We start from the raw sequence: 57671 nt of genomic DNA, 5'->3' as shown, positions 1-57671 counted from the left end.
GCTGACCAAGGATGCCAGAAAGCGGCTGGCAGCACTCATGGAACACCGGGATCTTGGATCCGGCTTTCAGATAGCCATGAAAGATCTTCAGATTCGCGGGGCAGGTACGGCCCTGGGCGCTTCCCAGTCCGGTCATATTGCAGCCGTGGGGTATGATATGTTTCTAAAACTTTTGGACCACGCAGTCAAAGATATGAAGGGCGAGCAGGTAACCGAGCCCCTGGAACCTGAAATCAATGCGTCCATGTCTTCGGGATTTCCTGAGGATTACATCGAATCCGTGGAGCAGCGCCTGACAATTTACCGGAGATTGTCAAGGCTGACCCGGGTATCAGACATATCAGACATGAAAAAAGAGCTGGAGGACCGGTATGGCAGGCTGCCAAAACCTGCTGAAAACATGCTGCTTAAAATTATGCTTAGAATTTTTGCCATCAAGGCCGGGGTCAAACGTCTGGACCTTACCCCGGATGTGCTGGTCCTGGAGTTTTCTCCCGACCATATGCCCCGCTCCCTGACTGACATTGAAACTGTGCTGAAAAAAACAGTGGACGCAAGGTTTGTTAAAAAAACATGTGTCCGGATCCAGCTTGGGAACAAACGCAGTCATATTTCAAGGGCGTTGCTTGAAACAAAGCAGATCCTTTCCTCTATTTCCGGTGCCCTTTCACCGGCGTGAACCTGATTCTTGGTTGCCTAACGTTTTTTATTTGCCCTGCTGATCTGCCATTGCTGCCATTAAGGCCCGGGTGCCGGGTCCGGGCATGCCGGTGCCGATAACATGGTCATCCACCTGGATTACAGGCACAATGCCTTTGTTGGTTCCGGTGATGAACAGTTCAGATGCAGACAGCAGGGTGTCCAGGGCAATATCCTGTTCAGATACGGGAAACAGCTTTTTGCCAAGGGCCAGAACGGTTTTGCGGGTAATGCCCTTGAGTACCCCTTTTTCCGGTGTGACCAGGGTGCCGTCAACCAGGGCAAACAGATTGCTGGTGGTGCCTTCGAGAACCATTTTGTCCCGGGTCATATACAGGGCCTCCGCAGCGCCCTGGGCCTTTGCCTTTTTCAAGGCCAGAACAGCAGGGATGTAATTGGTGGCCTTGGCATCCGGGAGCGACCGCTGCTGGACAAAGGTGATCACTTTTACGCCTTTTGTATACCAATGGGCGGGCAGGGCAGGAATATCAGTGACCAGAACAATCAGTCGCGGATGATCCGCCGGGCTGAAAAAATCAGGGCTGGATCCGCCCGTCACAAGGATGCGGATGTTGGCCTCATCCATGTGGGCATTTTTTTCAAGGACGTTAAAAACAATAGTCTTGATCTCTTCTTTGGTCCATGCCGGTGTAAGACCGATTGTTGTGACCGATGACAAAAGCCGGTTAACATGTTCATCAAGACAGTACGGACGACCACCAAAGGTTCTGATAATGTCGCAAACTGCATAGCCCCTGAGCACAGCCAGATCATCCACCGGAATCACCGCCTTGTCCCAGGGCAGAAATTTTCCATCCACATAAACTGTTTTCAACGCAATCACCTTTTGTAAAATTGAAAAATAGAGCCAGGTGTAGTAGAAACTGGTATTTAATATATACACACACCAACAGGTTTCAAGGAGAAGGATACATGGGATTGATTGCAGGCATTCAATACAATATCAAGGGCGTTGCCCTGGCGTTAAGCACACCATCACTTCTGATACTCGGCTTGATAAGATTTACAATAGTCTTGCTGTTGACCCTTGTGCTGTCCGGCATGGTACTTTACTGGCACAATGACATTTTTTCCATGATATGGCAGATGCCCGAGTCCCGGTGGCTGATCTGGTTGTGGCACATTGTTTCCTGGATTTTGACATTTATTCTGATGGCTTTTTCCATGCTGGCCTCCTATCTGATTTCCCAGATTTTTTTCTGTGTTTTTATCATGGATTATATGTCCCGGATCACAGAGCGCCTGGTGCTTGGACAGGAAGCCTCCGGCGCGCACACATCCATATTCGGACTGTTTTGGCATCTGATTCGCCAGGAAATACCCAGAGCTGTGGTGCCCGTACTGATATCGGTTGTCCTGATGATTATAGGATTGTTTACCCCTGTAAGTCTTGCCATTATAGCTATCTCGTCGGTGGTGGCAGGTATTTTTCTGGCCTGGGACAATACAGATCTTGTCCCTGCCAGGCGCATGGTGCCGTTTAAAGATCGGTTTAAGTTCTTAAGGGAAAATTTATTTTTCCACATCGGGTTCGGCCTGTTGTTTCTTGTGCCCTGGATCAACATCCTTTTCCTCTCATTTGCCCCGGTAGGTGCTACCTTATATTATATAGACAAAGACAAGATATAGACCCTGCAAAGCGGTTACAGCATTAATAAGTAATCATTTTACATGTGATTTATTATCTGCTATAGAATCTTTGGTTAAATAAAATATAGGTAGATAGCAGTTCCACCGTGCCTTGAGGGTACCTAATTTTGACTGCTCAATGCCAGATCGAGCAGCATTAAATAAGATAGGGATATTGGCTATGAGTTTTCGAAAAAAACTTGTTCTCAAGAATTTCGCTGTTCCGGTAAGTTTCCTGGAAGATAACAATAGTCCTTTTCTGATACCCGCAGCCGACAATTTTATGACCATTTCGCTGTACACCGTTGTTGTTACAGGTCACTGCTGCCTGCTACGCTGTACAGCAGGGTATAGGCACAATCCGTTGATGATCTAGGCAAGAAAGCATCCATTGCCTGTTTTGTGCCTGATACACGTTTACAGGAGATGGATACACATGGATATTAACTGATAACGTTAAGGTTACACATGCAAAAAATTAAACAAGACGAAAAACGCGTGCTCGTCATTGGCGGTGGCGTTGGCGGCATCAAGGCGGCCCTTGATCTTTCCGAGTCCCGGAAACAGGTCCTGCTCATTGATTCCGACTATGCCATTGGTGGATTAATGACCCAGCTGGACCGTACTTTTCCAACCAACAATTGCGATTTGTGTACAGTTTCTCCCCACCTGTCCGCAACAACAAGGGAAAAGTTTCTTCAGATCAGCCCAATGACAGAGTTAACCAGCCTGTCCGGAGAGGCCGGTAATTTTACGGCCACATTAAACACCGCTCCCCGGTTCATTGACATTGACAAATGTACCGCCTGCGGGGAATGTTTGAAAAAATTTCCAGAAGCCGTCCGGTTTACCCCGGGACTTGACCCAAGGGCGCCGACCTGTATGCGGTATCCCCAGGCCACACCCTATGCATATTCCATTGATATGGAAAAGATAGATGATGTGGAAGCGCTGAAGGCGGTCTGTAAGGCCGGGGCCATTGTGCCCGATGACAGTGAACAGCAAATCCAGGTCAATGTCGCATCCGTTGTCTTAAGTGTGGGCGCAGAGCTGTTTAATCCAGGTGTTCTGGATAATTTCGGCGGCGGTAAATTTGACAATGTGGTTCCCGGTCTTGAATATGAACGGATTATGTCCGCATCAGGGCCTTTCCAGGGTAATCTGGTTAGAAAATCAGACCAGCAGCGGCCCAAAAAAGTGGCCTGGATCCAGTGTGTGGGCTCCAGGGGCATCAACCGGCACGATGTTTCCTACTGCTCAAGTGTATGCTGCATGTATGCCCTCAAAGAGGCCATGGTGACCAAAGAGCGTTTTGGGAATGATATTGAAACCACCATCTTCTTTATGGACATGCGGACCTTTGGTAAGGATTACGAGCCGTACTACAACCGCGCCAAAGAAGATTTCGGCATCCGGTTAATCCGCTGCCGTCCCCATAGCATCATTGAACTGCCTGATAAATCGCTTGAGATCACCTATGCCAAAGAAGATCTGTCTCTCATGGAGAAAGAACAATTTGACATGGTTGTGCTCTCCACCGGTTTCAGACCCAGCCAGAAAACCATTGATCTGGCCGGAACACTTGGTATTGACTTAACCGAACATAATTTTGCCAAATCCGGCACCATGGATCCTGTGACAACCTCCAAGGACGGCGTGTATGTCTGCGGTGTTTTTGAAAGCCCCAAAGATATTCCCGAAACCCTGGTCCAGGCCTCTGCTGCCGCCTCCATGGCCGGTACGGCCGTGCCCAGTGGGGAATGGGTTGAAGACCTAAGCCTCTATCCGCCCCAAAGAGATGTTGAGGGCGAAGATACCAAAATCGGTGTCTTTGTTGTTGACTGTGACGGGGAGATCGGTCAGTCCCTGGATATTGATAAAATTTTGGAAAATGCCAAAACCAATCCTGACGTGGCCGTGGCAGAAGCGTTTAATCTCAGCTGTTCTTTTGAATCCATGGAAAAGATTGAAGGTTTGATCAAGGAACAAAAATTGAATCGAGTGGTCATTGGTTCCGGTTCTCCGAGGATTCAGGAGATCATGTTCCAGGATATGCTCAGACGCGCAGGGCTCAACCCTTATTTGCTTGAACTGGTTAATTTAAGAGACCAGAATGCCTGGGCACATAATGACGCCCCGGCCAAATCCCTTGAAAAGGCCTTTCAGTTGGTTCAGAGCGGTATATCCGGTGTCAGAAAAGCAAAACCCCTGGCTGAAAATATGCTTCCCACAAGCCAGAATGCCCTTGTTGTGGGCGGCGGTGTAACAGGTATGACATCTGCCCTTGAACTGGCTGACCAGGGCACGCTTACCTACCTGGTGGAAAAAGCGCCGGTGCTGGGCGGCCAGGCCTTGAACCTGTCCCAAACCATCGAAGGCGATGATGTGGCAGCTTTTGTCAAAGATCTTGTGAACAAGGTGTCTGCCCACGAAAACATCAAGGTGTTCATTGACGCTGTCATTGCAGAACACAAAGGCGTACCCGGAAAATTTACCACCGGCGTTAAAATAGGGGCCCGCACTGAACAGATCGACCATGGCGTCACCATCCTTGCCACAGGCGCAACGCCCAACCGTCCGGCCATGTATGGCCTGGGCGAACTTGACAAGGTCATGACCCAGCTTGATCTTGACGCCATCCTTGAGAATGATGAAAGCAAAATCAAGGCCATGGGACAGCTGGTTATGATCCAATGTGCCGGTTCCCGGGAGGCGGACAATCCCAACTGTTCACGGATCTGCTGCCAGGCAGCCGTTAAAAATGCTCTGCGCCTTTTGGACGTCAATCCTGACTTGGAAATTTTTGTTCTTTACAGGGATATCCGGACGTATGGATTCCAGGAAGATTATTACAAAACAGCCCGGGATAAAGGGGTGAAGTTCATTCGTTTTGATCTTGAACACCGCCCGGTTGTCCGGGAAGAAGCGGGCAAGACCATTGTCCGTGCCCATGATTTCATCCTGGGACAGGACATTGAAATTGAAGCAGACTGCGTGGCTTTAAGCACCGGTTTGGTTGCCAACACAGAGACCAACAAGGAACTGTGCGGCCTGTTCAATCTGCCCAAAACCGAAGACGGTTTCTTTCTGGAAGACCATGTGAAACTCAAACCCGTTGACATGGCGCTTCGCGGATTCTTTGTGGCCGGTACGGCCCACTCTCCCAAGGTGATCCGTGAAAGCATCACCCAGGCCCATGCCGTTGCAGGCAGAGCCAGAACCATGCTGGCCAATAAAGAGATTACCTTGGGGGCTGCCTTTGCCACGGTTGATCCGGTCAAGTGCGCGGTCTGCCTGATCTGTGTCAGAGCCTGTCCTTATGATGTTCCCTTTATCAATACTGAACGGCATTCAGAAATTGATCCGGCCAAGTGCCGCGGCTGCGGCATCTGTGTTGCCGAATGTCCGGCCAAGGCCATTCAGTTAAGGGCTTGGGAAGATGACCAGATACTGGCTAAACTTGATGGTTTATTTGAGAGGGTATAACTAATGAGCAATTTTGAACCTGAAATCGTTGCCTTTTGCTGTCATTATTGTGCATATACCGCAGCAGACATGGCTGGCACCAGACGGATTTCATATCCGTCCAATGTAAAAATCATACGGGTGCCCTGCACTGGCAAAGTGGACGCCATCCACTTGATGAAAGCCCTTGAAAAAGGAGCGGACGGTGTATATGTGGCGGGCTGTCTGGACGGGGACTGCCATTTCAAAAACGGCAATCTGCGCGCAACAGCCCATGTGGAAAAGATCAAAAAAGTCCTGGAAGATCTGGGCTGGGAGCCTGAACGTGTGGCCATGATGTACTTTTCCGCAGGCATGGGTGAACAATTTGCCCAGGGTGCCAAAGAATTTACAGAAAAGATTAAATCCCTGGGGCCAAGCCCGGCCAGTCAGACAGTAGGCAAGGCCGTTTAAAAAAAAAGCGGCCAATGCAATCTTAAAAATTTGTTGCATACGCTTGTCTTGTCTAATACATAAAAGAGATTTAACAGGTTATTTTTTATATAAAACTTTTGGAGATTAAAACATGATAACAGCAGAACAAAAACCCCTGCAGGAAATTTTCGGGTACATTGCGCCCTATGAAAAAATACTTGTGGTCGGCTGCAACGAATGTGTTACTGTTTGTGCAGCAGGCGGCAGAAAAGAGGTCGGGCTTCTGTCTTCCGCCCTTCGTCTGCACAGTGTCAAAGCGGGCAAAAAGCTTGAGGTTTTGGAACACACCCTGGAACGCCAGTGCGATCCGGAATATGTTGACCAGCTCAAAGAACTGGCAGGTCAGGTGGACGCCATCGTCTCCCTGGCCTGTGGCTGCGGAATTCAGACCGTTGCTGCACAATATGCGATTCCGGTTTTCCCCGGCGTGAACACCAAGTTCATGGGCGCGTCCGAAAGCCAGGGTATCTGGGCCGAGCGCTGTATGGGGTGTGGTGACTGCATGTTAGGCGTTACCGGCGGCATCTGTCCTGTTGCCCGTTGTTCAAAAAGCCTGATGAACGGTCCCTGCGGCGGAAATTCCAGCGGTAAATGTGAGATCAGCGAGGATGTGGATTGTGCATGGCAATTGATCTGGAACCGCCTGGTGGAACTGGGTATTCAGGATCGGTATGAAGAACTGGTTGCGGCAAAGGACTGGCGGCCTGCAGGCGGCGGTGGACCCAGAAAAATTATCAGGGAAGATTTGGCGGCGTCCAAAATTATCACGGAGGACATGGCATAATGAAAACTGAAAGCAGACTGGAAAAAGTACTGGCCTCGGGCCAGCTGGCAGTAACCTCTGAAGTAGGTCCTCCCAGGGGTTGCAATGTTGACATTGTCAAAGAAAAAGCCAACCTGATCAAGGATTATGTAGACGGCATCAACATCACGGACAACCAGACCGCCATGGTCAGGATGTCTTCCATTGCCGGCGGTACCATCATTAAACAGATGGGACTTGACCCCATTATCCAGATGGTATCCCGGGACAGAAACCGCCTTGCCATGCAGTCTGACATCCTTGGTGCGTATGCCCTTGGCATGAACACCATGCTTTGCCTGTCCGGGGACCATCCCCAGTTCGGGGACCATCCCATGGCAAAGCCCGTATATGACATTGACTCCATTAACATGATTAAAATGGTCAAGGATATGCGCGATGAAGGCAAGTTCCAGGGGGGAGCAGACATTACGGAACCGCCTAAAATGTTCATTGGTGCGGCAGCCAACCCCTTTGCCGATCCCTTTGAACTGCGTGTGATGCGTCTGGCCAAAAAAGTGGCTGCCGGCGTGGATTTCATCCAGACCCAGTGTATCTTTAACACGGATAAATTTGAAACGTGGATGAAGCAGGTGGTTGACCGCGGCCTGGATCAGAAAGTGGCTATTCTGGCCGGTATCACACCCATGAAATCCCTGGGTATGGCCAAATATATGAAGAGCAAGGTGCCTGGCATGGATATACCGGATGAGGTCATTGACCGCCTTGCCGGTGTTGCCAAAGAGAAACAAGCCGAAGAAGGCATCAAAATGGCCATTGAGCAGATGCAGCGCCTCAAGGAATGCAAAGGCGTGAAAGGTTTCCATATTATGGCCATTGAATGGGAACAAAAGGTTCCCGAACTGGTGAAAGGTGCAGGGCTTTATCCCAGACCCCAGGTTTAAACGTGACATACTGATGCAGCTGTTTTTTTGCGACATGAGACAGCTGCTTCATAAATGTATAAAATAGCAGCAGACCGGGCAGGATTTAATGTCCGGTCTGTTTTTTAATAGGTGCTGTTGCAGGAGTTTTATTATGATGGAAAGTCAAGACCAGGATTTTTGGAACGTTCACTCTCTTACACTAATTGAAATGGCCTACGAAGCAGGTTCCAGAGAGCGGCTTGAAAATCCGGATGGATACGGGACCCGGACCGGGGTGTGCGGAGACAGTGTGGAGTTTTTTATCATGGTTGACCACAATAATTGCCTTAGCAATATTTCCTTTGATTTCAACGGCTGCATCTATACGGCAGCATGCTGCAATACCGTGGTTTGTCTGGCACAGGGCCATTCCATCGATAATGTGTGGAACATCACTGCCGATATGGTTGCCGATTATCTTCAAACGTTGCCCGAAGACCATTATCATTGCGCAGAGCTTTGTGTTGGCGGTTTCTATCAGGCTCTGGTAGATTACCAGAGTAAAAAATCCATAAAAAAAGATTGAAATATTTTGTCGGCGGGCTGTCGAACCAAACATTGGAATGTAAACAAAAGACCATTTTGATTCCAGAACGCACCTGCATATGAAGCCAACTCAAACGAGTTTCAAAAGTTGCAACATTGCATCAGCGGTTAAATCATATATGGTTGTCACAGTTGTGCCACAAATTGCTCCTGCCAGTTCTTTTTTTTTCGACAAGGGGCATGAACATGCTTGCCGGCTCAGAAAAAGGGAATCTGTCCAGCATTAGGTATTTTTCTGCTAAATACTCTGTATAGTCTTTTTCGTCTACGCCTGCATCTTTAAGCGAGCCCTTTAAAAATTTTACCGTTGGGGTTAATTCGCTTGTTTCATTATTGCCTTGTTTTTCAAGAAGAATGTGGTTTATTTACTATAAGAACATCTTAATAGTGGATAAGTGCAAAGTTAATTATTATGCTTGTACCATAAAAAGAACAAGCGTGGCGTATATCTGGAAAAGGAGTGATGGGTGCAAAACTATCGTGAAGAAAATCTGGTGTGCCTGAGATCAGCCAATCAAAAGCTTTATAAACAGGTTGTTGACCATACGCCGGTGGAAATCGGAACCATTCTTCCTACGCAAACCGGGCCGACATTGAAATTTCATCAGCCCGGGGAAAAGTTCCAGTTCCTCTGCGATAGAAATGATGCAGTAGGGGCTGTCCGACAAAATTTTCCCATGCTGAAAAAAGAGGAAAATTTAAATACGACAGTGTGTATCTTTACGGGAATGGGGCTTGGGTACCGGCCCCTGGCCGCCCTGGAAATGCGTCAGGATATGTACCGGATGATGGTTGTTGAACCCTCGTTAGATATATTTTGTACCGCTTTAACCTATGTGGATTTGCGCCCTCTTTTCCTGTCTGAAAAAGTAACCTTTTTTGTCGGAGAGATCGACTGGCAGCAGTTTGACGAAACCTTAGTGGGATTCCCCATTTCCGTAAATATTTTCTTCAGCAATTATATGGTTCAATTTGATTGGAATAAAACGCTGTACACCGACGCTGTCAATAAAGCAAGGGCCTATGCAACTAAGGCCATTTCGGCCAAAGGCGTGTTTGATAAATGCGGTGAATTGCTTTTTAAAAACAGGATTCGGAACATGGCACTGTTCCGGGAAGCCCGGAATGTGGATGTCCTGAAAGGGGCGTTTCGCGGCAAACCTGCCATCCTGGTTTCCGCCGGCCCTTCTCTAAATCAAAGCATGGCAGATTTGAAAAAAGCTGTGGGGAAATGTGTCATTATTGCGGTGGATTCGGCTGCTGTTCCTCTCTTGAATAACGAAATTCGCCCTGATTTTGTCACGACCCTTGATTTTCGGGAACTTAATTCTGATAAATTGTCCCCGCATTTATTAAAAAAAGCGCCATTCTCCCTTGTGGCCGTTATTTCGACATCGGTTCCAACGGCCAGAAGACTGCCCTTAGACCACCTTTTTTTCTGTTTTCAGGACAATGATACCCAGGAGTGGATGATTGACGCCCTGAAAGTACAAGACTTGATGAAGCCTTCCGGCACGGTGGCGTCTCTTTCGCTCTCATTTGCCCAGATGATTGAAGCGGATCCAATTATCATGTTAGGGCATGATTTTGCATTGGTTTCCGAAGATGCCGATCATGTAAAGGGAACCGTATTCAACCATAACTGGCATCAAGGGAAAAATTTGATTCATGTTAAAGGTGTTGATGGAAAGATGGTTAAAACCCGGGATTTCCTGTTAGAGTTTAAACAGACTTTTGAAGAAATTATGCGGCAGTCTTCCCGTCGTTATATCAATGCAACAGCGGCTGGCGCTTATATTGAGGGTACGATAGTTCAAAATTTTGAGGATGTGCTTAAAAGTGATTTAATGCAGGAGATACATGTGAATACTATTGTCGCATCTGCATTGGAAAAACGGCCTTGTGTCTCCCTGTCTAAATTTCTTAAAGCAGCTAATTCTCAACTGCGTGAAGCAAAAGCACGGCTTAAACAAGTTAATTCCATTCTATCAAACAACGAAAAGATAGTTCGGTTTTTAGATAATCAAACCGCTCCGTCATCTATAAAGATAAATTCCTTTGCCAAGCTCCCCAAACAGATCCAGACTCATAAGCAAAATATTTTAAAGTCACGAAATAGGTTGAAACCCTTTTTGCCAATAGAGGAAGTGGCAGCTAAAATGATTAATGAGGCCAAGGTTGTCCAGGAAATTGAAAAAACTAATACCTATTTGGAGGCCATCGCAAAGGATTCAAAAATGATGGCCCTTGAAATGGGGGGACATCAAAAGGGCCTGATGGCTTTTAGTGAAGAGGTAGGAACGCTTGTTTCTTTCTTGGAACAAGAAGACAGGCTCATGTCAGATTTGAATTCCGATTCGCCTTTTTCGATCAAAAAGGCACTGGGGCTTACCGTACTTTACTTGAAAGAAATGTGCCCCATAAAAGCCATCAGTATTTTGGAGTTGATTTTTTCAAAGGGAAAAAATTTATCACCAGATGTGGATAGGGCCAAAATGCTCATGGGAATTGCAAAAGCACAACTGTTGGATTTTGAATCTGCTGAAAAATTGTGGGAGACAAATATTGCCGATGAAGATTCAGCGATACGGGACGAATTGGGGATACAACGGCGGGAATTGGGAGAATATTGGTTAAAAAGACTTATAGAGTCAAAGATTCCACGAAATTTGAAATGGGCGCTTCGTTCATGCCGGGAAAAAGAGTTTGTTTTGAAGGCAAAACAGGAAAATTGGGAAATGACCGTTCAATGGATTTCCCAATGGCTTGGGAAAGACAAGAATATAGACCTTGCAGAGGAATTTTTAGAATTGTGGGCACCCATTTGCGGGCAGACCCCGGAGTGGTATTATTGGCAGGCAAGATGTATGGCTGAAAGGGATGACAAGTTTGCGGCGTCAGTTTATCTGGAAAAGCATTTGCTAGGACCTGCTCATTCCCTTCATTCAAATGAATCTTCATATCCGGTATGGCTCGCATTTTCAGCCAGACTGCTGATGGAAACAGACCGGTTTGATCAGGGTATTCAAACACTCACACAAGCTGTGGCGCTGGACCCCAACCAGGCCGTACTATGGGAAGAACTTGGGGACACTTTTTTTGGGCATGAAGACTTTGCTTCGGCTGCTGTCGCCTACGAAAAATGTTTCATTGCTTTACCTGAAAAGATTCATGTCTTAAAAAAATTCGGTGATTGTTATTTAAAACAAGGGTTCATTGAAGCTGCAGAAACCGCCTACCAGGCAGTACTCCAAAAAGACCCGGGCAATGAGCCTGCGCGGTCTGCCCTGGAAAAACTCAAACAGAAACCATATTAACCATGACTTGACATTAAAAAGGTAAATATAAGCATGGGTCACATGTGCCCCGGTGCAATTATAGTTCAATCGAATAAGGGTTCAAAAACTGCCGTTTCCAAAGGAGCCTCTTATCGACTTCATTTAACTTGGCTTCGTTACAGACAGTTTCCCAATGTTGTTTGATTGTGGTGATCTGGTGATGAAATATATTACGAGCCTCTTCTTCAGTCAGAAGGAAATTATGCGCGGTCTTCAAGCATGACTTGAGTCTGCTCAGATTGTTCTCACCACATATGCGCATGGCCTGTGAAGCCTCATTGCCTGTGCGTCCTTGTGGACAAATATCATAAGCCGGTGTCAGTGTCAGCATAGAGCCACCCCAGAAGGCTGCATGGTTTCGTGCGTGATCGTCGGTGTTTCCGCATAAAATATTAAAGACAAGCCGGGAGAACATCTCTTTGAGTGTCGGCCTTGGATTGGTAAAACGGTGGCGGATAATTTCAGATAAGGTTTCATAGCTGGCGTAACGCGCCATCATGTCATCCAACGCAAACAGCGTCAGAGCCGAAACCATAGCCTTGCGAGTCCACTTGTCAGCTTTGGGTTCACGATCGAAGCGCTCAATCAGAAGAACATCTCTGTTCGCTGCTTTTTTCAATGCTACGGGTGCGACATCCAATCCTGACAATTCAGCTAACCGCATGGCAATGTACTCAGCCTTCACGACGCTGTACAGATCTGTGCTGGATGAAAACTTGGCCACGTATTTTTTTCCCCCTTCTTCAACCAGGGCTTTCGGACGAGCCCCACCTATGGAGCTTCCATGAAAAAGCGCCTGATCCAGCTCTGGAGTGAGGGGAATTCCTTGCTCGACTCTTTCTGAGGATGCAATCAGCTCTTCTATGCTGACATTATTAACATTACGTGGCACATACTCTGTCGGAGACCGTTGAAAATCCAGTGCTCCGATTCGATCTGATCCAGACTCCAGCAGGTACGTCAACTCATCTAAATCGGCCGTATCCATGCTGGCGCCTTTCAGTCCTAATTTTTTGTTGATGATTACACGTCTTCCCCAGGCATCAGGTGCTGCATCCCTGATACAACCGGGCATGGTTAAACCCTCGAGCAAAGGCAATAATCCAGGCATTAGCGGCAATTCGGGTTCGTAAATCGCTATTGCAGGCTTGGTGGAATTGACACGCTCCAAGTAGCTTTTACCATAGTTGAATATGATATTGCTGTTATCCGCTTCAAGACGTCCGGCCACAACCGGTTCGGTTTCTCCAGGGAGCCAAATCCAGACAAAGGCTTCTTTTTCTGTTTTAAAAGTCATCGTTCACCTTTTTTGACTTCCTGCGAACAGATTTTGGCATGAGCGCCAGCTTTTCCTTTGTGTGACGAAGCTGTTTGACCAGATCACTTCCATCAGCATCAAACAGCTTGATGCCGACAATAGTTGCGACTTCGAAAACAGCCCCAATTTCACATTTGAGGTTGCCTTTTTCAATACGTTGCAGCATCCCTCTGGAAATACCAGCGCGATCCGCCAATTCCTGAGCGGTAAGTTTGCGCTCATTACGTGCTTCCCGGATTAACGCACCGAGCAGGGCTGCTGCTTCTCGGCTATATTGTGAGTAGGTGCGTGCGATAGATTTCGGCATACCCACCTCTTGATTTATATATAGATCATAACGTAATTATATGGCCTTTTTATGGTTCATAAAATAGGTTGTTTAAATTGACTTGTCAAATGATATTTATGATCTATATGTAAACCTTGTGATCTTATTGTGGTCTATATATAAGGCATTTTTATCGTTATCAGTGCTTGGGAGAAATAATTTCTCCGGGTTTAACTTCTCCCAAATCAATCATTCATGAATAGTTAAAGACGCAAAAGCCTGCATTATAATCAGTGGCGTGATTCCAGTTTGGGATAAAATGTCTGGGAAAGTCCAAGTGTGTCCCCAAATGATTGGGTAAGTTCCAGCAGCGTGTATTACAGGAATATCCTGAATCCATCTGTTTTAAGGCCTGAATGCATATTCCATTCCCATTGCCGAAAGCAGGCGTGTCTTTGCTTAACGGGTATGAAAGGAAGATCCATTGTCTGGGAATTGATTTTGTTGTCATCATATCTGCATAAATCAAATAGCAAGAGTTGACAATATTAGCTTAGTTAGCTAAGCTACAAGCAGCATGCTTTGGAAAAGGAGACCACATGGAAATTATCAGCGTATTTGAAGCAAAAAATAAGCTTTCCAAATTGTTATCTAATATAGAAAAGAATGATACGTCTTACCTTATCTGCCGGAATGGCACACCGGTCGCCGAAATCATAGCCCATAAACCCAAAAATCGGTTACAGGGGACCCCGGAACTGCATGTGACAGTGAGCGGTCCTCTGTTTGATGATGACATGAGTGAGGACTTTGAATGTCTTCAATAATGCTCGACACTTGTGGATTGATTTGGCTGGTGAACGGAGGCGGGCGACTCTCAAAGGACACATTGGAGGCCATTCAACAAGCTGATTTAGTGTATGTCAGTGCCGCATCAGCCTTAGAGATTGGCTGTAAAGTTTCACTGAAGAAGCTTGCCTTGACTATGGAACCATGCTGCTGGTACGCTAAAGCCCTTGAAATTCATGATTTGGTTGAAATTCCAGTCACAGGGGAAATTGCGCTGCATTCTTCATCGCTGCCGCTTATTCATAAAGACCCGGCTGATCGAATCATAATAGCAACGGCTCAATTACGGCATCTTCCAATTGTGACCCATGACAGTCGATTTGAACACTATAAGGTGTTAACACTCAGATGAAAATTTTTGGAAGCTGAAAGTAGTATCCGCTTTCTTGGGCATTGAAGTTGCGAAAACAGCCCAGCAGGCAGTGAGTCAAAAAAACCGGACATGCGCCTGCACTATCTGTCCTGAAAAAACTAGGCAGAAACCATAAATTAAAGGAAGCTCAATGCCATACGAACAAGCCCATGCACCGATTTATGGATATATGAAAGGTTGGAAACACACTATCCCTCTACATTTAGTACATTATGCCCGTACTTTTTCCATTTTTAAGGTGCTGAATACACTTAAGCTGGGTAAAGTGCTAAACGTCGGGGGGGCTGATGGATATCATTCATACCTTTTGGAGAGACTCTTTAACGCTGATGTTACGACCCTTGATACCAATAACCATGCCTTGTCCGTAGCAAATAAGCGCTACGGACTGAAAATCAAGCATGGTTCTGCCTTGGATATTCCCTATCCAGATGATGAGTTTGACACCGTGCTTTGTATTGAAACCATTGAACATATAGAAGATTCTGAACGAGTTGTTTTTGAGCTTCTGCGGGTTGCCCGGAATCATCTGTTAATTTCTACGGAGAGTTTTTTTGACAGCGAAGAACAGAAACAAGCCTTTTTGTGTTATATCCGTGAGACTCACCCTCAGTTTTTCCGTAGCAACAATCCCATAAAATCTGGAGATGTCGCTTACTTCACTTTACGTGATTTTGACCGCCTGTTAGATGGGCGGCCTTTTAAAATCTTTGCACAGTTTTCCAATAAACACATGGAGGTGTTAGGAAATATTGCTGAAATTCGAAGGCATGTGCAAGCAATGACAAGCAATTTAACGCCTAGCAAAAAGACAAAAATTATTTTGCATTGTCCCTTGAGCAATTGTGAATCCAATCCATCACCCCTAACCGAGGAGGCATTGCTTGAAAGCATCGTGGCAGACTCCCCTTTTTTTCCTATCAAGATAGACGAAGAGATGCGCAGGGAGGATGAGGAAAACATCTCGCGAATAGAACATTGGCATTCTGAGAAGGCTTACGCAATAACTGTCCCCGCAGGTTCAACTCCCATACTTACTATTGATGAACATGGTGCTAGAGGGATGAGTCTCAGTTGGCTTACCACAGAAAATTTGGAACGTTCTCCGATGTTCTGTACCCGCCGTGTCACAATCGAACCCCAAGGCCACACACCAGAGCGAGCCACACCATGGGAGCATCAGTTGCATATTTTAACCGGTCAGGCATTATTAGTTGAACCAGGCAGAACAACAACGCTTTCACCTGGAGACACAATACATATTGAGCCAAATCATATATTTCAAATTCACAATGAGACTGAAAACCGGCTTATATACCTTGATATAATTCCCAGTATAAGTACCTTGTTTGGACGTTAGTGTTCAGTCTTTATAATACCGGTTAAAAATATGCCTTCCCCAATCCACAACTCGTGGTAGGCACGCCAGGAATCCTCTTCATCGGCACTAATGTGGTGGCGAAGACACACACTGAACGGTTTTGGAAATCGGCCGCGGGTTTCCCGGGCAAGTTCGTGCAGTCCGGCCTTATCCACATAACTTATATCAAGCGTAAAATCAAAGTGTACAGTCTGCCGGGGCAGACAGGGGTGGGAGCGGATAAAACGGTTGTTGTTCAGTTGTTCTGTTCGCATCACCTTAAAGTTGCATTGGTCGTGTATACGGTAATAGTAGAGCTTTTTCGGGACAAAACAAATTTTTTCCGCCCCTGCCAGTTCAGCCATGGGCAGGTAAAGGGAAAGATCGCCGGCAGCACGGAAGTAGCCACCAGCAGGATCACGGAAATCTTCATCTCCCATGAGATGGAACAGGTAAGCCTTGAAAGAACGAATGTGGGAAAAGCACCATAGCTGATCCCGTATCCCCACAGATCGAATGGGCGCACGGCCAATGGAATAAGAAAGTCCCTCCATCACTTCATCTGTGTACACCAAGTCATATCCGGCCACATGATGTTCCCACAGAGATTCCAGGGCCCCGTCCATAAGCATGTCATCTCCATCCAGAATGGCGATAACATCCGAAGGCTTTAAGTTAAGAGAACGCAACCCGGCCAAAGTATTGCCCATGAGCCAGGCTCGTTTTTCCCCTAGGCGCAGCTTGATGCGTTCGTCTTTTGCCATGAAAGCGCGGACCAATTCGGCAGTCTTATCCTCAGAACAGTCGTCTGCAACCAGAGCGGTCCAGCCTTGGAAGGTCTGCCGCTGAAGTGACTTGAGACATTCGTCAATGTATTTTTCACAATTGTAACACGGAATGATGATGTGAAAATGTTCAGGTGTCAGCAGACTGTTCATGTGGCTGTCCTTTTGTGCTTTGCCATCCACTGCCAGGCATGGCCAATGATATCGGTTATGTCCTGGTAACAGGGAGTCCAACCCAATTTTTGTTTGGCAAGAAAAGCATCTGCCACCAGCCTGGAAGGGTCTCCTGCCCGGCGGGGTCCGGTTTCCCAGTTGACTGGTCTGCCGGTTACTTTTTCAACAGTGTCAATGATTTTTTTCACGGAATGGCCATTACCGTTTCCCAAATTGAACGTACAGCATGGATGGGTATCCAAATAGTGAAGGGCCGCCAGATGGGCCTCGGCCAGGTCAACCACATGAATGTAGTCTCGAATGCAGGTGCCGTCAGGGGTATCCCAGTCCGTTCCAAATACGGTGAGCGGCATTGCCCCGGGCAGGCTTGCTTTCAGAGCCAGAGGAATCAGGTGGGTTTCCGGATCGTGGTCCTCTCCCAACTGGCCCTCCGGGTCTGCGCCTGCTGCATTAAAGTACCGGAGCGAGGCATGGCGCAAACCATATGCCTTGCCGTAATCAGCCATAATTTGTTCAATGAACCGCTTGCTGCGTCCGTATGGGTTGATGGGGCCGCAGGGATGGGATTCGGACAGGGGCAAGCACTCCGGCGTGCCGTACACCGCACAGGTGCTTGAAAATACAATTTTTTCACATGCGTGTCTTCGCATTGCATCTAAAAGATTCAGAGCGCAGATCACATTATTTGTATAATATTTTGACGGATCAATTACCGACTCACCGACATAAGCAAAGGCCGCAAGGTGTATAACGGCACTGGGATTATGAACCTTAAACACACGGTCCAGGACTTCCCGGCTGGACAGGTCTCCGACCACGAGGGGACCCCAGTTTACCGCCCATTCATGACCATGGACCAGGTTGTCGAGTACCACAGGTGTATAGCCATGCAACGCCAAAATCTTGCATGTGTGTGAACCAATATATCCTGCTCCCCCGGTGACGAGAATGCTAGTCAAAATGCGTCTTACTCAAAAAAGATAAATTCATAATCGCCTGTGTATCCAAATTGCTGGTACAACCACACCCATTCCCGCTCTGAAAAGAAAGACTCACAGGTCAGCGCCCAGCACTGGAGATTGAATAGCTCCTGCTCGTTACGGTAACTTTCCACGCAGACGTATTTTTGTTTGCCCACACGTTCAATCTCGGTAATGGCAGCCTTGAATTCCGGTAGTTCCAGATTGTGCAATGCGTTGAGGGATATGACCAGATCAAAATGATCATCGGCATGTGGATATGGTTCCTGGGCCTTTTGCCTGAACAGCCGGTCCCGGATCATTTCCGGGGCATTTGCCAGCCCATGTTGGGAAATATCAAACCCAATGAGATTTGCATTCGGCAGGAGCTGTCCCAGTTCGAAAAGCAAATGGGCTTTGCCACAGCCTACATCCAGGATACAGGCGTCATTTTTAAGGGAATAAACGTCAATCAGGGACTGGGCCACGGGTTTCCATCGTCCGTCATAGCGGTACCCGCCATAGCCGTACCGCCGGTCTCCATCCCAGTAATCGAATTCGTATTCCTTAGCCTTGCGCATGCAGGCCACTTTATCCTCTATCATGCGCGGTAAGTATTCGCGTTTGGTGGCTGTATGAAGCGGTGTGATGATGTGTATTTTTTGCATGAAGGGTCTCTTATCGGTTGGCCGCCAGTTGGCGGGAAAAGATATCAGCCCGTGAGTCCAGGGTGCTGAGAATGATACGGGCTTTGTCCAGTTGTCTGGTAAGTATCTGCTCGTACGCTTCATGGACGCCGTTTCCGGCAAAGCCGCGGCGGGCCAAATCATAAGGCATGAACTCGTTCAGGAGAATACAGCACCATTTAATGCCGAAGAGCGGGAACAGGGCGATAGCCCGTTGGCTGTCATATCCCTTGGTTGTGAGTGACGGCAGCATACCGGACAGGAACCGTTGCCTGAGGGTTTCATTTAAATTCATAGCAGGGTGAAGGCAGAAATCCGCCAGGATTTTTGCCGGATCATCCCAGCCAAAATATTCAAAGTCTAAAAAGGATAGGCGGCCGTCTTGACGTTTTAGGGTATTGTGCATGCCGAAATCCGATGGGCTGAGGATACGCCATGCATTGGGAATATATTCTTCCAGACCTATACCCTGACTTTGAAGTGATTCGCGGCAATGATCCGCAAATTTGGCTTGGGCCGGACGGAGTTGATGACACAGGAAATCAATTAATTCCCGGTAGAGCGGGCATTCCTCGGTCACCTGTTCCAGCCGGGCAAGGCGCATTTCGATGTTTTTCAATATGTCCATGACCGAGAAAAACGCTTCGGACGCCGGGGAAAACTCCTCTTTCAACGCTTCTTCTGTGGTGGAGAGGCGGATGAGGTCAGTTAGAAATTCAACGGCCAGATTTATGTCTCGGGTTGTGGGGTCGGTTACCTTTGTCCCTTCTATATATGAGAGTATAGAGACCTGACGATCCTTATCCAGCCTCAGCAGACGCGGCACAGATTCAATTCCGGCCTTCTCAAAGAAACGAAGCGCCATGGCCTCGTTTCCCTGGCGGTCTCGACCGTCAGCCGGATTTCTGAAATAGCGTTTGAGGATAAACGGCTCACTGCCCGGAGGTTGAACCAGAAAGACCTTACTGTTACGCCCGCCGCTAAGGGAGGTCATTCTGGTACCGGGCGGCAAGCCGGAAAATGTGGTGTTCATCTATGTTTTGTTTCTTTGTAATACTCATCAAGTTTTTAAGTTTTGACGCACCAATAAGAGCCTGACACCGTAGTCAGGTCCTGGGTGCAGTATTCCCTCCAATCCGGGGCAATATCATCGGGGAGCACCATGGATCGTTCTTCGTTCAGCACTGTGACCTCGAACCCGGCATTTTGGATGTCCGTGATGATTTCGCTGCGCCGCAGCAGGTTGAGAGTGCTGGTTTTGGCCAGCCATTGGGCCTTGGTGAATGAATAAAAAGGAAAACGGTTGTCTTTGCAGAAAATATGTCCACTGTAATCCACCACATGGTGCATGGCCGCCCCGGGCCGCATGATGCGCTGCAGTTCACGCATCAGGGCAGCCACGTTCTGTACATGTTCAAGCACGGTTACAGAGAAGCAGTAGTCGAAGAATTCCCGGGGAAAGGCGCATGTATCGAGGAACCCGGTCTCAAAGGTAACCGTGCAAGGGATGTCCCGGGGAAGATTGAATTCCGGCAGTAGGGCAGATAGCGTAGGCAGAAGCCGGGCGAACTGAGCTTTATTGGCTTTAAAGTTCGGATTCCCTGGAAGAGAGAAGGGCTCAATGGCTACCCCTTTTGCGAAATTAAGGGAATGCAGCATTGCCGAATATGGTGCATCGCCATATCCGATTTCCAGAAAACGCCCCTTATGCACGGATTCCAGCCTTTTTTGTCTATCAGTGAAGTATTCCTGAACAAGAGAGCAGGCCTTGAAAAGTTCCGCATGGTTCCAGCCATTTTCCTGGCCAGCCAGTTCAATTCCCTTTTCCCGAAAGACGCGTTGCACTGCCTTTGGCATGGAGAGATCCCGCCGCATTTTGGACTGGATTTCCCGGACAAGGGTTTGGTCGTTTGATTGCATGGCGTAGACCAGTATGAGCCACAGTAGACCGTCCAAGCCTATAAATTCCTTGCCAGGATCGTCTAAGAGGCCGATCTCGGACGCGGGCAGGGCGGTATGAAGCTTCAGGGGATTGACGTTGCTTTCGTATTTTTCGGCCAGCCGGCGGACCATGTCGAGGGTGATGACCGCCTGGTACCGGAACGGACTTCGCGTGTTGACGCAGGCTGCATGCCTTTTTCCGGAATGGACTAGTCGCTCCAGTTGAGACGTTTGTTCCGCATCTATGAGAAAGGAGTAGCCATTGAGTATGCAGGCTTGATTCAGGTTGAGGTCATTCATGACCTCAAGCAGACGTTTTTGGGGCGCAATATGCCTGGAGTAGTGTACCTCCAGCCCCAGGCCTTCAAGGGCTTGCTTGCAATTGCCCGGCAAAGCCTCGCTTGATGAGACCACAATTCTGCCAATGCTCCCATGTGCCATGAGGCCCTTGAGAGCAGCTGTGATGAGCGGCTTCTCACGCCCGGAAAAAATGATATCAGTGGTTTCACGGGGGTAGCAGCAGAGGATTGCTGTCAGAGGCATTGGCAGGTTCCTTAGTTTTTTACACAAGTATTTCTGCGGCCATGTACGATTGTCGTACAATGGGCGGGAAAAAGGTGATTGGCGATGCCTGGCCACGGAGCGGCTAAAATACAACCCTCTACCTGATCCGGGCTGTCCCGGTACAGGATACGTTCCACATAGGGGGAAAGATCCGGGTGGGTAAGTACCTCGGGCAGGTCATCCACAAACACATTGCAGCCTAACCGGTTGATGCGTGCAATTTTAGCCGCACGGGTCTTTTCAAAAAAGATTTCGCCGGGCGAGAAGCCAAAGCCTCCGGCGCAGACCGGCAAAAAAAAACCCTTGGCTTCCATCCAGCCCAGGGCAGCCTGGTGCAGGTTGACGCCGTCTGGGGCAATGGCCGCGAATTCGGTTTTGTGACTGATAATACACAGTTCAGCCCCCCGGTCTCGGCACATCAGCAAAAAATCTTCAGCGCCGTCCGTCAGCCGTCCCCGGTTGATATGAGGTCCGTAGACTTTTGCCTGGAGGCGCTGCCATGCCTCGTCGCTGTGATGTTCCCAGATCCAGGCGCGCACTGTTGATTTGTCCGGCGGGATGGATTTGGGCGCCAGTTCAAGTGCCACGGCCAAGTCACGGAAGGCATGGCCGTAAGCAACCAGGGTGTTGTCGAAATCCAGGCCGATTCGCATCTGATCACCCCATGTAGTCCGCGACCATCATGTCAATCCAGTGGTGAAGCACGGCAGCGTGTCCGGATTCGGCCAGGCCATAAGTCTTTCCAGGCAGGTAGAAATTGAGGCTTCCCAACTTACGGAGTCGATTGTCCGGTGCCATGGCGGTAAGGGTAATTACTTCTCCACCCAGCTCCCGGGCCTTGGTTGCCGCGTTGATCACGTTGGGCGAGTTGCCGGAGCTGGAGATGCCGACCAGCATGTCGCCGGGGTGCATGCGCCGCTGGAGCGGCTCGGCAAAGACCTGGTCATAGCTGATGTCATTAGCCACGGCGGTGATCAGGGCTAAGTCCGAGAATACCTCCGTGCGGATATGGGCATTCTTGGCTAAGTCAGCGGCTACGTGGCTGGCCATGGAGGCACTGGCCCCGTTGCCCACCAGAAAGACGGTGCCACCCCGTAGTTTCAAGTCTCTGGAAGTGCAGCAGAGGCTCTTGAATCCTGCCTCCACGTCAATGGGGGTGTTTCCGCTGGTAACTCTCAGCTTGGAAAGGCAACAGGTCAGCTCCTTGACAGTATCGTTCCAACTCATATCTCTCTCCGGGCTTTTCACTGTTTTATTGCAGGATCACATTCCTATCCATCAATATATGGAAAATCACATTTTTTACAAAGAGGAAGGGATTCATATCGTCTTTCCATATAATTCACTATCATTTTTTGGAGTGTATTCCCTTGCATAATTTCCAGCAAAGATTCTTGAGCAAGATCACCGATCTGCATCGTGCAGTTGTAGTCGTGGCATCCGCACGTGCTCACTTTTCCGTCGTAATGAATGCATGGATTGAAAAGCTGGGGGCACAACTTGGGGTGTATGTTTGAAATGTTTTTTACGCTGTGAACTCCAATTTCTTTGAAATATTTACCTAAATGAATCGTACCTGCAAAGTTGTGCGGTTTGTTTGACACTGACTGAACGCCCACCAGGTTAAGTGAATCGTAAAAGGAAAGGCACTTGGATTTGAAATTTTCAAATGTCTCATTTGTTCTGGCATATTCTGGAAAAATTCCTTTAATTACCAATTTGATATCCGCTTTTGACCGACGTATTTCATCAGACAGCATTTTTATATTGCGAACTACAGACTCAAATTTTGCTCCTACATAGATAGATTCATAAGATTTTTTATCGTATCCGGCAAAAGAAATCTGTACTTCTTTTATACCGCTGTTTACAATAGATTCAATCTTAGTCTGAGTCAATGCCGTTCCATTTGTGCATAAAAGGGTATCTACAGCATGCATACCGACGTATGTCATGAATTCTGAAAATTTTGGATGAAGCGAGGGCTCCCCTTGTGGACCGACAAGGGTAATTGGGGCTCCATATTCCTCAATTTCGCGGATTATTCTTTTAAATAGATTGAACTCCATAAAACCAGTATTTTCTTTCCATCCTTCATGTCCACAAAAAAGACATCGCAGGTTACATTTTTTGGAAATCTGAACCATAATGCTGAGTGGCCAAAAACCAGCGTCCTGCATATTTTTCAGTTCATTCAAGTCGTTTTCTATAGATCGAATATATGAATCCTGAAAATTCATTCTCGGGATAAGACTTCTTTTTTTACATTGTTCAAGCTGTCTTTCCATGGTTTTAAGCTCTTCTGATTGAGTAAAATTCAATCGGTAATAGCATCTATCAATGATGTAATAATTATGAATTTCAAAAATATCCAGTATGTTAGAGATATCTCTATAGAAAGCTGAAGCAATAAGAATCAATTCGACTTCATGAAGTTGTGAAATTGCCTCTGAGAGTTTGAGACATTGAAATCCTTCAAATATGAATGATTTGAAGGAATCAATAAAAAAAAGGATTTTTATATCTGGGCGCAGATATTCAATGATTATCTTAATCTTTCTACCAGATTCACCTGCTCCATATATTGCTACACGTGAATTTTGGGGGATACGTTCGATGCAAATCCGTTTCATGACCATCGCTCTCCTATTTTTTCAATAAGGAAATTCTTATGTTTTTCTATCTGTTTAAAGATGACAAATACAAAAAATCAATTTTTAATATAAAGGCTGCCTGCCCCCCCCAATGTGAGGGGGCATCTTTGTTATCAATAGCCTGACCCGTCCAGTTCATGAAACGATTCAGCTACATCTCGAAAAGCATACCCTGACAACTTTGGAGAAGGAATGAGCTCCAGTGGGCCAGGCCGGAAAAACGGTTCTTTCAGACTGGCCAGACGCATGGGTTTCACCCGGCTATGGTCGACCCCTGCGGCGTCGGCAGCCATGTGTGCCAAGTCAAGCCGGGAAATCGGCCCGGCGGCTACATTGGCGATGCCGGACGCGTTTCGGGTCATGAGCAGGAACGCACAATTCACCACATCGTTTAGGTGAGTGGGGCAGAATATCAGATCTTCGGCGGCCCGCTCCGTACAGCCCTTTCGCAGGTTGGTCAACATTCTGTCGAGCAGGGTTCCGGAACCGGGCGTTGTGTCGTAGATTTTGGAGAGTCGGACAACCAGGCCGGTTCCCCGGCTTGCGTCCGAAAAATTTGCTTCCACCTCTGCCTTTTGTCGTCCATATTCGTTGACTGGAGAAGGGGGAGCACTGTCCGTATAGGGTGAAGCCGTGCCGTCGAAAACCTGGTCAGAGGAGAACCATAAGGGGCGGATGCCTATTTCGGCCAGTTGCCGGGCCAGGGAGAGGGTGCCCTCCACGTTGCATTGCCAGGTTTCCTCCGGGTTGGCCTCACAATACGCCAGGCCGGGTATGGCCGCAGCGATGATCCCCCACTCGTATTCTCTTTGATCCACGTCCAAGTTGGAGAGATCGGGCCGTTCCAAGGGCACATGATTCCGCATTAATCCCACAGCATCCGGGAAGGACTGTTTCGCCACCAGGTGCATGGCCCGGCCGATGTAACCGGCCGCTCCGATAACAAGGGTTTTTGGGATTTGGGTTTGCATGGCTATCCCTTGGTGAGGGGCCTGAGGAACCGGGCCGGGTTGCCGCAGTAGTAGCCCGGTTCGGTGATGTCTTTGGTCACCACACTGCCTGCTCCGATGACTACGTTGTCACAAACCGTGATTGGCATGAGGGTGGCGTTGGTCCCCACAGATACATTGTTGCCGAGTACTGTTGACCGCCACAAAGTCCGGTCACCCCTGGCCGGGCCGTCATTTATAAACGGGTCGTTAACGAATTTGGCTCCGTGGGAGATCACACAGTCGTTGCCGATGGTAACCAGGGAACAGATGAAAGCGTGGGACTGAATGCGGCATCGTTTGCCAATAATTGCATCGGACTGGATTTCCACAAAGGGACCGATGAACGTATCGTCTCCAATGGTGCAGCCATAGAGATTGGCCGGAACCATGACCGAGATGTTATTTCCGAACATGACATTGTCCGCGATACCTGTCTGCCGGATATCGACCATAACGCCTCCTATACGAATTCAATATGATTAGAATCCACGTTCAGGTATTCGTGGATGAGCAGATTTTTGGAATTGGCCACGCAGTGGTGATTGCAGTGACGTGACGGGTCAATTCTGAAGAAACGGTTCTTGCTTGAGAACCATAGATCCTTGAACCGTTTGTTTTTCAAACTGCCCAGCAGTCCTTCTTTCAGATTGTACGCTTTGTCCTGGCAAGGATAGAGATTTTGATCCGCTCCGATGACCGGTAGAATTTGGCAATAGGGGCAGAATCCGTAGGGTTTGTCAAACTTCTCGTCCAGTTCATGATAGGCGTCGTAGATGAAAAAATCGTTTGAATCGAGCTCTGCCTTGGCCTCTGCCACCTGCCTGGATACAGCCTCATAAAATGGGCGGTGATACGTGTTGTTGCGGACACCGTCGTTGGCCACAATGCAGGGTGAGACTTTGACCGAGTCCACGCCGGTATCCCTGAGCCGAAAGAGCAGATCACGAACATGGGCCTGATTTTCCCTGTCCACAATGAGGGATACACCAAGATAACAAGGACCACCCAGGCGCTTGAAGGTGGTCATATTGTTCAAGAGCCGAGTGAACGCGCCTTCCTTCACCCCTCTATAACGGGCATAACTTTGGTCGTCATAGCCGTCCAGAGAGACACGCAGCCAGGTGCCCTCGTGGGCGAATAATTCGGCCGGCTCCCCTTCGAGTCGAGAGCCGTTGGTCAGAGATGCCACTTTAATACCACCTGCCGTGAGGGCCCTGACCGTCTCTACCAAATGGGGATAAATAAAGGGTTCGCCGCCGCCGGAAAAGGTTACCGCTCCCACGCCCATGTCGATGAGATCCTCAACGATCTCTCTCATTTTTTCCCGCGGAATGGTGTCGGTTTTGTTCATGTCCTGGCCAAGCTGGAGATTGTCCGTCCGGTAGGCACAGTAACCGCAGTTATGGTTGCACCGGTTGGTGGGCTTGATACGGATGTGCAGGGGAGGCAGGATCTCTTGGGCTTGCGGCAGTGAATTAAGCTTGTCTCTGTAGTGAAAGATTTTCATTTTGGTATAGAGCAGGCCCATGTCATGCGTCCCTTTCCAGAAGCGTCTTCACTGTCGAGACGATGCCATCCGGCCAAATGCCATAACGCGCCATGATCTGGTGTTGGGTGCCGTAGTGATCCGGGAATACGTCCGGCAGTCCGATGCGCTTGAACGGTACCCCACCCAGACCCGCCTCCATGAGCGTTTCGGCCACAGCAGAGCCCAAACCGCCGAGGATCGTGTGCTCTTCCACGGTGACCACCGCTTTTCTTCCTGCCACAGCATCGCAAAGGCCTTCCGCGTCCAAAGGTTTGACCGTTGGCATATAGAGGATGGACGCGCCGATGCCATTCTTTTCCAGCAAATCAACTGCGTCTTTGCAGACGCGTAGCCCCACGCCGGTTGTGACCAGCAAGGCATCTTTCTTTTCACCATAGCGGTAGGATTTGCCGATGGCAAACTCATGATCCGGGTTCGTGACCACGGGGTCATAGCCTTTGGCCAGCCGAATGTAGATGGGATGGGGCCAGTCCAGTGTGGTTTCCATGAACCGCTCCATCTCTTCTGCATCCGCCGGACAGACGATGGCCATGTTCGGCAGGGCCCGCATGAGGGCGATATCCTCCACGGCCAGGTGGGTGGAGCCCAGAGGGGCGTAGACCAGGCCGCCGCCGTTGCCGATGAAGCGTACAGGCAGGTCGTGCAGGCAGGCGTCCATGGCCACCTGTTCCAGGGCGCGGCGTACTATAAAAGTGGCGATGGTGTTCACGAACGGAATTTTTCCCTCCAGGGCCAGCCCTGCGGCCAGTCCCACCGTGTGCTGTTCACAGATGCCCTCCATGATGAACCGGTCCGGGAACTCTTCTTGCATTTCCCTGAGAGTGCCGAAGCCAAGGTCCGAGCCCACAAAAAAGACGCGCTCATCCCGCCGGGCAAGCTCGTGGACCATGTCGAGGCATTTTTTTCTCATTGTATCTCCAATTCGTTAGCGCGGGTTGCAGGCCAGTACCATCAAATAATGGCACATGTGATCGAACCCGGTATGTAGTACTTCGTCATTCATACCAAAGAAAAAGACATTTTTGAACCGTTCTGCACTCGCCTTGTAAAGACGTTCTGAAGTGTACATGTTGATGTGTCCCTTCTTGCTTTCCTCCGACGCATATCGGGATGCCGTGTCATTGGGTGTACCCATGACACAGATGCCGTCCCTGGTCAGGTTGGCCAGGATGGTGTCAAAGAACCGGCTTTCTTCCTGTTGAGCGATGTGCTCAATAACGTCCAAGCTGACCACTGCGTCGAAAGTTCCGTAGCTCTTGCCCAGGAAATCATCGGCAATAAAGGAGAGCTTGTCGTTTGCCAGATTCTCCCGTGCCCAGGCAATGCCGTCCGCATCAAAGTCCACGCCGGTGAACGCTGTGGCGTTTTCGGCCAGAATCAGGGAGCCAATTCCTTCGTTGCAGCCCAGCTCCAGCACAGCACACTCCCGGTAGCGGGGCAGCAACCTAGCCGCGGCTTTGTACCGGGAGAGGGTAAAGAGCAGGTGGCGGGGATTGCACAGGATCTGGTGCGTGAAATATTTGGATAACTCCAGACATTTGTTGGCCAGTCCGTCCATCACTTCCATCCAGAGTTCGTGCGACATGCTAATTCTCCAAAGGCGGCGTAGTCAGCCAGTTTATCGGCAGATGGCGCAGCCGAGTTTTAATGCTCTCGGATAAGTCAGGGGGCAGGCTGATGAACACTGTACTGCCTTCAGGAACCTTTTCCGGGGCATAGACCTGCTTGCCGGTTAGCAGGTTGATACCCTGCCGGGTGGGGTCTTCGTCCACGTAAAAATTCACGCCGGCCAAAGCCTTGGTTGTCCACATGGCAGCATTGCCGGTGCCGAAAATGCCGAAATATTTTTTTCCTGCACCATTCATGGCTTGGGCAGCCAAGGCACTGACTCTGGAGAGCCAGCCGAGGGCCGCATCAAGACTTGGACCGTCGGTTTTTTTTGTATCCAAGGAACCTTTGCCGGGACGCGCGATAACCGTCAATTCTCGTGGTATGATCCCGTCGGACAGAAAGACGGGCCTGAAACCGGCACGGTTCAGGACGCGGCACAGGGCATCGGCATTGTAATGCACAGCATGATCCGCCACCACCAAGTCAAATGGATTTTTCTGCCAGAGGGGAAGTTGGACGATGGCGGCCCCATCCGGTGTTAAACGTTCCCTAATCTGGCAGAGAAATTCCACCGGATCCACCATATGTTCCAGGACGTGCATCGCCGTTATCAGGTCAAACCTTCCGGTCACATCCGCCAGTTGGCCGGTCCGGAGGGAACTGCCTCCGCATATGGCCGCCACCGCCTCACGGTGGCGGCCGTCCAGTTCCAGGCCGGTAAGTTTCCATCCGGGATGGGCCGATTTAAAGCTGCGCAGCAAGTTGCCGTTACCGCAGCCTACGTCCAGGAGTGAGCCTGCCACAGGCAGAGCCATAGAACGGGTTATGGCGCACACAAGTTTGACTGAGCGTAGATTTGGTCTGCCGTCAAACACCTTGGGCTCTGCGCTTTCAGCCGACTGGCCGTACATGACATAGGATGCATAAATGGCTTTGCATTCGGCCCGGTAGGCGTCGTTTATGACTTTTTGCACCGTGCCGCAAGTCATGCACTGGCCCAAAATACCACCGCCGGGCGGCAAAGGACGTGAATCGGATCCCACGCGAGGGAGGGAACCATATACCCCGGGGAATTCAAGTTCCGCTTTTTGGCAGACAATGCAGGAAGTACCCATGTCATATTCCTTGAAGAGAGCCGTTTAAAGTTCCATGTTCACGTCAAAGACATACTTATCCCCGGCGTCATAAAAAATATTTTCAAAATGGTAGCCACAGGTTGTGGCCGCATGGATTTCTTTGGCGAGATAGAGAATATTTTTTGCGCAGATTAAGGTCTCCACTGTTGAGACTACGATCAGGATGAAGTCATACCCTGCGGCTTTCAAGGTTACACCCTTTCGTTCCAATAATGCGATTGGATCCAGTTTGCCGTCCGGTACCCTAAATTCCCTGTTGAAATCATATGCCTCGGCCAATGGGCTGCTTTTTTGCAGGATGATGTCCAATTCCGTCACGGCATCAGTCAGTTGGTTCAAAAGATCCCGGCAGAGTATCTCAGGCCCGGAGCGAATGAGGAGCACTTTTTTTCCCCGGAGATGGCGTATGCGCCGGATAGGGTATGGAATTGTTTCTTGCAGAATATCTGGCGGGAAAGCTGTGCGGATCTCCGTGGCATGCTGTTTGAGGAATGCCGGAACATCCTTGCCGCCATCAACCATGCCGAGGGTGACAATGCTTTCACGCAGGAGATGCTGATCCAGACCGCCGTCTGCGAGATCGTCAAGGATGGCAAGCGATTCCCGGATGCGCCCTTGTTGCCTCAGCCAGGTCATATAAGTGTGCTTGCAACGGTGTCGGTCGCAGCAAAGGCCGATGGCGCGTAAAAATAATTGCTCACTTTTGTCCTTGTTGTCCTTGGCGGCAATATTCGCTAGAAGCAGGTAGAGATCCGCCAATTTTCGATTAAGCCCGTCATATTGGCCCGGGCTGGCAAGATTGGAGAGTTCCCCTGCCAATTTTTCTAAGCTGCAAATGACTTCGGGGGAAGAAATCAGGGCCGGATTCAATGTGTCTATGACCAAATCCTTGTGTCGCGCAATGGTATCAAGCAGTACGGCATCGTCAACCGATACGGAAAAATTGTTGTGGAGCACCTTCAATTCAATTGGCTCTACCCCGGCTGCCCCGAATATTGTTTGAATTTGTTGTGGAGCATTGTTGGTGATCTGGTCAATAAGTCTCGATTCTGTACTATTTTCCTTTGAATGCGTTTTATCAAGGATTGGCGTTTTTAGATTGCCTTTCTTTCCCCAGCGTTTCAGTGCATGTTCATAAAGAGTGAAGTCAAATCCTCCGCGTTTTTTTACGAAATCAACGACATTGGAGCGGGCACGTAACTGACGGGTCGAGACGTTCCTGCGGACTGGTTGCTTCAAGGGTATCCCTGTCGCCTTTGTCAAGGTATCGAGCGCGTCGTCAAACTGGTGTGTGAAACCCACAAAGGCATACGTGGAATCTATTTTAGCTCGCGCAGGGGGCAGCGGTCCCCCTGAAATATGACTGGTCATGCTGGCAAAGTTGTGCTCCAGCATCCATCGGTCTATGGCTTCCCCCCGGCAGGCATGACTTCCCATGATTTGTTGGTAGCCCAACTGGGACTGGACCAGCGATACCGGTTCCCGCAATAGAGTAAAATAATGACATTTGACTTCCTTTGAAATCACGCGATGAATGCCCCAACTGAAATGACCTGCCAGGGCTGCCACGCCATGCTCATTCAGCATGGCTGGCAGGTGCTTGCGGACCTTAAACCAGTCGTATGCGCTGTAAAGGGGGAGGAAGGCTGGAAATGCCTTGCGCAGGCATTCGAGCATGGTGGTTCCCGCGCATTTGGGAATATGATCGAAAATCAGGACACTTTTTCCGTATCGGAAGGCCTCGAAAGAGGACGCTATCATGAGGAACTCCCTTTATTGTCTAAGGAAAGGGCTTTCAATGTGCCATACATGCCGCTCAAGGATTCCTCCGTCAGGTTGCTTTTGTGGTGCCATTCCAGATTGTCTTCCGCGAACGAAAAGCCCTTGCCCTTGATCGTGTGGCAGATGATGGCTGAGGGCATGCCCGGCTTAATGGGAACTTTATTCAAAACCTCCCGCAGGTCGTTGACGTCATGACCGTTGACCTCCTGCACCGCAAACCCAAAGCTTCGCCACTTGGCGGCAAAGGGTTCAAGCTCCACGACTTCGGCGGTTTCACCGTATGATTGAAATTTGTTATAGTCCACCAGGACCACCAGGTTGTCCAGGCCATGCTTGGCTGCGCTCATGGCCGCTTCCCATACCGATCCCTCGTTACATTCGCCGTCGCCCATGACCACGAAGACGCGGGCCGGATTTTTGTCCGTTCTCAAGGCCAGGGCCATACCTACGCCAATGGGAAGCCCGTGCCCCAAAGCACCCGTGGAGGCCTCCATGCCCGGCACTTTAGAGGCGCAGGGATGGCCGCCCAGTAGCCCGTTGTAGTGGCAAAATTCCGAAAGTTTTTCCTTGGGGAAAAAACCTTTGTCCGCCAGCATGACGTATTGGGTGATGCAGCCGTGCCCCTTGGACAGGATGCAGCGGTCGCGTGAAGGACTGTCAGGGTGAGCGGGATCAAAGGAGAGAATGTTGTCGTAGAGAACGCGCATGATTTCCATCAGACTGGCGGAAGCACCGAGATGGCCCCGGCTGGCAGCCGCGAGGACGTCTACCATACAATGTCTGAGTGCCAGGGAGCGTTCATCCAGGGAAGCGGCAAGTGCCGCGTCATGCCATAGTTTAGGCTTCTCTTTCATATTGTGTTTCCGTGTTGTCAGTCAAGCAGGGTGATTTCAAATCGTATGCCGTGTTCTTTTGCCAGTTTCCAAAGTCCAAGAACGATATCCTTGTAATAGACCGAAGTGACCAAAATAAGGTCAGGGGTGATCCGGGGAAGATCATCCGGTGAAATGATGTTGATTCCCGCAATTTTCGTGCCGTGTAGAGCAGGATTTGAATCGCAGGCCAGAACCTTTCCAGCCTTTTCCAGTTGTGCTTTCAGGCCTGGGTACAGAGATCGGAAGCGGCCCCCTGCACCATAAAACACAATGGTTTTTCCCGAAAAATCGTAAGCGTCCAGATGGGCTCTCATGCCCCTGAGCTTTTCCATCAGCTCCACAAATTCGGCATAGGTAATCTCGTAGTTGTTCATCAGCTCTTGTATTCCGGGTAGAAAATAGCCTCGGTTATTTTCAAAGGCATTCAGATGTTCGGCATAGGTCTCGAACTCTCCATAGTATTCCTTTGTCAGGAGGTTCAGGGCGTGCCGGGTGTCGAACAGGTTTGCCAGACTGTCCTTGAAACGCAGGATGAGTTCAGCCGCACAATCGTTGAGCTTGTGCAATTCAAACAGACAGGCCAGTTTAATGAGCGTGGCAGGCGTGACTGCGAACGGCCAATATTGTTGATAATTGGGCTTGGCCAAGTCCCGGAAGTAGCGAACATTGGCCCAGATGAGCTGTCCACGGTCGCTGTCGGCAATAATGTGTTCCCTGGCCTTGCCGGGCAAGGCATGGCGTGAGGTGTGCACCGGGTCCATTGCGAACAGGGAGAACCCCCGCTCCCGGAGGTAGGTGTCGATATTGGCGAATACTTCGGCCTTAGGACCGAATCCGCCGTGGAATTGACACTCTATTTCCAGTCCGAGTACCCGTTTTTCATCCAGGATACAACTTGCGCTGCGCAATACGTCAAAATCGGCCCCGTCCGTGTCGATTTTGATGAAATCCAGACTGCCGGCTTCATCTTCAAAAAAGCTGTCCAGCGACGTTCGTACCTGGGTGATTTTTGGAACCGTGGTGGAGAAGTTGCTCGACATCCTGCTCTGGTCGGGATTGCCGGCTAACCTTTCCGTCTCCACCCAATTGCTCGGTGTACCCGGCGTAGAGTCATGTTCGCCCGTACCAATCCGGGCGGGATGGAAGGTCACGCCAAGGCGGGAGTCAATTCGCCGGTTCAAATCTCTCACTTCGTTTTCAAGAACATCGAATCCGAAGCCTCGCAAGTAACCGCCAAAGTCGTACCATTTTCTGTCCAGACCACCACTGACTCCCACATCTACGACGGTGAGCCGTTCATCGCTCAGGGCTTTTGTCTGGACAATATATTTTGTAAAAGAGTGCATGATTGAATCCCTTACCGCATGTGAATGGCCTGCATCAGCTTAATGTTGTAGTACTTGATATTGTCCATGGAATCCGGTATTAACCCGGCTTCAAATGCCTCCTTCAGGTCCAGAATCGCTTCTTCGATGGTATGCCTGGGCATGAAACCCAGCTCGTGTTTGATTTTATCGGAATTGACGTGGTAGGAGCGGTTGTCGTCCGTAGGGGTGACCTTGATCTCCACGTCGGATCCGAGGGTGGCCTTTACTTTTTCTGCGATCTCCATGACCTTGAAATTCTCGTAGCCTACATTGTAGATTTTTTTTTGAATCTTATCCTCGTGCTGCCTGAGCATGAAGCAGTAGAGTTCCACCATGTCCTTTATGTGCAGATTGGGCCGTTTTTGCTGGCCCCCGAACACCGTGATCACGCCGTTATTGATGGCGTGGTTGGTTAGGATGTTCACGGTCAAATCCAAACGCAGGCGCGGAGCGAACCCGCAGACCGTGGACGGGCGGATGGTGGTAACGATGAAGTTCCTGTCGGCCTGGGTATTGAGGTATTCCTCACACAGGGCCTTGTACTTGGAATAATCGGTAAGCGGTTCCAAAGGCAGATCCTCGGTTACCTTTGGATCATCTTTGATACCGTAAACACTGGAGGAGGAGGCATAGACGAAGCGGCGTACGCCCGATTCTTTAGCGATATCCACCAGAGGCAGAAAGGCGTCGTAGTTGATGGATTTGGACAGGACCGGATTCAGTTCGTAGCTGGGATCGTTGGAAATACAGGCCAGGTGGATGAGCGCATCCGAGCCGGGAATCGTCTTTTTAAGCAGGTCGGTATCTCTCAGGTCTCCCTTGATTATGGTCAGGCTGGATTTATCTTCAATTTTATCGAACACATCTTCGCCGTAAAGAAAGAGATCAAGCACGCGGACTTCATATCCTTCGTCCAGGAGGGCAGGTACCAGAGCACTGCCCACGTATCCGCCACCGCCGGTGATGTAAATAGTCTTGATTGCTTGCATATATTCCACCCTTGTTTGGATTACTTCATGAACGTTGTAATGGTTTTTTCCACACGTTTTCTGTCAACAGACTTTTGATTGCCGATGATGGTCACGGCCTGGGCACCGACGATGTTGCCGATGAAACCGACTTGCTCTTCGTCCGCACCTTGGCAGGCGGAAAGGGCGGAGATGGAAAACAGGGCGTCTCCAGCTCCCACCCGGTCAACGGACTTGACGTCAAATGCGGGGCATGCCACAAAGTTGTTTTTTCCGCCGTGTACCAGAGTGCCCTTGCCGCCCCGGGTGACCACCACCAGTCCCGCGCCAAGCCGTCGGGACACATCTTCCATCATGGGCCGGAGTGGACGGGTCATGTCCCGGTGGTCAAGCCGAATTTCATGTTCGGCCAGGCAGACAAAATCCGCGCGCGGATACCGGCTGATGGTATGAAATCCCCGGTTGCCCGCATTGGCCTGGGTGTTTACTGCCAGATACGGGGCCCTGGCTGATAGAAGTTCGACCATGGCGCCGGAAATAGCACCATGGCCAAAATCGGCGGAAATGACCAGGTCGTGACCGCCGATGGCCGCCGTCACCATTTCCCGCAGCAGCTTATCGGGCGCTTCCGCCAGGGTGGTTTCACCGATATGATAAATTTCGAGCAATTTGTTCAGGCTGTCGCTGTCGATAAATCGCCGTTTGAGCACCGTGGGACTATCCGGCTGGGTCACAAAGTTTGCCGTTACCTTGGGATTGAGTGCATTGCGGATGAACGCCTCGTACCGATCACGGTCACCCAGAACCGAAAAGAGGGTTACCTCTCCGGCAAAAGCGGCCACATGGTTGGCCACGGCCAGTACGCCTCCGGCAAAAAGGTCATTGGACTGGTGCCTGAGCGCCAGAACCGGATCCTTGTTGGATTTTCCCAGCCCTTCGGCATAGTGATAGTCGTCCAGGATGGTGTCACCGATGACCATTACCCGCAGGCCTGCCATGCTATCGATCAATCCCAGAATGTCATCCTTGGTATACCGCTTGCGGAAAAGTTGCAGGTATTCGCGCACCTCCTCGGGCTGGTCCGAAAAAAAGCGGTTGATGAGGTTGGAGGAGCTGAACACGATCTCTTCGGTGAAGAACAGCTCGGTACCGATCTCTTCGGCCACGCGGCGCTCTTCCTCGATCTTGCCGGTATAGTCGGAGCCGGTCTCCTTGAATTCCGATCCCTTGACATAAAAATTCGGCCTGAGGGTTCTGAGCAGTTCCACGGCAGTGGGCCACTTGTTCACGGCAACATAGTCCACATAGCCCAGGGAGGCCAGGGCCTCGGTACGCAGGGACTGGTCAAAGGCCGGCCCGCCTGGCCGTTTGTCTACAAACTCATCAGGAGAGACCGTTACCACCAGAATGTCGCCCAACTCCCGGGCTTGTCTGAAATGGCGGATGTGTCCGATGTGCAGGAGATCGAAGCAGCCGTGGCACAAAACCACGGTCTGTCCTTGCTTCCGGTGCTGCGCAATCCTTTGGGCCAGGAGATCGAGTTGCAGAATCTTATTATCGACGTCCATGAGGAGGCTCCATAAGTGAAGAGGCGAGGATTTGTGACAGACCTTCTGACAGATGATTTTCCGTATGCCAGTTGGGCAGGATCGGGCCAGCCCATGGACGCATTATTGGGCGGTTTACGTATGGATGCTTACCCCAGGCCATCGGTACGCTTATTCCGAAAGCTATTTCCAGACAATCGACCAGTTCACAGTGGGAATGCCATAAACTATGTGATAGCTTTTGAAATTGGCTCATTTGTTACTCCTTTATCTTCAGTTGTGGGAATAATTCGATCATTGAGCAGCATTGAGTCGTACAATCGGCAAGGCCTCTGTATTCTGACCTGGCACCGAGGGTCAGGATTTCTGCACCGGATTAAACTTGGGATAGGGGGATAATTACCGTGAGCGTTCGATGTCAGCGCTGTTTGGGTTGTCTCTTCGCGGTTTGTTCCAGATAGAGATTCAGTCCGACCTCGACAAGTTCGTCGAGTCGTTTGTTTTTAAATGTCCGCCCGATGGCGAAGAACAGCCGCTTGGGGTTCAGCATGTAAAACAGTCCGATAGTGGCAGCGAAACGAAGGTTGGCCCAGTTGATGTAGTTGCGTTGCCAAACCGAGTTCTGAATTTTGTTTCGCCAATATTTGGCTTCCTCCAGCGTCAGACCGGCTTCCACGATAGGATATTCGGATTGGCGGATTGTCCACTTGTTGTCAAATGAATCGTTTTCGACAAACCAGTCGTTTTCGACGGACAGGTCGTAGAACTTGCTGCCGGGGAAAGGCGTGGAGAAAAAGACCACGGTGTAGTCCGACTTGATGCGTTGGACCACCTTGTATGTTTCCTTGACGTCATCAATGGTCTCGTAGGGGTGTCCAACCTGAAAGGAGGCTCCTGTGCGGATACCGACCGCATGGGTTTTGTCGAAGATTTCAAAAATCTGATTCTGTGTAATCTTCTTGTTGATGAGCTTCAATATGCGGTTTGAGCCGCTTTCTACGCCAAATTCAACCTGCGAGCAGTTGTATTTTTTCAGCAGCCCAAGGGTTTCGTCGTCCAAGGTATCGACCCGGGAGGCGCATCCCCATTCGAGCTTTTTGGGAAGGCGGACGAACTCAGCGAGAAATTTTTTGAGCCAGCTTTTGTTAAGCGTAAAAATGTCATCCATGAACATGACGCCGTCAATGTCCCACTTAGCGATCAATTCGTTCAGCTCCTCAATGCAGTGGGCCACACTTCGCCGCCTCACCTTGCGGGAAAACATCAGGCTACCGCAGCAGAAAGTGCAATTCCAAGGACATCCCCGGCTGGTCATGACCGGGGTGACACGCTGAAGGATTTTACCACGAATCATGCCCGGTGGGAGAAGGTAGCTTTGGAAGTCTATTTTTTCCCTATTAGGGATGGGCAGGGAAGAAAGGTCTTCAACAAATTTTTTTCGCGGATTGAACACGAACATATCCAGTTCGTTGAGGTAAGCGACACCCTCGACGTTTCGAAACTCGCCGTTTTGATTAGCAATTTCAAGAATGGTGATCTCCCCTTCTCCGCAAACTACGAAATCGAGTTTTCCGTTTCCGAAGTTGCGCAGCGTTTCTTCTGGCATGGCGGTGCCGTGGATGCCGCCAACGCAGAAAAGCGTATCCTTGAAGCGGGTACCCTGCTTCATTTTCAGGAAGTATTCCTCTGTGATGGCATATTGGGGCGTCTGCATGGAAAAGCCGATCATGTCCGGCTGGAAACGGGCAATTTCTTCAATGAAATCCTCTTCACCGGCCAGTACATCATGGACAGTGGTTTCATGCCCCTCCGAATCAAGGTAGGTTCCGATGGTCAGAATTCCCAAGGGTGGATAGGTGTTGGTGACATCTACTTCCCTGATCATCACGAAGGAGGCTTTCATAAGAGTCTCACAGACCTGAGATAGCGTTTGGCCATTTCCGGCAGGCTGGACAACCGCAGCAGCCGAGATGAGGAATACATACAGCTAAGCGAGCAGTCCTTACAGTACCATTCCCTGCCTTGCCTTTTCCGGACTTTCTGAGCCTCTGGTCCGTAAAAAACCGAAACGAGGTCTCCTTTCTGGGATTTTTCCGCAAATTCGATGCAGGGCATGGCCACGGAGCCGTCTGCTTTGAGGCTCAAGGCCGTGTCCATGGCGCGACAGCCGTATCGGCCCAATCCGCCGCTTTCTACCATGTCGAGAAAATCTTCGGTATTCTGCACGATGTCAGCATGATTGCGTATCAGCTTTCGTAGTCGCGTAAGTGTCTCCCCCTGATCCATGAGAAGCGGCTGCAGTTCATCCTTACGGTGTTGCAGATCTTCACGGGTGAAGCCTTTGAGGTTGCTGACACCCACCCCAACGAAATTCAGCCCGATGGGCGTATTGAGCCGCCGTGCAGTGTTCAGCACGTATTGGATGTCTTCCTCCGTAGTTGCGGCGGAAAAGGTTGAGGCTATTTCCGGCTTAGCTCCCGTCTCCAGGAGGGCCTCAAGGGTGGCGACCGGATCGAGACGCTTTGATTTTTTGCCTAAAATGTCTTCCCGGTCATACGGTCCGGTCAGGCTGATGCGAATGAATTGCATCTTACTCAGGGCATCCAAATCGGATTCCCGGACAAAGCCGTTGGACGTAACGGCGGTCAGTATCCCTCTGGAACGGGCGCGGGCTGCAGTTTCACCCAGATCCCTTCGCAGGGTCGGCTCGCCGCCGACGAAATGAATAATTGCCGTGCCGAGGTCCGCTAACTGGTCCACAAGTTGTGCGGCCTGTCCCGTGGTGGTTTCCGGGGTCCATACGTTAGGGCCGGACTGAAGGGTGCAGAAAGCACAGGCCAGATTGCACCGGAAGGTATACTCCCAGTGACAGTAGATGGGTACGGGACGCTTGAGAAGTCCAGCTTTGATAATGCCGAGCGCAGTTCTGATCATGGCATTTCCTCGAGCTTCTTGAGCATGTGCCGGGAAAAGGCGTCTTTCAACCATATGGGTGCAAACCGACTGAACAGATGGATGATTTCAGCCACAGTTGTAACTCTGTACCGCCGCTTGGGGGACTTAGCCGTCAGGGCGTGCAGTATGACGTCGCAGGCAGCCTGCGGCGGCAGGGAATGACTGCTGCCTCCCGAGAATTGCTTATTCGCCTTCATTCTTGCCTGAATAGCCTTGTAGACAGGTGAATCGGCTGTGTCTGCATTCAAGTTTTCAATGGTGGCTTCGGTATTTTTCTGAAACCGGGTGTTGATCGGGCCGAGATGCACAACACTGACGTGGATACCCTCCGGTGCGGTTTCATTATGCATGGCGTCGGAGATGGAATCCAACGCAGCCTTGGATGCCGAGTAGAGGCCAAGATACGGGAATGGGTGCAGAGCCACGATGGAACTGATGTTGATGATGCGCCCTTCGCCTGAAGCCCGCATGGTTTCCAGTGCCAGACGGGATAGCTCGATGGGGCCAAAAACATTGGTTTCGAATTGGTGGCGCACGTCCTCGGGCCGCACGTCCGTAACCGCGCCGCGCACAGCGTACCCCGCATTGTTAACCACCGCGTACAGCGAGCCTTTGCTTGCTTTCATGACGGCTGCAAATCCGCTTCGGATTGATTCGATGTCCATCATGTCCATCAGTTCGGTGGAAATGCCTTGCGACCGGAGCCTTTCAACATCTTTCGACTTACGGGCGGTGGCATGGACCGTGAAGCCCGCTTCTCGAAGGATCGGAACAAGTGCTTCGCCAATCCCACTGGAGCAACCGGTGATTAAGACATGTCTATCGTCCATAGGTCTTCTCCTGTGACTGTTTTTTGTGCTTGGAAAGAAAGCGTTTGATGTGAACGATGTGTTTCATGCCGTACCAGTATTTGCCATAGTGCGGACGGCCTTCCACATCCTTGGGATGGATGAGCGTGTTCAGCAAGCGGGCCAGGATGAGATAGCTGAGCGGAATCCTGCGGATGATGGAAAACGCGATTCTGTTGTACATCAGGAAACGAATGGCCCTTGCCGGGAGGAAGGGCCTCATTTCCAGCAGCACAATATATGGCCTGAATTTCTTGATGGCACCGATAGAGCCGCCGAAGTTGTAGGACACGGAGTTCTCGCCCTTGAGAATGGCCGCGTATTCTTCTTCGGTCATATCGCCGTTTTCAAGGGCACGCTTGGAGCTTTCGGTTTTGGGCAGGTATTCCAGCTCAAAGCAATGCGTTCTGTTGGGTTGCAGATCAAGGTAATATTCCACGGTCTTCCTGAGAAATTCCGTATCATGATAATCCCGTTTGTCCAGCCCGAAAATATGGTTCACCTGAATGTAGATGCCGTGCTTGCGTAACAGCCGGGCTGAGGTGAAGATATCCTCGTCCGAATCTGGACGTTTCACTTCCTTCATGCGAAATTCCTCGTCCAGCACCTGCACGCCGATTTCTACATAGACCATCCCGGCGTCACGGAACGCGGTAATGATTTCCTCATCCTTGAACAGAACCGGGTTGGTGCAGCCGAAAAAGGGCAACCCTACCTGCTCCTTGTATTTCCGGGCAAAGTCCATGGCCCATTCACGCCCCATGGTCAGGGTGTCATCTACAAAGCCGATGATTTTGAGGTTGGAGTATTCGCGCTTGGCCCGAACCAGTTCGTCAATGACCTTGTTCACGCTTTTGCGGCGAAAGGCCTTCATGTCGAATTTGTCGTATTCCTTACGCATGTCAGGGCTGCCGCAATAGATGCAGTTGTATGCGCAACTTCGCATGGAGTTGTACATATAGACCTTCTCGAAATACGGGTAGTCAGAGATGACGTCGTTCTTGTCCGGGAACGGCAACGTGTCCAGGTCTTTCACTAATTGGCCGATGCCCTGTCCGCAGACTTCGCCGTCTTTCATCCAGTAGACGCCCGGCACGTCAGGATTTTGTTCGCCCCTTTGGAGAGCGTCTGCCAGCTCAGCCATCATGACCTCCCCTTCACCCTTGCAGACGTAGTCGAAGGTATCCATACGTACGGTATGGCCAGTGACCTGCGTAGGGTGTGGGCCGCCGACTATGGTGATGACGTTCGGGGCCTTTTTTTTGACTATACAGCTGAGGTGCGCAGCACGCTTGATCCAGCTTGTGACGGCGGAAAAGCCTATAACGTCTGGATCGAATGAGAGCAGGTAGTCGATGTAGTCCTCGTCCGAAATGTAAAACAGCGGTCTGCACAGATTGAGGATATCGAGCGAAATTGTGGTGTTTTCGATCAGGTCCGGGATGATGCACACTCGGCATTCGTGCCCGCGCTCCTTGAGACAGGAAGACAGCAACTCGATGCCGATGGAGTCGTACTTGTTGATTTCGTTGACCAGCAGGAATTTCATTGACCACCCAGCATCAATACTTTTTTCAGCGTGTTGACCATGGAGGGAACGTCCAGCGAAAGCGTCCGTGAAAATTCAATGTCACCGAGGGAGGCGCACGTCCAGCACCTGGCTTCCTTTCGTACGTCCTGCAAATATTCCCATGCCGACTGAATGCCCACCTCGTTGATGTTGAGGCCGCGTTTCCACAGTGGGACGCAGGGATACAGTGAACCGTCACTGTCGAGGAAGCAGTACATTTCGCCGCCGAGGCACCGCTTACAGTTCTTGGGCAACAGGTGTCTTTCGGATTCCATGTAGAAATCCTTGGACAGGTCCGGCCAGTTTACAAGCTGGTGCAGGGCCGCATCTGAGTTGAAATAGGGATACCCCTGCGCCTTGAGATCAATGCATTCCTGATGGTATTTCATCAGGTTCCCGAGGGAGACGTATGCTCCCCGCTTCTCGCCGGAGAAGTCCGCAACGAACGGGCAGAAATTGAACGGTACGCCGTACTTTTTGCCAAGCTCGGCAAGATGCTTGACCGGAGATTCTTGTGCCCCGGCCATGGAAAAGCTGTTGTATACGCCGTGCAGTCTGACGGGCAGACCATGTCCTAGCGCGTTTTCAACCCCTTTGATTATTCGGTTGTACAGGCCTCTGCCGCGCGCATTGTCGGTTGCGCCCCGGTCGCCATCAATGGAGATTTGAAGGATATCCACAAGTTTGAGGGCATCTATCCGTTTGTGAATCATGGTGGCGTTGGTGGACATCTCCACGAACAACCCCAGCTTGCGGCAGTGTTCCAGAATATCTCCAATGTCGTTGCGCATGAGCGGCTCACCGCCGAGGAGACGGAGTACACGGGTTCCCATGGAGTGGAATTCGTCAATATTGTCCTTGATCTCCTGCAAGGTGGGGTCTTTTTCTGAATGCAGGGTTTCAAGCTCCGCATAGCAGTACTTGCACTTGAGGTTGCAGACCTGCGTGATCTGGTACTCCAGCATGAAGGGGACCGGTTTTCCGGTAAAGCGGGCCCTGGCCAGTGATCCGAAAATCTGAGCGTACTTAGGCAGTTTGAGTATTTTCATCGGACAATCTCCGCAGTCAGCGAGCCGCAGCCGCCCGGACACCGGAACCGGGTACCGTTTTTCCTGTCGGCATAGCTGAGCGACAGGGCTGCAAGCTTCATGCATTGGTTCTGGGCGTCGATGGCATACCGTTCGTTTGCCGAATAATACGGGCAGGCTCCTTTGACTTTCGTGACAAGAAAATTGATTCGGTTTTCCGTACTACGTTCCAGCCGGGCAATGCAGTTTGCCGCGTCGCCGGAACAGGCGATGACCACATGGTCCTTGTTGCGCATCCACGGGAAAAATCCGCCGTGGGTGTATGTCAACAGGTACGGGTGGATCATGTGCAGAAGGGACGGACAGTGTCCCGGAAAATTTTCTGAGAACCTCAGGCTTTGTCCCGCCTCATAATACGGACAGGTTGAGCCTTCTGTGACCTTGAGGGCGGGGGCCTGGGCGCGGCAGATATTGTCTTTCATCATTGTTAACTCCTATAGGAAGCGGGCTGCTCTGAACCAGTTTTCCAAGAATAGAGAAAAAAGAAGGGTGATGTCAATGTCCGGGATGCTGGCGCAGGAGCTGCAATTAAAGCTGTTGAACTGCTTCCACGCCTTCTCCGCGCCGAGTTCAAATAGGTTGATGCCCCCTTTGCCCCACATGTTGGCGCAGGGGTATATGCAACCGTCCACATCCATGTACAGAGAGCGGTCCTGTCGCAGACACGGGATAAGCGGATAGTTTTGGGGGTTGTTCGTGCCACGTCTGTTGACGATATGTTTTTTGGAATACGGCCATCCCGCCACGTAATCAAGGGCGCGGGAGGAATAACCTATATTGGGGCTGATGCGTTTCAATTCGGTGACCTGTTCATAAAAACGGGTCTCCTCATCCGGCAAAAGCCAGCTATTTTCTTGATTATATTCACGGTCTTCATATGTGCAGGCCAGCGACATGGTGACCATGATACCCTTGCTTTTGGCAAAGTCATGGATGGCGTGTACATCGTTTTTGTTGTTCTGCGTAATCACGGCTTTGATGCGCGTCGGAACCCCGGCGGCCAGCAGGGTGTCGATGGCCTTGACCGCCGCATCGTACGACCCTCTGCCCCTATTTAGGTCATGGCTTTTGCGCAGGCCGTCAAGGCTGACGCAGACTGAGTCGAGTTCCCTGAGTTGGTCTATCTTCTTGGGTACGAGCAGCCCGTTGGTGATCAGTTCGCACACAGCACCGAGACTATGAATGTGGCGGATAATTTGGCCGATATCCTTGCGCACCAGCGGTTCGCCGCCGAGCAACACGAAGACCCGGGTGCCCAAGGCGTATAGATCGTTCACGGTCTTGATGATCTTTTCGTGCGGAATATCTGCATCCTTGCGGTTTTCCACATTCACATAACAATAGAAACAGCGCAGGTTGCAGCGGGAAGTGAGCAGCAGATTGGCCATGATCGGCACGCGCCTGTTTAGCAGGTGCGCAGAGATAATGGCCTTGGCCGTACGAATTTTTCTGGCAAGTCTATTCAGTTTCATGGCGGAAACTCACAAAATTGGCGTCACTGGGGCAACGATACGATTCGGCATCCGGAGCCAGGCTCTTTTTTACGAGCATGGAATACATCCATGCCGGGCATGCGCCTTTAGTGAATGGTGGGCGAATGTCCTCGCCCACCGAAAGGCCGCATGGGCAGATCCCTTTCACCGAAAGAACCCGGTAGCCGATATCCTTCAGCATAAAGTCGGACGGGCGGATGGGCCGTATCACCTGCTTTACAAGGTTGAGTCCTCTCCGGAAAAAGCTTTCCGGTGCATACTCCACCAGTTCGATTGTCACGGAGTTTTGGGCTGACGGGCAGCGAATCACCTGTTCAGTCTCGGGCAGGTCCGATTGATACATAGCCGCAAGAAAAGCGGGATAAAAGACCTGAAAAAGTTCAAGGCAGCCGAAATCCTGCATCATTTCCTTCCAGGAATACCGTTCTCCCTTTTTCTTGTGAAACCGGCAGGACCGGGTGATGTCATACAGTTCAAATGCCGGTGCAGAGGCGTATATTGAATATTTTTCACACATGACTATTTTTTCTCCAGTACCGCGTTCATAAAACCTGCCATGGCCTTGTCAAGAAAGGACAAACCATTTTCCAGCAGGGGAATCACGGTTTTCAGTTTGGGCGGGAACAAATGGGGAAAATTGTAACCACCAGCCAGCCAATATTCGAATTTTGAGTGGATGATCCGATCCGTCACCTCGAAGCCGGGGCATCCTTTTTCAAAACCGCCTCTGAAAAAAAGCAGGGTAGCAGTAGCGGAGTTGGCGTCGAGCAGCGGGTCTCGGGTCTTACCGTTGTCGAACCCGATGCGGCTCGTGTCGCACCCTTCAGGGTGCAGGTATTTCCAGAGCAGATAGGCAAAGGGGGACAGGTAGGGGTCACACATAATGATGCGGCCGCCGGGGCGCAGCACGCGGTGCGCCTCGCGAAAGAAAATTTCCGGCCTATCGAAGTGGTGAAGCACATCGATGAGCGCGAGGTTGTCCAGTGATTCGTCCGGGAACGGCATGGCTCTGGCGTCAAAGGTAAGGTCGTTTCCCGGTACCGGAATGATGTTGGTCAGCACAAGACCCTGCACGTAATCGTGCAGGAAGCTTGATCCCGAACCGATCTCCACGTTGCGACCCCCTGTAGCCAGTTGTTTTGCGATATATCTATAAATTTTATCGTACCAATCCCTGAGCAGTTCCTTGCTGCCCAGGATGTCGCGCCTTACCAGTGTGGACTGAACCGGATCATCCATGGCTGCGGCGAGCACCTGATTTGTGGTTGGCTGACGGCTCATTCCCTGATATTTCCCTCGTTGTTTAACTCAACCGGGTTGACCGGGTGGTTGAAGATGGAAATCGGCAAGAATTTGGAATCCTCCAGCGTGTCGAAGTACTTGTCTCGGTAGGGCGTTCGGAAGCCTACAAGGCACTGGGGATTGCGTTCCTTGAAGTAGGAAAAATTCCCCATGCGCTTGAGCACAGCTTTGAGGGATTCCTTTCGCAAATTACCGAATGAGAGGTGGTTGCAGACGCAGGCCATGACCTCGCCGTACAGGCTGATACTAACTTTTTCGCGCCCGGCGGGGCAGGCATAATTGCCCGAGAAATTCGTGTTCCAGTCGAAGCGCAAGACGTGGCTGTATTTTTCTATGAATTTCAATAATTTTTCTCGGTCCTTGTCGGTAAGACGCTCGTCCATCAAATCCTTTGAGCGGCCTTCGGCCACAAATAATGCGCCGCTGACGCCAATATCCATGGATTCGGCAAGCTTGATGACGCGTTCAAAGCGGTCCCAATTATTGTGGGTCAGCACGGTGGAGAAGTAGGCGGGTAATCCGATTTCCTTGCAGATTTCCACGGCCTTCATGACTTTGTTGAAATGGCCGGGGGTACCGCGCACCGCGTCATTTTCTTCCGGGCTGGTGCCGTCGAGGGAGAAATGCATGATCGACACGCCGATGTTTTTGAAGTGCTGGAGTCGTGCCCGGTTGAGGGTCAGACAATTTGATACGATGCAGACGATGTTTTTCCACGGATTGAGTGCCGCAATGATTTGGTCCAGTTGCGGATGCAGTGTGGGTTCGCCGCCTTCCACCACCGAGACGATGCCTCCGGCCTCTTCACATTGGCGCCAGATATCACCGATCTCTTCGGGTGTCATGGGCGATTTGTTCCTGTCCACGTATTTGGTGGCGTAACAGTAGACGCAACGGGAGTCGCATTCGTGGTTGATGACGAATTCGGCCACGCGCATCCGGTTCTGGCGGAACACGATGCTCATGACCATATTTTTTACAGCCCGGAACAAGGCGTTCGGGCGGCTAAACAAAATTTTGGAATGCTTCCATGTGTGCAACAATGCACGTATCTGAAAGGGATTTTTCCATTTTGTGAGCCGCGAACGATAAGCGGTGGTTTCAGAAATCGCATCATCAGCCGGAGTGAAATGCGTTTCAGTACCCGGGTGTCCATCTATCCGGGAAAGCGTGATTTCAGGTGAGGCCGGGAGCGTGGACTCGTTGAAGACCTTTGCCATTCCAACGGCACGCTTTGCCATCTCCTTGAACACCCACTTGAGCATGAATATCGCATACTTATCTCTGCAGATGATGGAGACCAGTACGTCAATGAAAATGATCAAAAAGGTCAGGATGAACCCAGGCAACCGGTGGATATGGCGGTAGTTTCCCGTTTCCAGCAGCCAGTGAATCCATTTGCCGGGAATGATCGGGAGCAGACGGAACAGAATCTGGAAATTTTTGAGGATTTTCTGGCGTTCTTCCTCAAGTACTGAACCGGTGGACAGGTAGTTTTCCTGATTGCCGGTTTCGATACGCTCAATATCCTCGTCATTGATATATCCCTTATTCTTTGCATATTTGGTGATGTCTACTTTGGGCAGGTAGCAGAGCCAAAAAATCGAGGCGCGGACCAGCCCTTTCTTACCTGCCAGTAACTTGAGTGCGTCGGTGATGTCCTCTGGTTTTTCACCCGGCAATCCCACGATGATATCCGCAGAGTAGCGCAGTCTGTGCTTTTCCATATTGTGGATGGCCGCTTCGATTTCCTCGTTGGTTTCGGGGCGGTGAAGCATTTTCCGAACGTTCGAATTCATGGACTCGATGCCGAGCTGAATGTGATGGCAGCCTGCCTTTTTTAGGTTGCGGCAGTATTCGTCGGTCATAAGCTTTGGGTGGCCCATGATGCGGAACGGCAGTCCCACTTCTTTGGGGTAACGTTCCAAAAATTCCTTGGTCCATTTCCGGGAGCCGCTGAGGATGTTGTTTTTGATGTCGATGTATTCAACGCTATAACGTCTTTTCATCTCCACAAGTTCTTCCAGCAGCCGGGAAGGTGACTTCTCGCGGATGAACGGTTTTTGGGGATCAAACCCCCGCTCAAACTCTTTGAAAAAATTTTGCATGCAGTATGCACAGGTGCAGATGCAGCCTTTGAGGGACACAGTGAGGTAGTATTCGCCGATGGGAACGATGCCTTCGAATAGTGTCTTATCCGGCATTGGCATGGCGTCCATCTCGTTATTGGTCATGAGTGGGCGCAACTCGTTCTTGACGATCTGCCCGTTTTTTTTCCACCAGATGTTGCGGATGGGGAAGTCCGTGTCACCCCGTTCAAGGGCAAGTGCGAGTTCCAGCGTGGCGTATTCGCCTTCTGACAGGATCACGAAATCCACGCAATCGTTACTGATCACCAATTCCGGCACTGAGGTCGGGTGTGCGCCGCCAAAGACCACGGGTACATCCAGTTGTTTTTTCACCTCTCGGGCGATGTCCAGGCACCACCTGTAGTTGTCGAGCATGCAACTGAAGGCCACGAGGTCGGGCTTGTAGTCAACGATGGCCTTGATGATCCGGTTACGGTCGGAAAAGATACGTGCAAAAAACGGCATGGGGAAATACTGCTTGTCGTCAAAAAGAGCACGGTCAAAGGCCAGTGCGGTTCTAACGCCATTGGTACGCAGGTAGCTGGACAAGCATTCCACTGATATATTTTCCGCTCCCATGACGGGAAAGATGACTTTCATTGCAACTCCAAAAGGTTGTGCCGATCTCAGGCGGATTTCCGTCGAGCTGGCTTGTGAGCAATGTACCTGATAAGATTTCCGGACGGGAAGACCAGTTTGAACGCCGTCTCCAGCATCCGTGTCAATCCGGGACGATCCTTGAACACGTCACGGACAAACGCCGTGGTATATGTTTCGCTTTCCAGCGTTTCCAGCGACGGGTAGAAGTCACTGACCAGCATCTTTCCGAAGCCGACGCCGGACGGAACCGATACTTCGTCCTGTTCCACGGGCGAATGGTTTTCCACTGTCTGCAACACCGCATCCGCACGCAGGAATGGTGCCCACGGAAATTTAGTCTTGAACCTGTTGTTGAAATCGGAAAGGATGTCTTCCGGGAGCGAAATTCCCTGTCCTGCACGCTTGTAGGCGGAGGCGAGCAACCGAGCCGTTATTGAGTTGAAGAACTCTTTGTTCGGTTCGTGCGCTCCCATGATCCGGCCGCCGTCAGCCAGCAATGTTTCCAGCTCGCGGGTGACCTGCAGTGGATTGTGAAGGTGGTGCAGCACAGAATTGACGCAAATGAGGTCGAATTTACGCCCCTGTATCTCGGCCATATCTACGGCGAATGAGAGAACAGAGGTCTCCCAAAGAGGTGACAGCGCCTGTCTTGCCTGCTCCAGCATCCCGGATGACGTATCAAGACACGTCAACTCTCCGATTTCGAGAGAAGACGCCGCAAGAGCCTTGCCAATGAAACCGGTACCACATCCGAAATCAAGTACCCTGAGCGGGTTGCCGTCAGCGGGATGGATTTCTGAGAACTTGTCAAGCCACCATGCAAAATCACCTTCAACCACTTCGGGATGGCGTTCATCGTACTGGCTGGATACAGTATTGTAATATATTTTGTTGACCTCACTGACCAGCGCTTCCCGCTCGGCGAACTGGTCGTTTTCTGTCAGAATTTCACTGAACACCCGGCCCGATGCGAATTCCGGGTAGCGGATGCCGAGCAGATAGGCGGCTGTGCAGCCGATATCCATGATCGAACCGTGTCCTTCCAGCGTGTATCCCTGCTGGATGCCAGGGCCGGAAATGATGAACGGAACATATTTTTCTGCGTCGAACAGCAGGTACGAATGGTCGATGGCGACGACACCGTGGTCTGAGCAGATAATGATTGCGGTTCTGTAGCGATCATCGGATGCGATGAAATCACGGATTTTGCCGATTTTTGTATCGATATTCCGCAGGCCGCTGCGGTATTCCTCGCTGGTGCTGCCAAAGGCGTGCGCCAAAAAGTCTGCTTCGCTGTAGTCCATGACGAACAGGCGGACGTCATCTCTATTTTTTAGGTCGTTCAACAGTTGTTCCTGCACCACGGAATCGGATTTCCAGACCGAACGTTCGGGCAGCGAAACAATGCGGCAGTCCCATTCCGGCTTGGAAAAGTGGGCCACATGCATGGATCCATAAAGGATGGTCGGGACGATGTCCGGCAAGGCCTCAATGCCAATGGACTGCCCAAAATTGTTGTCCTTGATGCCGTGTTTTTGCGGCGGTGCACCGGTCAGAATGCTGGCGAATGCGGGGTTGGTGAGCGCACGGTACACCGTGGTCAATCCACCGGGCAAACTGGAACCCTCGGCCTCGGCCTTTTGCACGTTGGGCAGGCTTTCCTGCCGCATGACGTCCATCCGGCAGCCGTCGATATTCAGGATGACGACGCGGTCAAAGGGTTTTTCCATGGGCTTGGGCATGAAGAATTTGGAAATGAACGTGCGTGGGCGCAGAAACTTGGAAAGCGCCGCACCGAGGAGCATGCCGGACCATAGTAAAAAATCGTCCCAGCCAAATGCGCAGAATGATTTCTGTGTCGCGGTAAGACTTATGGTCAGCAAAAGGGAAAAGGAGACGCTCATGCTCAGGGAGACCGTGGTCGGGGCAATCGTGAAAGCACTGTTGACAAATTTGCGCAAGACAATCCGCCACCACATACGGGCCACAATGGATTCTGGGATGGACATGAACAAGGTCAGGATGGTGTAGTAGAATACCGTGTTGACCAGAAGCGCGATTCCGAAAACGGGCCAGGCGCCGGGCGAGAGCCAGCAGTACAGCAGTAGTCCCGGTCCCGCTGTGAGAAAGAACGTCGGGTGGAAGTCTGCGTAATAAATGACAGCGACAGCCACGGCAAAGCCCGCAACGAGCGGAATCCATGTGATCTCATCGGGCAGTACGAAAAGAAACGCTATCAGCCCGGAGACAAGAAAATAAGTGTTGATGGTGTTGAAGAAATACAGCAGCCGGACGCAGAAACTCTCAATTTTCTCGTTGTAGAATCGATTGATCAGTGCCCTGAAAAGCTTTATCATTTTGATATCCTCAACAGGTTCCAGAGGGGAAAGGATATCCGTGGTTCGTAATAACAGATGTACATGGTGCGCTCACAACCTTTACAATCCTTGAGATTGGCGACAGCCTGCCGGTACTCCTTGGATGCCAGGAGTTTCTTTAGCCCGCCACTCATGTCAAAGCCGTTTTCCCAGCTCATGCCCTCAAGGCAGGGAAATACCTTACCGGATTCATCAATTTCCACATGGTGATGGCCGTAGATGCAGGGCTTGTCTTTGAACAATTGTCCCCGGCCGGTTTTGAGGTAGTCGGGAACTGCTTTCAAGAATACATCGGAATTGACCACGCACGACGAACTGAGTAGCGCGTTCACAACCCTCTTGGCGGCCTTGAGGTCCACGGATTCAGCCTTCCGGTCATCCCGTGCGAGACTTCTGTCACTCTCAAAAGCGGGGTGACAGTTGTAAGGCTGAATTTTGGCGTGGATGTCGAATTTTTCGGCCAGCTCCACGGCATGTAAGCAGTCGCAGGGTGAGGTAAATGTCAGAATGGTATTCAACACGATTTTGATATGCGGCGCATGGGACTTGAACAATTTGATACCTGCCACGACGCGTTCGTACGCCTTGTCCCGACCGCGTTTGGCGTTGTGGATTTCGGCAGGCCCGTCGATACTGATGGACACCTCGTCCAGTCCGGCTTCGGAGAGTCTCAGCACATTTGCCCTGGTCAAGGCGTAACCGTTGGTCACTACATGGGTATAGCCCACGCCTGACACTTTTGCCTCAGCTACGGTTTCGGCAAGATGCGGGACCAGCAGCGGTTCTCCGCCTGCGAAGCTGAGATAAAAACATCCCGCTTTACCGAGTTCACGCACCAGGTTCAAGACCTTGTCCCTCTCAATGGTGACACGGACCTTTTTGCGCCAGATATTGCAGAATTCACACCTAAGGTTGCAGTCGTTAGTCATGTAGATGCCGCAGGCCATGGGGCTGGGCGTCTTTCCCAGGGCGTAACGGACGTGCCAGTCCAGAGTATGCACGCCAAGCCGGGGCAGAATGCTGAGTTTGTTCCTGATGACCTTGAGCATGTTCAGTTCCCTTTATGCATGCGGATCTGGGGTATTGGCAACCTGTACAGCCAACCGGGCGTAAAGTTGTGGGCAACCGCCCCCTGCGTCCGCACTGCGCATTGCTGCGCGGGCGGCAGCGAGTGCTTCGTGGATTCGTCCTGTGTCTGCCAGCACAGTTGCAAGCGCTTCCCTTGGTGCGGCTCCGAGGTCGTCACAATGAATTAACAGACTTCTGAGTCCTATCCGAAGCTGATGCAAGCAGCTCAGGATGGGCGGGATGCCGTTGGAGCAGTCGGCAGATTCGGAGACGAGTGGCCCGGCGACTGCTTCAAGCCGTTTCATTATTTCCATGATTTCTTTTTCAACGCCCTCCAACTGACCGTTGAACGCAATGAGGTTGTTGAGGGAAGGTTTTTCAGCGTACAGTTCCGGTACACCGAATTTAAGGGTATCGAATTTTTTCCATAATGTTTCTATCATGCCATCTCCATTGCCGCTGAATGCTGAAACCAGTCCACTTCATCCTCAATGACGATAGATTCACTATTTTCGAGTACCAATGGCCGGACATGAAGTTCCGAAGGGGTCCGAAGTAGCGAAGACACGCTGTCCGCCACCGCAATGACCCTGTTCGGTTGCAGGAGGTCGGGGAAGTTCTGGCGCCCCTGGATAGGGGTGCCGGTATCCCTGAGAACCCGGGTGACATCGGAATAAGAGTCCAGCTTCCATGGGAGGAAGGCGGAAACAAGCGGGGTCAAACAGTCACACCAACCGTCTTTCACGATTTTCATCAATGTGTACATGCAGCCCTCATACTGTTTGACAGGGGTCCATGCCACTCGACATTTCCCCTTGGGAATGAAGAATTGTTCTGAGGCATTCCAATCCGGGACGCCTGAGTTCAGGGGAACTGTCTGAAGAAGAAGATCGTTGTCCGTGACGTATGGGGCGAACATCATTTCGATTGTAGAGATTGCCTTGCGTTTGAAACGGACGAGCGGCGAAGAAAGGTTGACATTGACGCAGCAGCCGTCAGTGAAATCGACGGAGCCCGCATCCATCACGGACGTGTAAAGATTGTACTGGCATGGATGTTCACGAAACAGGGAACAGGATACCAATAGATTAGGTAAGGTCTCCTTGAATGACCGTATCGCTGTTCGAATGGATGCCGTGGTCAGGCGGACGGCAGCCGGATTGATGACTACCACGTAACCATCTTTCAGTACTTCTTTCGAAGAAAGGCTCAGCACACTTGCCTGTGTCCCTGGCGGGAGATGTTCCGGTTCGTTTAAATTCTGAACAATCTCGAAGTGACGCCCTGCTTGGATGATGCCGGAAGATGAGTTTTTCGGGGCGGTGGTCAGCACGCGGGAAAAAACGTCAAGGCTGGACAGTTCCTCAAGCAGCTTTTCATAGTGCAAGCGAAGCTGGTGAGGGCTTTCCGCGGGGAAGGGAATGATCGCGGTGAATTTATGCATCGAAATCAAAGAGGTTGTGTTTCAGTATATACTCGGCGAACCTGAAGTCCACCAGGTAGTCAATGTCGATCAAGCTGATTTTGTTTGAAACTGTTCGTATGTATATTCCTTTGGGGTTTTCGCGTTTTTCCACACTGATAAGCCCGATGGGCCGACTGCACGCCATGGGAGCCTCCGTGAACATATGGTCTTCCGCAAGCGGGAAATGCAGTGCCCCGTCCCCGGATATTTCCCCAATTCCCCATTTGGAAGCCACAACCGGATGGATCGTGACGGCCCTGGTGTATCCTTCCAGTACCCGTGCAGTCATATCTTCAATCATTCTGACGGAACGGAAGGGGCTTGTCGGATACAAGGTGACGATTGCCAACTCCTTATCATATGCGTTCCCGTAAATGCGTTTGAGAGTATAGTCGATGGCCGGTCCCACGGTGGCTGTGTCGGTTGCCAGATGCTTTGGCCTCAGAAACGGAACCTCAGCACCAAATTCTTGTGCCACTGCAGCGATTTCCGGGCTGTCCGTTGTGACAAAGACTCTATCGATACCCGAAGCTTTCAACGCGGCTTCAATGGTGTAGGCAATTAGCGGCTTGCCTGCGAGAAGGCGTATGTTTTTACCGGACAATCCCTTGGAATTACCTCTGGCCGGAATTATGGCCACGGCCCGGTCCCCACGGGTGCGCTCACTGCTCTTCATCACGCGTTCTTCATTTCGCCGTAAACCATTCTGCGCGGCATCAAGTGGGTGATTAAGGAATGTTTTAGGATGAGCGTGCCGGAACGGTCTGCCTTGATGCGCATGCCAGGCTTTTCGTCTTCAATGGGAAGCGGGTGACCGTCGATGGTGGCTTTCCAGCCGGGATGCCAGAGGTAGCCGATGCGGTATTCAACTTCGGCTTCGACATCCATGGTCAGCGTGTTGTTGCCCCACTCCATATTGACTGCCGGAATTGTTTGAAACGGTTCCGCATGGATTTCATGCACAGCCAAAGTCACCTCGCCGATTTCAGGGACGCATATCGTCTGAGCGGGACCGATTTGGGTAAATCCCCAGTTGCTTAACTGGCGGCGGTATTCGTCAGTAACGGATATTACATGGGTGATTCTGCCCTTGTAGGAGGCCTTCTTCAATGCGTCCCTGTCAAATTCAGGGCTGATTTTTCTGGCAATGTCCGAATAAGTGGAAAACGATACTTCCCAGCTTCCGATGCCGTACATGAATTCCAGTGTCGTGTTGGAAACCATAATGTGAACCATTGAAATGATGGACATGAGCCGTCCGGTGAGACGGGCGTAGTATTCCAGTGTTGGCTCTTTTTTATCAAATATTTCCATAGCGATACGGTGGCGGTCTTTAAGAGGGGCAAACAGCTGTTTGACGCCTTCTTTCGTTTCTTTGCTGATGACCAAAGGGGTCAGGTCCACCCCAAAGGAATCCGCTGGGCCTTTTCTTCGCGGATCCCGGCGGAACCAGACCAGCGTAGCGGTCGCAAGCAGCAATACGGATGGATTGAAAATGAACATGGTGATGAAGATCATGTCGCAAACCCCCGCCCAATAGTCGGCGTTGAATATGTTGATCCAGTAACTGTCCAGATAGATCATGGCGCTCAGTAAAATGAGTGCGAGCCCCAAAGGCGTCACTCCTGTCACCAAAAGATATACACATGATCCAGCCAGGTAGCAGATCGATTTTTCGAGGTTTTCAGGACGCTTTTGCAGTTTGAGGTGTGTGACCACGGATGTGTAGGCGGACAGGGCGTGATGCTTCCAATTGGCGATGAGGAACGGAGTGTTCAACAACGCTGCGATGCTCCAGTATATCACGAATTCTCCCGGCGTCAGAAGATTTATGGTTTGAAAGAGGAGGGGGATGCCCAGTATGAGTCCTGATGTTGACCAACTCAAAAATGTCAGCCACAACATCACGGGACCAAGGAGAAACCAATCTGACTGCGTCAGAAGCAAGGCGGCCAGGGCGGGAAGAAAGGAGAAAATATAAATCATGACGTTTGAGACGGCGCGCCAGAAGCGTCCATGAATAAGCAGGATCGCCGCCATGAGAAAGGCTCCGAACGCGGTCCATGCCGAACCGCTGCAAAGCAGTGCTGCCAAGGCGGCGAGGGGCGGAAAGATAACGACAAAAAAGCCGACTACCTGCGCATACGTTTGTTTGGCCAAGTAATACGGGCGCAAGAAATTGGTGAAGTAGTCCAGCGGAAAGCCCATGCAGAACCGGAAGTCCATGCCGAACGGTGCACCGTTCCTCTGATCATGGAGAAACCGTTTCTGAACCCAGCTCGTCTGAAAGTTACACACTTCTCCAAACCCGTGAACATCGTCACGATTTCCCCTTTGGAAAAAGTTGACGAGGATCTGACGGTGCATATCGCTGGCATACGATTTCAGAAAGGAAAGGAGGTTCGTCAGCAGTGCCGGAGCGTGTAATTTTAGACGGTTGATCATTCTATTCAAATATGTCAAATGTGTTCTCCTTGAAATTATACACCACCATGGCTTCCTTGATGACTTGAGGATAACCGATGTGGCTCTGTTTCTTCTCGGTCAGAAAGCGCAAAAATCGCAGGTTTTCATCCAGCATAAGGACCGAAAGATGGATGGCGTCCACTGCATAAAAGACACCTTGTGCAGGGCTGTATTTCATGGTTGCGGGGTATTCCAACCGCAAGGGAGATGTCGGGGCTGATTTCAAGTAGTGAAAGTCTTTGCTGAAAAACAAGATCTCGTGTCTCTGCTTGCTTTTGTAGCCATGTGCGTCATAGGCGGCAATGCCGCTATTCCCTTCAGTCATAACCGTGGGGAAATACGATGAGCCGTAGGCGTCTTTTAAATGCAGAGGGTGCCGATCATCCCAGTTCTCGCCGGAAAACCAGTAAAGGCTGCCTTGGTTTGGTTTGGACGCGTAGCTCGAAAAAACTGCCGCGCAGATACCTCCAGCAACGTTAAATAACTGGGTTGCACAGGCTGCTCCGTGGTCGTTCTCCACGGTATGCTCGCTGATGACTTTTCTGCTTTTCAGATCAATGTAGAACAAGGTGTGCGCGTAGATGTCGCTGACCCATAGCAGATCATCCTGTCCGCCTGCAACCTGGATGGATGTGGGGAGCGTTTCCTTAAGGAATGGTCTACTCCCCCCTTCGATAGCATACAGCCAGTTCAACGAATGGTCGAACACGTTGATTTTTTTCTGGTTGCTGTCGACGTAGGCAACGAAGGAATCCGTTACGGCCGAAGGGCCATTCGCCCTGATCGTATCCGGTATCGGGACAGATTTAGCGCACCGAACAGCATACGCCCGTTCATGGGTGGTCTCGAGCCTGAGCGTAGGGCCGCAGGGGGGCGTTTCCAGGGAGAGTTCTATAGTGGCGGTGTGTGTCAAGCAAGTTGTCGCCTTTTTTTTCAAACGAAGTTCCAAGCTCTACCGCACAATTCTCTCATGGCCTCCGACGAGCAATTGGGGGCCCATTCTCAGCCATGAGAGAATTGTGCTATACCGTACCATACTCAAACGGTTATACCGCTTGCTTATCTGCCGTTTTTTCAATTTTTTGCCGTTTAAATTTTTTCAAAGTAACCATTGTTCCAGGTTCCCAATTCCTTGTCCTCCCTGACCATCTTTCAGGGTGTTTCGATCTGGCGTTCTGATAAATTTGATGTCTGTTGGCAAGAACGGCTACATCATTGCCATTGTGCCGGTCAGCGGGGGTGACAAATCCAATGCCGCTGTGCAAATGGACGTTATTGTACCAATATGCGAAAGTATGGACCCATTCCCTGGCTTCCAGCATCGTATCAAATGGCTTGGCCGGATATTCAGGCCGATATTTCAGGGTTTTGAATAATGATTCAGAAAACGGATTATCGTTACTGACAGATGGCCGGCTAAAGGATGGTATCACGCCCAAATCCTGAAGTTTGGCCAGCATCGTTACAGATTTCATGGGAGCACCATTGTCTGAATGCAAGGTGACCTGCTTTTCGTTAATTTTCTCCCGCAGGCAGGCATCCGTTATCAGATCAGAAGCAAGTTCTCCAGACTCACAGTCATACACCTGGTAGGCGACAATTTTACGGCTGTACAAATCCATTATCATGTAAAGGTAATAAAATTGGCCTGTTACTCTTGTTGGCAGGTACGTGATATCCCAGGACCACAGTTGATTCGGACCCGTTGCCGACAAAGGTTCCGGACTGGTCCTTTTGGCAGGTTGGCTGTCCTGTCGGTGAGCATTCATGTTATGCTGCCTTAATATTCTATATATTGTAGATTCAGAACCGAGATAGATCCCTTGATCTGCAAGTCTGGGCACAATTTGATTCGGATTCAAATCCGCAAATTCAGGAGAATCAAGGGTGTTAAGGATTTGTTGCTGTTCCTCACCGGACAATTTATTAGCGGGTGTGGCACGAGATCCATGACGCCTATCGGCAGTCCCGGTTTTGCTCCAGCGTTGAAGTGTTCGGAGGGTAAGCCCCAGCAATGCTGAGGCTTTATGCTTCCTGGCACCTGCTTTTTGGGCCTCGCAAATCAGTTGTAATACCCTTTGTTTGTCTGCAGGTGATATCAATCTTCCTCTGGCTCCCCCCAGATTACCTGGGCTTTTTTTTTAAGAACCAATAAGGCTGCTGTTTCCGCAAGGGCTTTTTCTTTGCGGGAAAGGTCTTTTTTTAATGCCGAATTTTCCCGTCGTAACTGAGTCTCGATTACTGAGGTTTGTTTCTTGAAATCAGTTGCCATTCCGGAAACAGCATCTTGCCTCCACTGTTTCAGATGATGGAGAAAAATCCCGTTTTTACGACACCAGGAGGCGCTCTCCTCGGAAGACATAGACCCCGACGCCATCAGGGCTGAGACGCGCTCTTCCGGCGTCCAGTCTCTGGGGCGTTTTTCTTTTGATTTCAAGTTGATGTTACCGCCTTTTCTGTATTCTCTTAACCATTTGCCAATAGTTGACCGCCCAATCCCAAATTCTTTTGATATCTCATCATGGGTTTTGTTCCCCGAGAGTACCTTTTGTAATACAGCTTTTTTGATTTGAATAGAATGTCCCATATCATCACCTCAATGCCCCACTTTTGTTTTTCAAGGGAGGCGACATCTATCCTGACACAGGGGG

At 50.4% G+C, this 57671-nt stretch carries 52 protein-coding genes (1 of these 52 running past the window's edge); 11 read left to right on the top strand and 41 right to left on the bottom strand.

The features are described from left to right. Positions 1-679, top strand: the 3' portion of a protein-coding gene (gene mfd / locus Q366_RS03530; RefSeq protein WP_035236426.1) for a transcription-repair coupling factor. 2816 nt of this gene lie to the left of the window's left edge; the window shows 679 of its 3495 coding nt (coding positions 2817-3495); its start codon lies beyond the left edge, outside the window; the stop codon is at positions 677-679. Between the two features lie 27 nt (positions 680-706). On the opposite strand, the gene Q366_RS03525 is transcribed toward mfd, so the two are convergent. Then, positions 707-1543 carry an aminotransferase class IV gene (locus Q366_RS03525; protein WP_245619866.1) on the bottom strand — a complete coding sequence of 279 codons (837 nt, stop codon included), beginning with the start codon at positions 1541-1543 and terminating at the stop codon, positions 707-709. An 89-nt stretch (positions 1544-1632) separates the two neighbouring features. Between Q366_RS03525 and Q366_RS03520 the strand changes: the two genes are divergently transcribed. The 7 genes from Q366_RS03520 to Q366_RS03490 all read left to right on the top strand — a co-directional run bounded on the left by Q366_RS03520 (position 1633) and on the right by Q366_RS03490 (position 11879). After that, complete coding sequence (locus Q366_RS03520; RefSeq protein ID WP_035236422.1) at positions 1633-2349, top strand: EI24 domain-containing protein; 717 nt, start codon at positions 1633-1635, stop codon at positions 2347-2349. Between the two features lie 468 nt (positions 2350-2817). Next, on the top strand, positions 2818-5835 hold the full coding sequence (locus Q366_RS03515; protein WP_035236420.1) for an FAD-dependent oxidoreductase: 3018 nt from the start codon (positions 2818-2820) through the stop codon (positions 5833-5835). 3 nt (positions 5836-5838) lie between these two features. Then, complete coding sequence (locus Q366_RS03510; RefSeq protein ID WP_035236418.1) at positions 5839-6267, top strand: hydrogenase iron-sulfur subunit; 429 nt, start codon at positions 5839-5841, stop codon at positions 6265-6267. Between the two features lie 112 nt (positions 6268-6379). Further along, positions 6380-7072 carry a methylenetetrahydrofolate reductase C-terminal domain-containing protein gene (locus tag Q366_RS03505; RefSeq protein WP_035236416.1) on the top strand — a complete coding sequence of 231 codons (693 nt, stop codon included), beginning with the start codon at positions 6380-6382 and terminating at the stop codon, positions 7070-7072. Continuing rightward, positions 7072-7995 carry a methylenetetrahydrofolate reductase gene (locus Q366_RS03500; protein WP_035236414.1) on the top strand — a complete coding sequence of 308 codons (924 nt, stop codon included), beginning with the start codon at positions 7072-7074 and terminating at the stop codon, positions 7993-7995. The genes Q366_RS03505 and Q366_RS03500 overlap by 1 nt, the downstream gene beginning before the upstream one ends. A gap of 133 nt (positions 7996-8128) precedes the next feature. Beyond that, positions 8129-8542: an iron-sulfur cluster assembly scaffold protein gene (locus Q366_RS03495; protein WP_245619854.1), complete on the top strand. Its 414-nt coding sequence runs from the start codon at positions 8129-8131 to the stop codon at positions 8540-8542. 697 nt (positions 8543-9239) lie between these two features. Then, positions 9240-11879, top strand: coding sequence for a 6-hydroxymethylpterin diphosphokinase MptE-like protein (locus Q366_RS03490; RefSeq protein WP_342668572.1), 2640 nt, complete (start codon positions 9240-9242; stop codon positions 11877-11879). Between the two features lie 58 nt (positions 11880-11937). On the opposite strand, the gene Q366_RS03485 is transcribed toward Q366_RS03490, so the two are convergent. The 3 genes from Q366_RS03485 to Q366_RS22310 all read right to left on the bottom strand — a co-directional run bounded on the left by Q366_RS03485 (position 11938) and on the right by Q366_RS22310 (position 13997). Further along, positions 11938-13197 carry a type II toxin-antitoxin system HipA family toxin gene (locus tag Q366_RS03485; protein ID WP_035236410.1) on the bottom strand — a complete coding sequence of 420 codons (1260 nt, stop codon included), beginning with the start codon at positions 13195-13197 and terminating at the stop codon, positions 11938-11940. After that, entirely contained in the window at positions 13187-13525 is a 339-nt protein-coding gene (locus Q366_RS03480; RefSeq protein WP_035236408.1) for a helix-turn-helix transcriptional regulator, read from the bottom strand. The genes Q366_RS03485 and Q366_RS03480 overlap by 11 nt, the downstream gene beginning before the upstream one ends. 214 nt (positions 13526-13739) lie before the next feature. After that, entirely contained in the window at positions 13740-13997 is a 258-nt protein-coding gene (locus Q366_RS22310) for a cyclase family protein (protein WP_169742926.1), read from the bottom strand. Between the two features lie 88 nt (positions 13998-14085). Between Q366_RS22310 and Q366_RS03475 the strand changes: the two genes are divergently transcribed. From Q366_RS03475 to Q366_RS03465, 3 genes are all read left to right on the top strand, one after another. Beyond that, positions 14086-14313, top strand: a complete 228-nt coding sequence (locus Q366_RS03475; protein WP_035236406.1) for a type II toxin-antitoxin system Phd/YefM family antitoxin — start codon at positions 14086-14088, stop codon at positions 14311-14313. Then, complete coding sequence (locus Q366_RS03470; protein ID WP_035236404.1) at positions 14301-14687, top strand: type II toxin-antitoxin system VapC family toxin; 387 nt, start codon at positions 14301-14303, stop codon at positions 14685-14687. The genes Q366_RS03475 and Q366_RS03470 overlap by 13 nt, the downstream gene beginning before the upstream one ends. Positions 14688-14838: 151 nt before the next feature. Then, positions 14839-16068, top strand: coding sequence for a methyltransferase domain-containing protein (locus Q366_RS03465; RefSeq protein ID WP_035236402.1), 1230 nt, complete (start codon positions 14839-14841; stop codon positions 16066-16068). On the opposite strand, the gene Q366_RS03460 is transcribed toward Q366_RS03465, so the two are convergent. The 37 genes from Q366_RS03460 to Q366_RS03280 form a co-directional block, all read right to left on the bottom strand. Continuing rightward, the gene (locus Q366_RS03460; protein ID WP_035236400.1) at positions 16065-17006 is read right to left on the bottom strand and encodes a glycosyltransferase family 2 protein; all 942 of its coding nucleotides are present in this window, start codon (positions 17004-17006) and stop codon (positions 16065-16067) included. The genes Q366_RS03465 and Q366_RS03460 overlap by 4 nt on opposite strands. Then, positions 17003-17986 (bottom strand): UDP-glucose 4-epimerase GalE, encoded by a 984-nt coding sequence (gene galE, locus Q366_RS03455; RefSeq protein WP_245619853.1) that lies wholly within the window; start codon positions 17984-17986, stop codon positions 17003-17005. Before galE ends, Q366_RS03460 begins: the two co-directional genes overlap by 4 nt. An 8-nt stretch (positions 17987-17994) precedes the next feature. Next, positions 17995-18654 carry a class I SAM-dependent methyltransferase gene (locus Q366_RS03450; protein ID WP_035236396.1) on the bottom strand — a complete coding sequence of 220 codons (660 nt, stop codon included), beginning with the start codon at positions 18652-18654 and terminating at the stop codon, positions 17995-17997. Positions 18655-18664: 10 nt separating this feature from the next. Further along, the gene (locus Q366_RS03445) at positions 18665-19705 is read right to left on the bottom strand and encodes an aminoglycoside phosphotransferase family protein (RefSeq protein ID WP_035236394.1); all 1041 of its coding nucleotides are present in this window, start codon (positions 19703-19705) and stop codon (positions 18665-18667) included. 35 nt (positions 19706-19740) lie between these two features. Further along, positions 19741-21156 (bottom strand): class I SAM-dependent methyltransferase, encoded by a 1416-nt coding sequence (locus Q366_RS03440; RefSeq protein WP_035236391.1) that lies wholly within the window; start codon positions 21154-21156, stop codon positions 19741-19743. An 11-nt stretch (positions 21157-21167) separates the two neighbouring features. Then, on the bottom strand, positions 21168-21830 hold the full coding sequence (locus Q366_RS03435) for an HAD family hydrolase (protein ID WP_051957799.1): 663 nt from the start codon (positions 21828-21830) through the stop codon (positions 21168-21170). 4 nt (positions 21831-21834) lie between these two features. Beyond that, on the bottom strand, positions 21835-22404 hold the full coding sequence (locus Q366_RS03430) for an SIS domain-containing protein (RefSeq protein WP_035236389.1): 570 nt from the start codon (positions 22402-22404) through the stop codon (positions 21835-21837). A 44-nt stretch (positions 22405-22448) separates the two neighbouring features. After that, the gene (locus tag Q366_RS03425) at positions 22449-23810 is read right to left on the bottom strand and encodes a radical SAM/SPASM domain-containing protein (RefSeq protein ID WP_169742925.1); all 1362 of its coding nucleotides are present in this window, start codon (positions 23808-23810) and stop codon (positions 22449-22451) included. 134 nt (positions 23811-23944) lie between these two features. Then, complete coding sequence (locus Q366_RS03420; protein WP_035236385.1) at positions 23945-24802, bottom strand: SDR family oxidoreductase; 858 nt, start codon at positions 24800-24802, stop codon at positions 23945-23947. Between the two features lie 2 nt (positions 24803-24804). After that, a complete protein-coding gene (locus Q366_RS03415; protein WP_035236383.1) occupies positions 24805-25275 on the bottom strand; it encodes an acyltransferase in 471 nt (156 codons plus the stop codon). Between the two features lie 8 nt (positions 25276-25283). Beyond that, on the bottom strand, positions 25284-26351 hold the full coding sequence (locus Q366_RS03410; protein ID WP_035236382.1) for a radical SAM/SPASM domain-containing protein: 1068 nt from the start codon (positions 26349-26351) through the stop codon (positions 25284-25286). 1 nt (position 26352) lies between these two features. Beyond that, positions 26353-27282, bottom strand: a complete 930-nt coding sequence (locus Q366_RS03405; RefSeq protein WP_035236380.1) for a transketolase family protein — start codon at positions 27280-27282, stop codon at positions 26353-26355. Between the two features lie 15 nt (positions 27283-27297). After that, a complete protein-coding gene (locus tag Q366_RS03400; RefSeq protein ID WP_051957798.1) occupies positions 27298-27957 on the bottom strand; it encodes a class I SAM-dependent methyltransferase in 660 nt (219 codons plus the stop codon). Position 27958: 1 nt separating this feature from the next. Continuing rightward, positions 27959-29098 carry a class I SAM-dependent methyltransferase gene (locus tag Q366_RS03395; protein ID WP_035236378.1) on the bottom strand — a complete coding sequence of 380 codons (1140 nt, stop codon included), beginning with the start codon at positions 29096-29098 and terminating at the stop codon, positions 27959-27961. A gap of 24 nt (positions 29099-29122) precedes the next feature. Then, positions 29123-30880: a hypothetical protein gene (locus Q366_RS03390; RefSeq protein WP_035236376.1), complete on the bottom strand. Its 1758-nt coding sequence runs from the start codon at positions 30878-30880 to the stop codon at positions 29123-29125. After that, positions 30877-31755, bottom strand: a complete 879-nt coding sequence (locus Q366_RS03385) for a transketolase (RefSeq protein ID WP_156968098.1) — start codon at positions 31753-31755, stop codon at positions 30877-30879. Before Q366_RS03385 ends, Q366_RS03390 begins: the two co-directional genes overlap by 4 nt. A 17-nt stretch (positions 31756-31772) precedes the next feature. Continuing rightward, positions 31773-33122 carry an FkbM family methyltransferase gene (locus tag Q366_RS03380; RefSeq protein WP_035236374.1) on the bottom strand — a complete coding sequence of 450 codons (1350 nt, stop codon included), beginning with the start codon at positions 33120-33122 and terminating at the stop codon, positions 31773-31775. Between the two features lie 11 nt (positions 33123-33133). Then, a complete protein-coding gene (locus tag Q366_RS03375) occupies positions 33134-34132 on the bottom strand; it encodes an NAD-dependent epimerase/dehydratase family protein (RefSeq protein WP_035236372.1) in 999 nt (332 codons plus the stop codon). A gap of 20 nt (positions 34133-34152) precedes the next feature. Then, complete coding sequence (locus Q366_RS03370; RefSeq protein WP_035236370.1) at positions 34153-35679, bottom strand: PfkB family carbohydrate kinase; 1527 nt, start codon at positions 35677-35679, stop codon at positions 34153-34155. 397 nt (positions 35680-36076) lie between these two features. Next, positions 36077-37561 (bottom strand): B12-binding domain-containing radical SAM protein, encoded by a 1485-nt coding sequence (locus Q366_RS03365; protein WP_035236368.1) that lies wholly within the window; start codon positions 37559-37561, stop codon positions 36077-36079. Then, positions 37558-38592 carry a radical SAM protein gene (locus Q366_RS03360; protein WP_035236366.1) on the bottom strand — a complete coding sequence of 345 codons (1035 nt, stop codon included), beginning with the start codon at positions 38590-38592 and terminating at the stop codon, positions 37558-37560. The genes Q366_RS03365 and Q366_RS03360 overlap by 4 nt, the downstream gene beginning before the upstream one ends. Next, on the bottom strand, positions 38589-39443 hold the full coding sequence (locus Q366_RS03355) for an SDR family NAD(P)-dependent oxidoreductase (RefSeq protein ID WP_051957797.1): 855 nt from the start codon (positions 39441-39443) through the stop codon (positions 38589-38591). Before Q366_RS03355 ends, Q366_RS03360 begins: the two co-directional genes overlap by 4 nt. Beyond that, positions 39433-41010 (bottom strand): B12-binding domain-containing radical SAM protein, encoded by a 1578-nt coding sequence (locus tag Q366_RS03350; protein WP_035236365.1) that lies wholly within the window; start codon positions 41008-41010, stop codon positions 39433-39435. The genes Q366_RS03355 and Q366_RS03350 overlap by 11 nt, the downstream gene beginning before the upstream one ends. Next, positions 41007-42080: a radical SAM protein gene (locus tag Q366_RS03345; protein WP_035236363.1), complete on the bottom strand. Its 1074-nt coding sequence runs from the start codon at positions 42078-42080 to the stop codon at positions 41007-41009. The genes Q366_RS03350 and Q366_RS03345 overlap by 4 nt, the downstream gene beginning before the upstream one ends. Beyond that, entirely contained in the window at positions 42077-42544 is a 468-nt protein-coding gene (locus Q366_RS21185) for a TIGR04076 family protein (protein ID WP_035236361.1), read from the bottom strand. Before Q366_RS21185 ends, Q366_RS03345 begins: the two co-directional genes overlap by 4 nt. A gap of 9 nt (positions 42545-42553) precedes the next feature. Beyond that, positions 42554-43591: a radical SAM protein gene (locus Q366_RS03335; RefSeq protein ID WP_084691692.1), complete on the bottom strand. Its 1038-nt coding sequence runs from the start codon at positions 43589-43591 to the stop codon at positions 42554-42556. Next, positions 43578-44129, bottom strand: coding sequence for a hypothetical protein (locus Q366_RS03330; protein WP_035236358.1), 552 nt, complete (start codon positions 44127-44129; stop codon positions 43578-43580). The genes Q366_RS03335 and Q366_RS03330 overlap by 14 nt, the downstream gene beginning before the upstream one ends. 2 nt (positions 44130-44131) lie before the next feature. Beyond that, positions 44132-44893 (bottom strand): class I SAM-dependent methyltransferase, encoded by a 762-nt coding sequence (locus Q366_RS20010; RefSeq protein ID WP_051957796.1) that lies wholly within the window; start codon positions 44891-44893, stop codon positions 44132-44134. After that, entirely contained in the window at positions 44890-47643 is a 2754-nt protein-coding gene (locus tag Q366_RS03320; protein WP_035236357.1) for a B12-binding domain-containing radical SAM protein, read from the bottom strand. The genes Q366_RS20010 and Q366_RS03320 overlap by 4 nt, the downstream gene beginning before the upstream one ends. A 26-nt stretch (positions 47644-47669) precedes the next feature. Continuing rightward, positions 47670-50000, bottom strand: a complete 2331-nt coding sequence (locus Q366_RS03315) for an alkaline phosphatase family protein (RefSeq protein WP_035236355.1) — start codon at positions 49998-50000, stop codon at positions 47670-47672. Continuing rightward, positions 49997-51070 carry a radical SAM protein gene (locus Q366_RS03310; RefSeq protein WP_035236353.1) on the bottom strand — a complete coding sequence of 358 codons (1074 nt, stop codon included), beginning with the start codon at positions 51068-51070 and terminating at the stop codon, positions 49997-49999. The genes Q366_RS03315 and Q366_RS03310 overlap by 4 nt, the downstream gene beginning before the upstream one ends. A gap of 12 nt (positions 51071-51082) precedes the next feature. After that, positions 51083-51532: a hypothetical protein gene (locus Q366_RS03305; RefSeq protein WP_035236351.1), complete on the bottom strand. Its 450-nt coding sequence runs from the start codon at positions 51530-51532 to the stop codon at positions 51083-51085. Further along, positions 51529-52263, bottom strand: a complete 735-nt coding sequence (locus Q366_RS03300; protein ID WP_156968097.1) for a hypothetical protein — start codon at positions 52261-52263, stop codon at positions 51529-51531. The genes Q366_RS03305 and Q366_RS03300 overlap by 4 nt, the downstream gene beginning before the upstream one ends. A 262-nt stretch (positions 52264-52525) precedes the next feature. Further along, a complete protein-coding gene (locus Q366_RS03295) occupies positions 52526-53230 on the bottom strand; it encodes an acylneuraminate cytidylyltransferase family protein (protein WP_051957795.1) in 705 nt (234 codons plus the stop codon). After that, positions 53230-55017 (bottom strand): hypothetical protein, encoded by a 1788-nt coding sequence (locus Q366_RS03290; protein WP_156968096.1) that lies wholly within the window; start codon positions 55015-55017, stop codon positions 53230-53232. The genes Q366_RS03295 and Q366_RS03290 overlap by 1 nt, the downstream gene beginning before the upstream one ends. Further along, on the bottom strand, positions 55001-55957 hold the full coding sequence (locus Q366_RS03285) for a hypothetical protein (protein ID WP_169742924.1): 957 nt from the start codon (positions 55955-55957) through the stop codon (positions 55001-55003). The genes Q366_RS03290 and Q366_RS03285 overlap by 17 nt, the downstream gene beginning before the upstream one ends. Positions 55958-56066: 109 nt before the next feature. Beyond that, a protein-coding gene (locus Q366_RS03280) for an IS3 family transposase (protein ID WP_425388290.1) occupies positions 56067-57607 on the bottom strand; the annotation gives its coding sequence in 2 pieces (ribosomal slippage) (positions 56067-57148 and positions 57148-57607; 1542 coding nt in all). Between the last annotated feature and the right edge of the window lie 64 nt (positions 57608-57671).

It is taken from the genome of Desulfobacter vibrioformis DSM 8776, assembly GCF_000745975.1.
Taxonomy (GTDB): domain Bacteria; phylum Desulfobacterota; class Desulfobacteria; order Desulfobacterales; family Desulfobacteraceae; genus Desulfobacter; species Desulfobacter vibrioformis.
Note: the sequence above shows the minus strand (reverse complement) of the source record. Positions and strands in the feature narration are given on the sequence as shown.

Excerpts from the sequence above, each read along its gene's own strand:
- Q366_RS03520 (WP_035236422.1), top strand. The coding sequence starts at position 1,633 with ATGGGATTGATTGCAGGCATTCAATACAATATCAAGGGCGTTGCCCTG.
- Q366_RS03515 (WP_035236420.1), top strand. The coding sequence starts at position 2,818 with ATGCAAAAAATTAAACAAGACGAAAAACGCGTGCTCGTCATTGGCGGT.
- Q366_RS03510 (WP_035236418.1), top strand. The coding sequence starts at position 5,839 with ATGAGCAATTTTGAACCTGAAATCGTTGCCTTTTGCTGTCATTATTGT.
- Q366_RS03505 (WP_035236416.1), top strand. The coding sequence starts at position 6,380 with ATGATAACAGCAGAACAAAAACCCCTGCAGGAAATTTTCGGGTACATT.
- Q366_RS03500 (WP_035236414.1), top strand. The coding sequence starts at position 7,072 with ATGAAAACTGAAAGCAGACTGGAAAAAGTACTGGCCTCGGGCCAGCTG.
- Q366_RS03495 (WP_245619854.1), top strand. The coding sequence starts at position 8,129 with ATGATGGAAAGTCAAGACCAGGATTTTTGGAACGTTCACTCTCTTACA.
- Q366_RS03490 (WP_342668572.1), top strand. The coding sequence starts at position 9,240 with ATGCTGAAAAAAGAGGAAAATTTAAATACGACAGTGTGTATCTTTACG.
- Q366_RS03485 (WP_035236410.1), bottom strand. The coding sequence starts at position 13,197 with ATGACTTTTAAAACAGAAAAAGAAGCCTTTGTCTGGATTTGGCTCCCT.
- Q366_RS03480 (WP_035236408.1), bottom strand. The coding sequence starts at position 13,525 with ATGCCGAAATCTATCGCACGCACCTACTCACAATATAGCCGAGAAGCA.
- Q366_RS22310 (WP_169742926.1), bottom strand. The coding sequence starts at position 13,997 with ATGACAACAAAATCAATTCCCAGACAATGGATCTTCCTTTCATACCCG.
- Q366_RS03475 (WP_035236406.1), top strand. The coding sequence starts at position 14,086 with ATGGAAATTATCAGCGTATTTGAAGCAAAAAATAAGCTTTCCAAATTG.
- Q366_RS03470 (WP_035236404.1), top strand. The coding sequence starts at position 14,301 with ATGTCTTCAATAATGCTCGACACTTGTGGATTGATTTGGCTGGTGAAC.
- Q366_RS03465 (WP_035236402.1), top strand. The coding sequence starts at position 14,839 with ATGCCATACGAACAAGCCCATGCACCGATTTATGGATATATGAAAGGT.
- Q366_RS03460 (WP_035236400.1), bottom strand. The coding sequence starts at position 17,006 with ATGAACAGTCTGCTGACACCTGAACATTTTCACATCATCATTCCGTGT.
- Q366_RS03450 (WP_035236396.1), bottom strand. The coding sequence starts at position 18,654 with ATGCAAAAAATACACATCATCACACCGCTTCATACAGCCACCAAACGC.
- Q366_RS03445 (WP_035236394.1), bottom strand. The coding sequence starts at position 19,705 with ATGAACACCACATTTTCCGGCTTGCCGCCCGGTACCAGAATGACCTCC.
- Q366_RS03440 (WP_035236391.1), bottom strand. The coding sequence starts at position 21,156 with ATGCCTCTGACAGCAATCCTCTGCTGCTACCCCCGTGAAACCACTGAT.
- Q366_RS03435 (WP_051957799.1), bottom strand. The coding sequence starts at position 21,830 with ATGCGAATCGGCCTGGATTTCGACAACACCCTGGTTGCTTACGGCCAT.
- Q366_RS03430 (WP_035236389.1), bottom strand. The coding sequence starts at position 22,404 with ATGAGTTGGAACGATACTGTCAAGGAGCTGACCTGTTGCCTTTCCAAG.
- Q366_RS03425 (WP_169742925.1), bottom strand. The coding sequence starts at position 23,810 with ATGAAACGGATTTGCATCGAACGTATCCCCCAAAATTCACGTGTAGCA.
- Q366_RS03420 (WP_035236385.1), bottom strand. The coding sequence starts at position 24,802 with ATGCAAACCCAAATCCCAAAAACCCTTGTTATCGGAGCGGCCGGTTAC.
- Q366_RS03415 (WP_035236383.1), bottom strand. The coding sequence starts at position 25,275 with ATGGTCGATATCCGGCAGACAGGTATCGCGGACAATGTCATGTTCGGA.
- Q366_RS03410 (WP_035236382.1), bottom strand. The coding sequence starts at position 26,351 with ATGGGCCTGCTCTATACCAAAATGAAAATCTTTCACTACAGAGACAAG.
- Q366_RS03405 (WP_035236380.1), bottom strand. The coding sequence starts at position 27,282 with ATGAGAAAAAAATGCCTCGACATGGTCCACGAGCTTGCCCGGCGGGAT.
- Q366_RS03400 (WP_051957798.1), bottom strand. The coding sequence starts at position 27,957 with ATGTCGCACGAACTCTGGATGGAAGTGATGGACGGACTGGCCAACAAA.
- Q366_RS03395 (WP_035236378.1), bottom strand. The coding sequence starts at position 29,098 with ATGGGTACTTCCTGCATTGTCTGCCAAAAAGCGGAACTTGAATTCCCC.
- Q366_RS03390 (WP_035236376.1), bottom strand. The coding sequence starts at position 30,880 with ATGATAGCGTCCTCTTTCGAGGCCTTCCGATACGGAAAAAGTGTCCTG.
- Q366_RS03385 (WP_156968098.1), bottom strand. The coding sequence starts at position 31,755 with ATGAAAGAGAAGCCTAAACTATGGCATGACGCGGCACTTGCCGCTTCC.
- Q366_RS03380 (WP_035236374.1), bottom strand. The coding sequence starts at position 33,122 with ATGCACTCTTTTACAAAATATATTGTCCAGACAAAAGCCCTGAGCGAT.
- Q366_RS03375 (WP_035236372.1), bottom strand. The coding sequence starts at position 34,132 with ATGCAAGCAATCAAGACTATTTACATCACCGGCGGTGGCGGATACGTG.
- Q366_RS03370 (WP_035236370.1), bottom strand. The coding sequence starts at position 35,679 with ATGGACGTCGATAATAAGATTCTGCAACTCGATCTCCTGGCCCAAAGG.
- Q366_RS03365 (WP_035236368.1), bottom strand. The coding sequence starts at position 37,561 with ATGAAAGCCTCCTTCGTGATGATCAGGGAAGTAGATGTCACCAACACC.
- Q366_RS03360 (WP_035236366.1), bottom strand. The coding sequence starts at position 38,592 with ATGATCAGAACTGCGCTCGGCATTATCAAAGCTGGACTTCTCAAGCGT.
- Q366_RS03355 (WP_051957797.1), bottom strand. The coding sequence starts at position 39,443 with ATGGACGATAGACATGTCTTAATCACCGGTTGCTCCAGTGGGATTGGC.
- Q366_RS03350 (WP_035236365.1), bottom strand. The coding sequence starts at position 41,010 with ATGAAATTCCTGCTGGTCAACGAAATCAACAAGTACGACTCCATCGGC.
- Q366_RS03345 (WP_035236363.1), bottom strand. The coding sequence starts at position 42,080 with ATGAAAATACTCAAACTGCCTAAGTACGCTCAGATTTTCGGATCACTG.
- Q366_RS21185 (WP_035236361.1), bottom strand. The coding sequence starts at position 42,544 with ATGATGAAAGACAATATCTGCCGCGCCCAGGCCCCCGCCCTCAAGGTC.
- Q366_RS03335 (WP_084691692.1), bottom strand. The coding sequence starts at position 43,591 with ATGAAACTGAATAGACTTGCCAGAAAAATTCGTACGGCCAAGGCCATT.
- Q366_RS03330 (WP_035236358.1), bottom strand. The coding sequence starts at position 44,129 with ATGTGTGAAAAATATTCAATATACGCCTCTGCACCGGCATTTGAACTG.
- Q366_RS20010 (WP_051957796.1), bottom strand. The coding sequence starts at position 44,893 with ATGAGCCGTCAGCCAACCACAAATCAGGTGCTCGCCGCAGCCATGGAT.
- Q366_RS03320 (WP_035236357.1), bottom strand. The coding sequence starts at position 47,643 with ATGAAAGTCATCTTTCCCGTCATGGGAGCGGAAAATATATCAGTGGAA.
- Q366_RS03315 (WP_035236355.1), bottom strand. The coding sequence starts at position 50,000 with ATGATAAAGCTTTTCAGGGCACTGATCAATCGATTCTACAACGAGAAA.
- Q366_RS03310 (WP_035236353.1), bottom strand. The coding sequence starts at position 51,070 with ATGCTCAAGGTCATCAGGAACAAACTCAGCATTCTGCCCCGGCTTGGC.
- Q366_RS03305 (WP_035236351.1), bottom strand. The coding sequence starts at position 51,532 with ATGATAGAAACATTATGGAAAAAATTCGATACCCTTAAATTCGGTGTA.
- Q366_RS03295 (WP_051957795.1), bottom strand. The coding sequence starts at position 53,230 with ATGAAGAGCAGTGAGCGCACCCGTGGGGACCGGGCCGTGGCCATAATT.